Raw genomic sequence first — 57,671 nt, 5'->3', positions numbered from 1 at the left:
CGCACCTCATGGAGCGCCTCGGCGCGGACGTCGCCGCGCTGACCGAGGCAAGTCGGATCGGCCCGCTGTCCTCGGCGGGTGAAGCGAGCCGCGCCTGGCGCAGTGCCACGATCGCCGATCTGGCTCGCGGTGGTGCGCTCGCCGTTCACAAGGGGGCGCGGGCCGCCTCGTCCGACGACCCCCTGCCCGCCGAACTCGCGGATCGACCCGTCCTTCGAGGGCGCGACTTGATCGAGGGTACGAATGCCACCGGCGATGCGGGCGAGGCGCGGCTGGCGACCTCGTTCCTCATCGAGGCGGGGGACGTCCTTCTCACGCAGAACGTCGGCCCGCGAGGCGTCGCGACACGGGTGGCGGGTGAGGACGAGGCCGGGTGCCTGCTCGGCTCCAGTGTGTTCCTGCTGCGACCCGACCCGGCGCGCCTCGATCCGTGGTTCCTCGCCGGGTTCGTCAGCGCCCCCGACAACGTCAGCCAGGCGACGACCGGCAGTTCCACGCACCAGCTCGTCGCGTCCCGGTTGCGCGTCCCGCTGCTCCCGCCGGACGAGCAGACCGCTTACGGTCAGATGTTCCGCGAGATCCACGAACTCCGAACCACCGCGCGGGACGCCGCCTCGCGCGCGGCCGAAACGGCCGATCTCGTGGCCGCCACGCTGACCAGCGGCGCGCTCGTTCCCCGGAGAGCCGAGACGCCATGAGGGCCGGGCACTCCGTAGCACCCGCCTCGCACCGATCGACGCGAGAGCACGACGTGAGCGTTAACGGGGCCTTTGGTGGCCAACAGGTATTAAAGCCCACTGATTTCGCAAGGGCGACCGGGAAGATGAAGGTGTGGTTGTGACTGTGGATCGCATCGCGAACCGGTTCCGCGTGACGGGGCCGCTCGGCAAGGGCAACATGGGCGAGGTCCACCGCGCCGTGGACCTCCAGGCGAGCGACGGCGACCGCGACCGCGAGGTCGCGGTGAAGATGATCCTGCGCAGCCGGACGGGTGCGGTCATCGATTCGCAGGCCGATGTGAAGGCCGTCCAGCGGTTCGAGCGCGAAGTTCGCATCATGCGTCGCCTGAACGAGCATCCGAATCTGCCGCGCATCATCGCGGGCGGCCTCAATGAGGGCGACGGCCTGCCGTTCATCGCCATGGAACTGCTCAAAGGTCACACGTTGCGGGTGCTGACGGGTGAGCACGCTCAGCTTCCGGTTGCCTGGGTCGCGGCCCTGGGCGCGCAGATCGCGGACGGCCTGTCCGCCGCGCATCGCGCCGACATCGTGCACCGCGACCTCAAGCCCGCGAACGTGATGCTGCTTCCCGGCGGGAACGTCAAGGTCCTCGATTTCGGCATGGGCCGGATCATCGACGACGCCGAGGCCGGACGGGTGACGAGCAGCGGCGTCACGGTCGGCACAGCCCGCTACATGGCTCCTGAGCAGTTCCTCAACGCGGCGGTGACGCAGGCGGCCGACCTGTATGCCCTCGGCTGCATGCTGTACGAGCTTTTGACAGGAGCTCCGCCGTTCGTGAGCACAAGCGCGCTCGAACTGGGGCAGAAGCACCGCGACGAGGAGCCCGCGCCACTGCGTCTGCTGCGTTCGGACGTCCCCGAGGACATGGCCCGGTTGGTCGAGCGGCTGCTCAGCAAGCGGCCGGAGAACCGGCCCGCCGACGCCGTGGCGGTCCGCGAGGCGCTGCTTCCCTTCGCCGCGGGCGAGTCGACGGTCGAGGACTGGGATTCCTACGACCCCGTCCGTTACCTCGCGTCCGCCAAGCAGGCGCCCGCTCCGGCTCCGGCACCGGAGAAGCCGCGTCCGACGGCGGGTTCGGTGATGGACGTGTTCGGTCTGCACCGGCAGCTCATCGACGACTACCGGGAGTTCACCGAGGGCGGGACGATCATCCGCGATGACCGCGTCGCCGCGTACGTCGAGAGCACCCTGGACGACAAGTCCCAGTGGCCGGACCCGTGGGTGTCGCTGAACCCGTTCTTCGCGGCGGGCGGCACCGTCTCGGAGCTGAGCGGCGCCGGCAGGCTTCTCCACGAGGAGTGCGCCCGCATCTTCCAGGCGGGCAAGACCCGGAAGGGCACGAAGCTCAACGGACGCCCGCTGACGCTGCACCGTCACCAGCTCGAGGCGATCGAGGCGGCCAAGCGCGAGCAGTCCTATGTCCTGACGACCGGCACCGGCTCCGGCAAGTCGCTGTCGTACATCGTGCCCATCGTCGACCGGGTGCTGCGCCAGCGCGAGACGACGTCGGACAAGCGCGTCCGGGCGATCATCGTCTATCCGATGAACGCGCTGGTGAACAGCCAGGTCAACGAGCTGGAGAAGTATCTTCAGGACGGCTACGGTGAGGGGCGCGAACCGGTCACCTTCGCCCGCTACACCGGGCAGGAGGACGACGAGCGCCGCCGGGAGATCCGCGATAATCCGCCGGACATCCTGCTGACGAACTACGTGATGCTGGAGTTGATGCTCACCCGCCCGAAGGACCGCGGCTCGCTGATCCGGATGGCGAAGGGCCTGGAGTTCCTGGTCTTCGACGAGCTGCACACCTACCGGGGCCGTCAGGGCGCCGACGTGGCGCTGCTCATCCGGCGGGTCCGCGAGGCGTGCCAGGCGGAGAACCTCCAGTGCGTCGGCACGTCGGCGACGATGTCGAGTGAAGGCACCTTCGAGGACCAGAAGAAGGAGGTGGCCCGCGTGGCCACCACCCTCTTCGGGACCGAGGTCGACATGGACAACGTCATCGGGGAAACGCTCGTCCGCGCCACGGATGAGGCGCCGGACACGGTGCCGCCGGAGCGGCTGCGCGCCCCCGCCGCGCCGCGCGCGTACGACGACCTGGTGCGCGACCCTCTGGCCCGCTGGATCGAGACGCGGTTCGGGCTCGTCGAGGACCCGACCGGCCGTCTGGTCCGGCAGCGGCCCGCGAAGATCGAGGATGCCGCCGCCGACCTCGCCAGGGAGTCCGGTGTCCCCGAGGACGTGTGCGCGCGGGCGATCCGCAGCACTCTGGAGGCCGGTTCGGAGGCCCGGCACTCGGTGACCGACCGCCCGTTGTTCGCGTTCCGGCTGCACCAGTTCCTGTCCAAGGGCGACACGGTCTACGTCACCCTGGAGGACCCGTCGTCGCGCCAGCTCACCCGCGACTACCAGCTCGTCCAGCCGGGCACGGACGGAAAGATCCTCCTGCCGTTGGCGTTCTGCCGGGAGTGCGGTCAGGAGTACCTGACCGTGTGGCGGACGGACAAGGACGGCATGGTCCGCTACGAGCCGCGCCGTGACACGGCGGCGTCGGGCGGCCGTGAGGGCGACGGCTACCTGTACGTCGATTCGAGTCGGCCGTGGCCGCGGACCGCCGAGGAGGCGATCGCCGACCGGCGCCTGCCGGAGTCGTGGCTGGAGGTGGACGACACCGGCCGAGAGGTCGTGCGCACCAACCAGCGGTCGAAGCTCCCCGCCCCCATCCGCGTCGACCCCTACGGTGTCGAGGGTCACGGCGAGTTGGACGCCGCTTTCATACCCGCGCCATTCCGGTTCTGCCTGCACTGCGGGGTGAGCTACGAGCAGGTCCGCGGCAAGGACTTCGCGAAACTGGCGACACTCGACCAGGAGGGACGTTCGTCGGCGACGTCGCTGGTGTCGGCGTCGATCATCCGCTTCCTGCGCGCGGTGCCCGAGCAGGCCCTGGTGGCGGAGGCTCGCAAGCTGCTCACCTTCGTCGACAACCGCCAGGACGCCTCCCTTCAGGCCGGTCACTTCAACGACTTCGTCCAGATCACGCAGCTTCGTGGCGCCCTCTACCGGGCCGCGGTCGAGGCGGGCGAGGACGGCATCGACCATGAGGATCTGGCGTCCAAGGTCGTCGGCACCCTCGGCCTGGACGTCGCCGACTACACCGGCTCGTCCGACCTGCCCCCCTCGATGGCCCGCAACGCGGCCCGGACGCTGCGGGACGTCGTCGCGTTCCAGCTCTACCTCGACCTTGAGCGCGGCTGGCGCGTCACCATGCCCAACCTGGAGCAGACGGGCCTACTGAAGATCGACTACGCGGACCTCGACTGGCTCGCCGCCAAGGAGGACCGCTGGGAGGGGACGCACCGGGCGTTGCGCGACGCCGAGCCGGGCCGCCGCGCCGAGATCCTGCGGGCGCTGCTGGACGAGATGCGCCGCCACCTCGCCATCGACGTCCAGTACTTCCGGGACGACTTCGACAACCTCCGCCGCGCCAGCGAGGAACGGCTCGTCGACCCGTGGGTTCTGTCCAGGGGCGACGAACCCAAGGTCGGCACGGCTTACCCGCAGAAGGCACGCCCCGGCCTCGACCGCTCGGGCCTGTTCTTGTCCGGGTCCAACAAGTTCGGCAAGTACCTGCGGCGTGTGCATTTCAGCGACCTGTCGGTGGACGACGCCCAGCAGCTCATCGAGGAGCTGCTCAAGGTGCTGAGCACGGCGAACCTGATCAAGGAAGTGTCGGTGACGCCCGGATGGGCCAGGCGCGGCCGCCGTCCCACCGGTCCGACCGTCACGGGCTACCGCGTCTCGGCGGCGTGCCTGGTGTGGCGGGCCGGCACGGGCGAGGTCGGCGCTCACGATCCGCTCACCCGCACCTACGCCAGCGGCGACGGCCCCCGCGTCAACGTCTTCTTCCGCGACCTGTACCGGAACACGGCCGCCGAGCTCGGCGGCCTCATCGCCCGCGAGCACACCGCCCAGGTCGATCCGGAGGAGCGGCGCAAGCGCGAGGAGGCGTTCAGCGAGGCGAAGCTGAAGCTGCTGTACTGCTCGCCCACGATGGAGCTGGGCGTCGACATCAGCGCCCTGAACGCGGTGATGATGCGCAATGTGCCGCCCACACCCGCGAACTATGCCCAGCGCAGCGGCCGGGCGGGGCGGTCGGGCCAGCCCGCGCTCGTCACCACCTACTGTGCCACCGGCAACAGCCATGACCAGTACTACTTCCGGCGGTCCGCGCGGATGGTGGCGGGGGCGGTCGCGCCGCCGCGTCTCGACCTCGCGAACGAGGATCTCGTCCGGTCCCACATCCAGGCGATCTGGCTGGCCGAGACGGGCCTGGAGCTGCACAACAACATTCCGGCGATCATCGACATCGGCTATGACGAGGAAGCCCGCCGTCCCGACCCGCCATTGCCGCTGCACGACACGGTCGTCCAGGCGATCCACAGCGAGGCCGCGCAGAAGCGTGCCGTACGGGCCGCGAAGCAGGTGTTCGGCGGGCTCCTGGACGACTTCGCCGCCACGGTCTGGTGGGAGGACGACTGGATCGAGAAGACGGTCGGCGGCGCCCCCGACCGCTTCAACCGGGCCTTCGACCGCTGGCGGGACCTCTTCAAGGCGGCTCTGCTGGACCAGGCGGAGCAGAACCGCCGCGTCCTGGACACCACGCTCTCCGACCGCGACAACAAGATCGCCGTTGGTCGCCGCCGGGAGGCGGAGACGCAGCTCGACCTGCTGAAGAACCAGTCGGCGGAGAGTCGCTCGGTGCTCTCGGACTTCGGCCCGCACCGGTACCTCGCGAGCGAGGGCTTCCTGCCGGGCTACTCCTTCCCGCGCCTGCCGCTGGCCGCCTACATCAACATGCAGGACCGCCGGTTCCGCGACGGCGACTACCTCCAGCGCCCACGCTTCCTGGCGATCCGCGAATTCGGGCCGGGCGCGCTGATCTACCACGAGGGCGCCCGCTACCAGGTGACCCGCATCCAGCTCCCGCCGGGCGGGACGGGCGATGTCGTCACCTCCGAGGCCCGCCGCTGCGCGAGTTGCGGCTACCACCACGACGCCGCCGACCGCGCGGACCGCTGCCAGATGTGCGAGGAGCCGCTGCCTGAGGCCAAGTACGGGCTGCTCCACATGCACACCGTCTACACCAAGGCCCGCGCGCGGATCTCCTCCGACGAGGAGGAGCGCCGCAGGGCGGGTTTCCGCCTCGTCACGTCCTACCGGTTCACCGACCACGGCGCCCGGCCCGGCCGTCAGGACGCCACGGTGACCGACGCCGACGGAAGCATCGCCTCCCTGGCGTTCGGCGATTCCGCGACGGTCCGGATCACGAACCTGGGACGGTTGCGCGCCAAGCCGGGCGAGCCGGACGGCTTCTGGCTCGATCCCGCGACCGGCGAGTGGATGACGGAGAAGGCCGCGTCGGAGGCGTCCGGCGACTCCAGCGAGATGCCGGTCGTGGACGCGGACGGCAATGAGAAGAAGCGCAAGAAGCGCGTCATCCCGTACGTGCAGGACCGCCGCAACATCCTTGTCGCCCAACTCGCGCAGTCGCTGGACGAACCGGTCGCGCTGTCGCTCATGTACGCCTTGGAACGCGGGATCGAGGCGGCGTTCGAGCTGGAGGACTCGGAGCTGTCGAGCGAGCTGCTGCCGCCCGACGAGGGCCCCCGCGACCGGATGCTGTTCACCGAGGCGGCCGAGGGCGGCGCCGGAGTGCTGCGGCTGATGCAGTCGACGCCGGGCGCGCTCGCGACGGCGGCGAAGGCGGCCCTGGACATCTGCCATTTCGACGAGAACGGCGTCGACCAGGGCGGCCCCCACCCGGACAGGCCGTGCGCCCGCGGCTGCTACGACTGCCTGCTCACCTACAGCAACCAGCTCGATCACGGATCGATCGACCGGCACGCCATCAAGGATCTCCTGGTGCGCCTCGCCCACGCGAAGACCACCGCGACCGGACGCGGCGAGTCCCGCACCGAGCAGCAGGCGCGCCTTTCCGACCAGTCCGACACGTCTCTCGAAAAGCGGTGGGTCGCCTGGGTGAAGGAGCGCGGCCTGCGTATGCCCGACGAGGCGCAGACCTACGTCGCCGACGCGCAGGCCCGTCCCGACTTCGTGTACCGGTTGCCGGGCGTGCCGGTCGCGGTGTTCGTGGACGGTCCCGTCCACGCACACGCCAACGTTCAGGAACGCGACCGCCAGGCGGAGCAGCGGCTGGACAACCAGGGCTGGGAGGTGATCCGTTTCCCCCACGACGCCGACTGGGACGCGATCGTCGCTCAGACCCCGAGCTATTTCGGCGCCTCTCCCACCCCCTGATACACCTACGACAACCACCGAGCACGACGACGCGAGGGTCTTGCCGCCAATGACACAGCCGACAACGGACTACACCCCCGGTTCCCTGGTCTCGGTCCGCGACCGCGAATGGGTCGTGCTGCCCGAGAGCGCCCCGGACATGCTGGTGCTGCGCCCGCTGGGCGGCGCCGACGACGACATCGCCGCGGTGTTTCCGGCGTTCGAGGACGTCCGGGGCGCGGAGTTCGCGGCGCCGTCACCGCGGGACCTCGGCGACTCGCGGGCGGCGGGCCTGCTGCGCAGCGCGCTGCGCATCGGGTTCCGATCGGGTGCGGGACCGTTCCGGTCGCTCGCCGGAATCGCGGTGGAACCTCGCGCCTACCAGCTCGTCCCGCTGATGATGGCGCTGCGGCAGAAGACCGTCCGGATGCTGATCTCCGACGACGTCGGCATCGGCAAGACCGTCGAGGCCGGTCTGATCGCGAGCGAACTGCTGGCGCAAGGGGAGGCGAAGGGCTTGGCGGTGCTGTGCTCACCGGCGCTCGCCGAGCAGTGGCAGGACGAGCTGCGCGCCAAATTCGGCATCGACGCCGAACTCGTCCTGGCGTCGACCGTGACCCGGCTCGAACGGGACCTCGACATGGGCCAGTCTCTGTTCGACAAGCACCCTCACGTGATCGTGTCCACGGACTTCATCAAGTCGCACCGGCACCGCGACGACTTCGTCCGGCGCTGCCCCGACCTGGTCATCGTGGACGAGGCCCACACCTGCGTCGCCGCCGACGACCGCGCCTCGCAGCAGAGCCAGCGCCGCCACGGGCTACTCCAGCGCATCGCCGCGAACCCCGACCGCCACCTGCTGCTGGTGACGGCGACGCCGCACAGCGGCAAGGAGGCCGCGTTCCGCAACCTGCTCGGCCTGCTGAAGCCCGAGTTCGCCGACGTGGACATGAACAGCGGCTCCGACCGCGCCCGCCTCGCCCTGCATTTCGTCCAGCGGCGCCGCGCCGACATCCGGAGGTTCCTCGACGAGGAGACCGAGTTCCCCGCCGACCGGTTCTTCAAGGACGAGACCTACAAGCTGTCCCCCGGCTACCGGTCGCTGCTGGAGGACGCGATCGGCTATGCGAGCGAGCGCGTCACCGTCGCCGGGGAACAGGGCCGCCGCGAGGCCCGGATCGCCTGGTGGTCGGCGATCGCCCTTCTGCGTTCCCTGGTGTCGTCGCCGCGCGCCGCCGCGCAGACCCTGCGGACCCGGTCGGCCGCCGCGTCCGCCGCCACCGCCGAGGAGGCCGACGAGCTGGGCGCACCGCTGACCCGCGACTCCGCCGACAGCGACGCCCTTGAGGGCCTGGACGTCGCGCCCGGCGCGGAGACCGACGACGCCGGGGCCAGGCTCGCCGCGCTAGCCGACCGTGCCGCGGAGCTGGAGGGCCCGGACGCGGACATGAAGCTGAAAGCGCTGATCAAGCACCTGAAGGCGCTGCTCAAGGACGGCTACAACCCGATCGTCTTCTGCCGCTACATCCCGACCGCTGAGTACGTAGCCGACCACCTCAACGGAAAACTTGGTCGTAAGACTGTAGTCAAGGCCGTGACGGGCACCCTGTCTCCACAGCAGCGCATCCAGCGCATCGAGGAACTCGCCGACGAGACGGCCGACGACCCGGGCGCCCACCGCGTCCTCGTCGCGACCGACTGCCTGTCCGAGGGCGTCAACCTTCAGCACCACTTCGACGCGGTCGTGCACTACGACCTCGCGTGGAACCCTGCCCGGCACGACCAGCGTGAGGGACGCGTCGACCGATACGGCCAGAAGCGCGCCGAGGTCAAGGTCATCACCCTCTACGGCAGCGACAACGGCATCGACGGCAAGGTGCTGGAAGTCCTGATCCGCAAGCACCGGCAGATCCGCAAGGACCTCGGCATCTCCGTCTCCGTCCCGGACGAGGCGTCCTCCGGCGTGACGGACGCGATCGTCGAATGGCTGCTGATGCGCCGCGAGAGCGGAGAGCAGGAGGCGCTGTTCGGCGCCGAGGACGTCAAGGCCGTCAACGAGAAGGCCGCCGAGCTCGAACAGGAGTGGAACTCCACCGTCGAGCGCGAAAAGGCGTCCCGGTCCCGGTTCGCGCAGAACACCATCCGCCCCGACGAGGTCAAACGCGAGGTCGACGCGACCAGGGACGCGCTCGGCGACGCGGGCGAGATCCGGGACTTCGTCCGCCATTCCCTCTCCGCTCTAGACGGCGTCCTCTTCGACGGCGGTGACGCGCCCGGCGACTTCAGCGCGGACCTGAGCGGCAGCCCCGTCGGCCTCCGCGACGTGCTCGCGCCGATGCTCGGCAGCGGGATCATCGAGAACGGCAAGCGGGTCCCGTTCCGCACCGTCTCGGCGGTGTCGCGCGGCGAGTCCGCGCTCGTCCGCACGGACCCGCTCGTCGGCGCGCTCGCCGGACACCTCCTCAACGCCGCCCTCGATTCCCAGACCGACGGCCCCCGCCCGGCCCGCCGCTGCGGCGTCATCCGCACGAAGGCGGTCACCACCCGGACGACGCTGCTGCTCGTCCGCTACCGGTTCCACCTGACGCTGCCGTCCCGCGTCGGCGAGCGGCAGCTCGTCGCCGAGGACGCCCGCCTCCTCGCCTTCGAGGGCCCACCGTCCGACGCGACGTGGCTGCCGCCCGACGACGCCGCGCGCCTCCTGCACGCCACCGCCGACGAGAACACCGACCCCACCTTCGGAGAGCGGACGATGAAGCGGCTCCTGGACGCCCTGCCCGACGCCACGGAGCACCTCAACGAGTACGGCGATACACTCGCCACCGAACTCCGCGACTCGCACCGCCGCGTCCGCAGCGCCGCCGGCGAGATCATCCGAGGCGTGGACGTGAAGGCGCAGAAGCCTGCCGACGTCCTCGGCGCCTACGTGTACCTGCCCGTGTCCGGTGCCGTCTCCGGAGGTGCCGCCTGATGTCCGCCACCGCCCGCACGCAGATATTCTCGGCCGTCCACACCATCGGCGGCCTCCTCCCCGCCGACATGCTCGTCCGCATTTCCGAGGGGAAGGACGTCCAAGGCTCCAAGCCCGCCGACTACGACATCTTCGGCTCGCGCTCCGTCCGCGACGAGGCCGAACGCCACTGGGACTACCTCAAGTCGGTCTGGAAGGAACTGCGCGACAAGCTGCCCGTCGCACCGGAGGCCGAGACCCCCGCCGACCCCACCGGCCTCGCGATCCGCCAATGGCTGGAGCCGCTGTTCGCCGAACTGAGCTTCGGCCGCCTCACCGCCCTCGGCGCGTCCGGAATCCAGTCCGACGACGGCACCAAGACGTTCGAGATCAGCCACCTGTGGACGCACGTCCCCATCCACCTGACGGCCTGGAACGCCCGGCTCGACACCCGCCACGGCGGCCCCGGCACCATCCCGCCGCAGTCGCTGATGCAGGAATGCCTGAACCGCACCGAAGCCCACCTGTGGGCGGTGCTCACCAACGGCCGCCAACTCAGACTGCTCCGCGACTCCAGCGCCCTAGCCACTGCCGCCTACGTCGAATTCGACCTAGAGGCCATTTTCGACGGTGAGCTGTTCAGCGAATTCGTCCTGCTGTACCGCCTCCTCCACGCCTCCCGCTTCGCGGTCGACGACGGCGCACCGCCCTCCTCCTGCTGGCTCGAAAAGTGGCGAACGGACGCCATCGCGTCTGGCACCCGGGCCTTGGACCAGCTACGCAAGGGCGTCCAGGAGGCCATCACCACGCTCGGGACCGGCTTCTTGAAGCACCCCGCAAACACCGAGCTTCGCGAGAACATCGACACGCGGGCCATGCACAAGGCGCTGCTGCGTCTCGTCTATCGGCTGCTGTTCCTCTTCGTCGCGGAGGACCGTGACGTTCTGCATTCGCCGGACGCCTCCGACCAGGTGCGAGAGCGGTACGCGAAGTACTTCTCGTCCGCCCGGCTACGCGGGCACGCCCGACGCCGACGCGGCACCACCCATGGCGACCTCTACCAGGCCCTGAAGATCGTGCTGGACGCGCTGGGAGACGAGGCCGGACGTCCCGAACTCGGCCTGCCCGGGCTCGGCGGCCTGTTCTCCGACACTGACACCGACGCCCCACTGCGCGGCCTGTCCCTGTCGAACGAGCATCTGCTCACCGCCGTCCGCCACCTCTCCCAGGTGCGGGACACTGGTACGCGCCGGTGGCGTGCAGTCGACTACAACCACCTGGACGCCGAGGAACTCGGCTCCATCTACGAATCGCTGCTGGAACTCGTTCCCCAGCACAGCGCCGTGGAACGAACGTTCGTCCTGGCCGAGCTGGCTGGAAACACCCGCAAGACGACGGGCTCGTACTACACGCCCTCGTCCCTGATCAGTTGCCTGCTGGACGCCACACTCGACCCCGTCATCGACGACGCCCAGAAACGCGGTGAGGAGAAGGCGACGGCAGCCGGCGAGCCCGACGCGACGGACAGAATCGTCTCCGAGCTGCTGTCCCTGACCGTCTGCGACCCGGCTTGTGGCTCCGGACATTTCCTGGTCGCCGCCGCCCGCCGCATCGCGAAACGCGTGGCCGCGATACGCGAACGCAACCCTGAGCCGACACAGGAGGCTGTACGCCACGCCCTTCACGAGGTCATCGCACGCTGCGTCTACGGCGTGGACCTCAACCCGATGGCCGTCGAACTTGCCAAGGTGTCCCTATGGCTGGAGGCCATGGAGCCGGGCAAGCCGCTCGGTTTCCTGGACGCCCACGTCAAGCACGGCAACGCGCTGATCGGAGCCACCCCGGCCCTGCTGAAGGGCGGCATCCCGGACGACGCTTTCATCGCCACCGAAGGCGACGACAAGAAGCAAGCCAAAACGCTTGAAAAGCTCAACGTCGAGGAGCGCAGCGGGCAATACACCCTCTTCGACAGTGAAGAGGAGACGGTCACCGTCACCAACACCGCCTTCGCAGATGGCCTGCGTCGTATCACCACCGCGCCCTCCGACAACCTCCGCGCGGTCAAACGCCAGGCCAAGGCGTACGAGGAATGGGAGAAGTCCACCGAGTACCTCCGAGCCCTCCATGTAGCGGACGCCTGGTGTGCCGCGTTCATGTGGCTCAAGACCAAGGACAGCCCCCGAGCCGTCACCCAGAGAATCTTCCTCGCCCTGGAGGACCCGGACGACGAGGGCATCCCAGCAGCCACGCACGAGGAAATCGTCCGCCTCCGCGACCAGTACGACTTCTTCCACTGGCACCTGGAGTTCCCCGAGGTCTTCACCGTCCCGGACGAGGACCGAACGGCCGATGTCAACCCCGCCACCGGCTGGACAGGCGGCTTCTCCTGCGTCCTCGGCAACCCACCCTGGGACAGTCTCGACTTCCGGGAGCAGGAGTTCTTCGCCCAGCGCGTCCCAGAAATCGCAAACGCGTCTAGGGTCTCCGTCCGCAAGAAGATGATCGAGGCGTTGAACGAGGACCCGGAGCGACGAACTGTCCTGCTGGAGTTCGAGGCGGAAAAGCGAAAGATCTACGCCGAGAGCCACTTCTTGCGCCGCTCAGGCCGTATGCCGTTGACCGGGCAGGGCAACCTCAACACCTATTCGGTTTTTGCCGAGACTGGTCGCGCCATGATCACGGGCGCAGGTCGGGCAGGGCTCATTGTCCCAACAGGAATCGCCACCGACGTCCGGACACAATTCTTCTTCAAGGACTTGGCGCAGCATGGCTCCATCGCTGCACTGTATGACTTCGAGAACCGCAGTGCCCTCTTCCCTGCCGTTCATTCGGGCCAAAAGTTTTGTATTCTTTCGCTTGTTGGTTCCAAGCTGCGCGAGCCGGCGACAAGGTTTGCTTTCTTCATTCAAGATCCAACTGAGCTTGATCTCAAAGACAAGACATTCGTGCTCAGTCCACACGAGATCTCCCTCCTTAACCCGAATAGTGGCACGTGCCCTGTATTTCGGTCTCGGCGTGATGCCGAACTCGCCCTCGATATCTACCGTCGTTTTCCGGTAATTATGAAAGAGACTTCACCATCTCAGAATCCTTGGAATGTTTCCTTCCTGCGCATGTTTGACATGGGGCACGAATCCGAAATCTTCAAGCCTGGCAAAGAACTCGAAGGCGAAGACTGGATCTTGGTGGGGAATAGGTATGTTAGAGGTGACGCAAAAATGTCACCACTCTATGAGGCTAAGATGGTCGACTTCTTCGACCATCGAGTAGCAGATGTAGTGAAGAGTCAGACTGCAACAAAGCGTCAGAATCAGCCAAGTTATCTTTCAGACAAAGATCACGAGTCAGCAGGCAGGCTCGCACAGCCCAATCACTGGCTTTCCCAAGCGGAGGTTGAAGCAAAACTTCATGCCGCAAATTGGACTTATGGATGGCTTCTAGGCTATTGTGACGTCACAAGTCCGACAAATGAGCGCACGACTATCCCTGCGTTTATTCCACGCACGGCGGTGGCCCATACTTTCCCGCTCATTCTGCCCAGTTGCAGGCCGGAACTAGTTGCAACTCTATGTGCTGCACTGTCAACAATGGTGTTCGACTACGTTAGTCGCCAGAAGGTTAGTGGCGTGCACCTGACGTTTTCGATCGTAAAGCAACTGCCCATTCCTTGGCCGGACTCCTTGCGGGCTTGGTGTGACTTTATATCTCCGCGTATCCTGGAACTAGCATACACTGCGACTGACATGGAACCTCTTGCACGTGACCTTGGTGAAGACGGGACGCCTTTCGTTTGGAACAAGGAAAGGCGTACCATAATTCGTGTTGAGTTGGATGCCTTGTTCTTCCACCTCTACGGCATTGGCCGGGAGGACGTGGACTACATCATGGAGACGTTCCCGATCGTCAGGCGGAAGGACGAGGCCAAGTACGGGACGTATCGGACGAAGGAGCTTGTGCTTGCCGAGTACGACCGGATGGCGGCTGTTGGGGTTGATCTTGATAGGCCGCTGGTGGATGGGGAGAACTTCACGTCTACGTTGACGCCTCCGCCGGGGCAGGGGCCTCGGCACGGGTAGGCGGTCAGGTTGTAAGGCGCGGAGGGGCAGCCCCCTCGGCTGCCCCTCCGCTGGTCTTCATGCGGGGTTGAGGACGGCGAAGACGACCTTGCCGACGTTGCCTGCCAAGGGGCGGGTGCCCCAGCAGCGGGTTAGCTGCTCGACTACGAAGAGGCCTCGGCCTGATTCGCCGTTGAGGTCTTCGTGCTCTAGGCGCGGCATGTCGCAGGTGGCGTCCTGAACCTCTATCCACACCACGTTCGCGTCGGTGCGACCAATGCGGAAGATCACCTCGTCGTCGGCCGTGGTCGCGTAGCGGAGGGCGTTGGTGACCAGTTCGCTCGCGATGAGGCATGGGACGAAGTCGTCCACCTGCCAGCCGCTTGTTACGAGGCGGACGAACGTTCGCACCTCCGCCACCGCCCTCAGATCTCGCTTGACCACCATCTCGCTCTGCACCGCCTCACCCATGATCTCTCCTCACTTTGTGTGGGGTACGGCACACAGTGCGCTACTTTTGCTTTAAGATGTGGTTGCCGTCAGTAGGTGGCAGCCAAAGGAAGATCATTCCTCGTCGAGGCAGCTTTCATCGAGAGGCAGGACTATGTCCCCCCCGGCGCCAGCGACGTCCTAGCGAGTCCCCCGCCCTTATTGCTTTCGGTCGACAGATGCGCCGGATGCGGGAGGCCAAGGGCATCAAGCAGGAGACCATCGCTCACCTGACACAGGTGAGCGGCCCGCAGGTAAGCAAGATCGAAAATGGCAAGAAGCGTGCCACACGATCGTTCGTGGAACTGGTGGACGACTACCTGGAGGCAGGCGGCGCGTTAATCAATCTCTGGGGGGACCTCAACAAGGACGGTCACCCCGTCCCGATCTGGTTCGACTGGCCGAAGATCGAGATGGACGCCACGATGCTGATCTGCTGGCAGCATTCCGTGATCCCCGGTCTCGCTCAAACTCCCGAGTACGCACTTGCCATCGTGCACGGCAACCAAGAGGCAGCAAACGCAAGGATCGGCCGCCAAACCATCCTCACCAGGGATGATGAGCGCGGCCCGGCAAACGTCCTGTTCTTGATCGAAGAACAGGTGCTCTACCACCAGGTCGGCACCAAGGAGACGATGAAAGGGCAGTTGGAGCGCCTGATCGAGCTCAGCATGTTACCCAACATCATGGTTCAAGTAGTGTTGAGCCGCGGCGACCACGACGGCAACATGGGAGCCTTCGTGCTCGCGACCATGGAAGATCGGAGCGAGGTCGCGTATGCAGAGACTGCAATACGTTCGATCACGACGGATGACCCCGCTGATCTCTCCGTTTTGGCGCGGACACTCCTCGAACTACGTTCACAGGCACTCACCCAAGAGATGTCACGTGAACTGATTGGAAAGGTGGCTGAAGAGAGATGGACCTGACAAACGCCGAGTGGCGCAAGAGTAGCCGCAGTGGTTCCAACGCCGCTGAGTGTGTCGAGCTGGCGGACGCGGCTGGTGTGGTGGCGGTGCGGGACAGCAAGGACCCGGACGGGCCCGTCCTCCTGCTGACCCGCGCGGCCCTGCGGATGGCCGTCCAGTCTGCTGCCGACAGCCGCTGACCAGCCGGAACACCTGACCTGCCGAGTAGCGGCGAGCCGCCCCGTCCCCCCGGAACCGGACGGCCCGCCGCGCCTTTCTTCTTCCCGGGCGCGGGCGAGACGGCGGGGGCCTGGGCGGGTTTCGACCTCTGCTGACTTCTGCGGCCTTCCAGTCCGGCACCGACTTCCGCTGACTATCTGGAACTCCGCGTGCCGAGGGTGGCGACTCGTCCCGTCCTCTCGGACTCGGGCGACCGCTGCGCGCTGACCTCCCCACCGGCACGGCTTGCGTCCGTCCGCCCACAGTTCGGCGGTACGCCGGGAAAAGCGAGTCGCTGGCGTGGCGCATTGCCGCTGGCACCACGAGGAGAGTTGCCATGGCGGTGATGTAAGAAGGGCCGTCGTTCGTCCGTGACGATCTGCGCGAGGGCCCGGTCATCCGGCATGGCTTGTGTGCGTCCACCACTGTCACCAAGAGGATGCGATGGCGGGCGAGGTGGCCTCTGGCGACGACCTGCCCCCCGGACCGCTCGAAGGCGTCCTCTGTTGCTGCGTGCCGGCCTCTGCTCTGTGCGGGTTTCCGCTGCTGGTGAATGTCGCGTGGCTGTCGGTCGTCGGTGTTAGGTTGACGGCGCCTGACATCGCCAGCACGTGGGACAAGGGAGTCCGATGGCCGACGAGTACCCGCGGTTTCAGCTACGTCTGCCTAACGGTGGCCCGTTGGCTCATGGGCGGTTGCTGGATGAGGAGGGCACCAACGGCAGTCAGAAGTTCATGGTGCTCGCCGGGTCGCCTGCGCGGCGGGATGCCGTTCCTTCGTTCTCCGCGCGTAAGCCGTCCTCGTATGTGCTTCGGGAGCAGTTGATCGACGAGGGCGCGCTCAGGGAGTCTGGTGAGTGGCCCGACTGTCTTGAGGTGACCAGGGACATCGTCTGCAACTCCCCGTCGTCCGCCGCCTCGGTCGTGACGGCTTCTCACCTCAACGGATACCGGTGGTGGAAGACGGCCGACGACATCCGCTCGGCGACTACATCGCCCAGGCGGCGTGGGGTTCGCAGCGGACGTGGCTGGTGCGCGGGTCCAACGTGTCGGGGGTCGATCTCGTGCAGTCGCTGTGGCTGCCCGAGGGGAGGGTGAGCCTCGCGGCGACGCGGCTGCGGCGTGAGAGCGTCGAGCAGGGGACGAGCAAGCACGTGCTGCGCGGCTTCGTCGAGGACGACTACGAGTCCACGGTGTCTTACAACCAGCGCGCGCGGCTGGTCGAGGAGTTCCACCTTTTCCTGACGCGGATGAAGCCGGGCGACATCGTCTGCGCACTGTCCGGCGGTCTGCTGTACGTCGGCGAGATCACTGGTGCCGTTGAGCATGTCGAGTCGGAGGACGGCCGGTCCAACCTGCGGCGTCCGGTGGAGTGGGAAAGCTCTGGACACTCCTACGACGAACTTCCCGAGGAACTCCAGCAGAAGTTGTCCGTTCAGCAGGACGTTGTTGACCTCACCTCTGTCCAGGCCATGGTGGACGGGCTGGGGCTCAGTGACGAGCAGCTCGCCGAAGAGGCGCGGGACGCGCACGGCGATCCAAGTGAGGAGACGCCCGCGTTGGCCGCCCGCCGGGAGCTGGTGCTGCCCGAGCCGGGGGAAGGGCTTGCGGAGGACTTGCTCGTCCATGATGCGGCGTGGTTGCGGGAGGTGCGCGATCTGCTGTGGGACGAGCGGCAGCTCATCTTTTACGGGCCGCCTGGCACTGGTAAGACGTATCTCGCGCAGAAGCTCGCGGAGTTCCTTGGGGGTGGGCCTGAGCAGGTCAAGTTGGTGCAGTTCCATCCGTCCTATGCCTACGAGGATTTCTTCGAGGGGTTCCGGCCGCAGGAGGATCCGGAGACCCGGCAGGTCGCGTTCCGGTTGACGGCTGGGCCGTTGCGTGAGCTTGCCGACCTGGCGTCGAGTGAGGGCAATCGGCACGTCCCGCATTTCCTCATCATCGATGAGATCAACCGAGCCAACCTGGCGAAGGTGTTCGGTGAGCTGTACTTCCTGCTGGAGTACCGCAACCGGTCTGTGCGGCTGACCTACTCCGGCGACGATTTCGCGCTGCCGCCGAACCTGTTCGTCATCGGCACCATGAACACCGCTGATCGGTCCATCGCCTTGGTGGACGCCGCGATGCGACGTCGGTTCGCGTTCGTTGAGCTTTCGCCGCGTGCCGAACCGACCAAGGGCATGCTGCGGCGCTGGCTCGCCGCCAAGAGCCGCGACCCCGAACCGGCCGACCTGCTGGACGCGCTGAACCGTCGCATCGCCGATGCCGACTTCCAGGTCGGGCCGTCCTACCTGATGAAGCCGGGCGTCTACCGTGACGGCGGGCTGGAGCGCACCTGGCGCACCAAGATCCTTCCGTTGCTGGAGGAGTACCACTACGGGGAGGACATGAAGGTCGAGCAGCGGTATGGCTTGGCGACTCTGCGCGACGCCATCGCTCCGCCGTCGGCATGACGGTCATTGCGCTTGCCGAGCATGGGGCGGCGCGGACGCTTCCGATGTCCATGGCACTCGGCCGCGCCGTCGTCGCATCGGGTGTCGTCGCCGCCGCGCCGGATCCGGACGTCCCCGGACGGTGGCGGGTCAAGGCCGGGGGAAAGGTCGGCGCCGTGACCGTGGTCGCGGCGAATGGTGAGACCGCCACACTGCGGATCATGCCGAAGGTGCCGATCCGCCGGTTGTTGTTCCTGCTCGGCTACGCCCTGGACGCTGGAGGCTGGCGGGACGACGAGGTGTCGCTTGATGAGGAGCTCGAACTCTTGCCCGCTTTCGCGTCCTTGTTTGAGCGGCAGGCCGACCGGGCGCTGCGGCAGGGGCTTCTTCAGGGGTATCGCACCGTTGAGGAGACGTCCCTTGTTGTGCGTGGGCGGCTCCGGGAGGGCGACCAGATCCGGCGGCATTATGGCGAGTTTCCCGCCGTGGAGATCGTCCACGACGAGTACACGACGGACATCGCCGAGAACCGGCTTTTGCGGACCGCCGCCGAACGGCTTCTACGCCTCCCGGGTGTTCCTCGGGACCTGCGCGGTCGGTTGCTGAGGTTGCGCGTTCGGCTTGCCGACGTCACCCCGATCGGACGGGGTCAGGAGACTCCGGTGTGGCGGCCTACCCGGTTGAACATCCGGTACCAACCGGCGGTGCGTCTCGCCGAGCTAGTGCTGCGCGGCGCCTCCGTCGAGCACCGGCCGGGCGGTACCGCCGTCAGCGGCTTCCTGTTCGACATGGCTCACGTCTTCGAGGACTTCGTCACGATCGCTCTCCGCAAAGCGTTCGGCGAGTGCGGCGGTCGCTGCGTCCTCCAGGCCTCTCATCATCTCGACGAAGGCCACGTCATCCGGATCGTGCCTGACTTCGTCCATTACAGCGATGCGGGCGTCCCACGGGCCGTGGCCGATGCCAAGTACAAGGCTGAGAAGCCTCACGGGTTTCCCGACGCCGACCTCTACCAGATGCTCGCCTACTGCACCGCCCTCCATCTCGCGGACGGCCATCTCATCTACGCGAAGGGAAACGCGTCGCATGCGGCCCATCGGGTACGGCATGCCGAGGTCACCATTCATCAGCACACCCTCGAACTGGATCAGCCGCCGAACTCTCTGCTCGCTGACGTGCGGACGCTCGCTGGGCGCCTGCATCCACGAAACTCTGGGCAGCGCTGAATTCATTCCTCTGGGCGGCGTGCAGGACTGTGCTGTGGCTTTGGGGGTCAGTCTTTGTTGTCTTCGACGCCTCCTCGTAGGCCCCAGTCGTCCAGGCCGGAGTAGATCAGCGCGAGGCGTCCTCTGGGGAAGTTGAGGGTGGCGGCCTCGCCTGTGTAGAGCGCTACCAGTGAGTCGGGGCCTCTCCACCAGGTGTCCGCCAGGCCCATCACCTCGCGTACCTGCTCGAAGCCGTCCAGATCGATGTCCTCGACTTCATGATCTGTGAGTCTGGTGATCTGTTTCGCGTACATGAGTGCGTGGTGGGTCAGGGCGAGCGATTCCACCCAGCCCTCGACGGTCGCGTGTAGGGGCGCCCACGTGTCCGCATAGACGCCGAACTCACCCGACGGGCCGATCATGAATGAGTAGGGGAGCGCGGTCCGCTGCGTTCCGGCTTCGAAGCACCACCCTGCGGAGTCTGATTCGGGTGTGCCCGCATCGAAGTATCTGGGGCCTCCGTCGTATTGCGGTGCGGGGGGCAGGCGCAGGCCGCCCCATCGTTGCTGGAAGGTCGCCATTCGGTTGATCACCGCTGCGGGGACGCCTCCCTCAAGCCATCCCTGCCTGTTTTCCTCGACGGACCGCACCTCGACCTTGAAGCCATGTACTCCCACAAAATATTGGGCTCGGCGAGTCAGAGTATTGGGTAGGTCGTTGTCGGTGAGGTTGGTGTTCACTGGGAGATGCTACCCCGGCCTCCGTTGGGAGAGTGTGATCAGGGAAATCGCTCAGTTGGTTGGTTGTGTGGGCTGGTATGCGGCATTTATTTGTGCATCTGAGTATTTGAATTTGGTGGTGATTGTGGGGCGGTGTCGTTTGTCCAGAGGAGGGGGGTGAGGAGTAGGACGGGGAGTGCGAAGCCTAGGGTTGTTGTGGTTATGGTTTGGGTTGGTGATTTTAGGGCGGTGGGGGACCAGTTGGTGGTTAGGGTTTGTTTTCGGGCTTTGGTTTGGGGGGTGGGTGGGGTTTTGTCTAGGAAGGTGCACATGCCTTTTTGGGTTTCGGGGGTGGAGCAGGCTTCTGCGTCGGCTCGGAGTTCTTCGATGAGGATCAGTGCGGGGCGGGCTCGGCGGACGCCGAGGATTCCGGTGGTGGCCATAGTTAGGAAGGCGGCTAGTGACAGCCAGGTGGGGAGGTTGGCGTTGAGGACGATGCCCGCGTCCAGGAAGGCGAAGAACTGGCCGAAGCGGGTGTAGACGCTGATGATTCGGCGGCGTGCGGCGTCGTGGTGGCGGACGTGGGAGAGTTCGTGCATGAAGACGGCCATCGCCGTGGGGTCCTGGCGGCGGAGGCTGGCAGGCCATTGGGTTGGGATGATGACGACGCTGTCGGGGAGGCGCGCGTTCTGGCGGTATTGTGACCAGCCGTTTCGTGCTGCGAACGGGGCGATGGCGGCGGTGGCGATGCCAATGGCGATCCAGAATGCGGGGCGGTCGTACCAGTCGGGCCACAGTTCGTCGGCGACGGAGAGGGTGACGCCGCATGCGGCGCCTACAATGATTAGTTTCTTGGTGTGGCGGGCTCCCCAGTCTGAGAATACTCCGGAAATTCCGAGGCTGCGGCGGGGTGGATGTAGTTCCTGAAGGTTGGCGTGCTCGTCGAAGGTTTTGTAGGCGGCGATGGTGTCTATGTCGATGCCTGCGCGTTCCAGGGCGTGGCGGACGTCGTCCCAGCGAGGGCCCCATTTGATTGGCATGCGGAAGCTGGAGCCTTGGCGGTATTCGTACGACCATGCCGCCCATTCCCAGATCAGGAAGGCGAAGATCGCCAGGCAGATCAGGGTGGTGGCGGCGAGTGCGGTGAGGAGCGCTGCCAAGGGGTGCAGAGGGTCGGGTTCGGAATGGTCGACCACCATGATGGAGGGGATCAGGAGGACGTAGGGGGCCGCCACGACGGCGCGCAGTGAGTGGTGGAGAAGGTTGAGGCGGCGTAGGTGACGGAGTCGCCGGTCGCGGGGTGGCGCGTCGGTCACGGGGTGGGGGGTTGCTGTTCCGTGCCGGTTTGGATGACGGTCACCTGGATTGTGATCACGAGGCGTAGTTCCTGGACGTCGACCTCGGGCGGTAGTTCGGCGTGCAGGAGGATGCGCCGGGTTATTTCTTCGGCCGGGTCGGGGTCGGTTTCTTTGCGGATCTTCCGGCGGAGGAAGGCGGCCGCGCTTTCCACGCCGCGTTCGATGGCCATGTCCGTGGCGATGTTCAGGACGTTGAAGGCCACCTGGCCGAGGAAGGCGAGGCCCATGCCGAGGAAGATGAAGGAGTCCGCGATTCCGGCGGCGCTGGGGTCTACGGGTTGTGTCTCGGTGCCGGGCAGGACGTGTTCGTGGCGCATGAGGTCGGCGTAGTCGTCGAACGAGTCCTCGCGCTCGTCGGGAGCGACCGCCGCCGCGGAGGCGTCCACCATGGCGAGGATCTGTTCGATCTGGTCGTCGTCCAGTCGCTGCACGCGGCCCCCCAAGTCTTCGGTTTGGGCTCAACGTACGTGCGGGAATGCGGACTGGATGGTCGTTGTCCGCGTTCGGCCAGGTGCGCTGTTCCGTGCCGTGGCGAGAGGTTGTTCGCCCCGTCAACTTGGGGGTTGAGTGTTCTGCTGGTCGGTGAATCTGGTCGTGGCGCGTAGGGCGCGTTGTTCGAAGTCCTTCAGTTCGTCGAAGGACGGTAGGCCGTTGTAGATCATTGGTGGGAAGGCCATCCGGGTGCAGACGCCTTTCGTGTGCCGGTCGGCCTCGGGGAAGGTCCGCTGGAAGATCAGTATCCCGCGCAGCCTGCTCTGTTCGGGTCTGACGCTGATGACGCGGCCGCACCATTGGCAGCGGCACCACCAGTCCCAGCCGAGCGGGCGGTCCGCGGCCTCGGACGGCAGTGCTTCGAGGGGAATCAGACCGGCCTCGCGGATCGCGGCGGCCAGGTCGGCGGGCACCGATGGCCTGGACAGGTAGCGCTGGCCACGTTCCCGTTCGGCCTCAGCCTCCACGGCGGCGGCCGCGGCCAGGTAGGTTTCGCCGGTTTCGGCCTGGCGGCGGCGGGCTCGGCGCTGCACTTTTCGGGAAGGGCGACGACGCGGGTCGGCGGTCATGGCGTCCTCCGGCGGAGCCCTACGCACACCGCTGGACGGCATGAAGATCGAGGGGCCACGCGTCGTCCTGGACGCTTTGTCGTCGGCGCACCAGCGGCGTAGGCGCTCGGTGCTCAGGCTGGCAGGCGTGGTCTGCCTTGTGAAAAGAGTACCGATCCGCCTACGACCGCGCGGCGATGTCGGGCAACTAGAGGGTGGTCAGTTCCGCGGCGTAGGCGCGGGCTTGGGCGTGGTCTCGTTTGACTCGGGCTGGGTCGCGGTGGGCGAAGAGGGCCCAGCCCAGGCGGAGTGATGAGAGGAGGTCGGTGGTCTTTGCGATCTTGTCGCCGTTGCGGACGTTGACGACCAGGTTGCGGCAGGTGGGGAGGTGGCGGATGCGGTCCAGGGTCTCGGCGTTGGTGACGACGCCGTCGTGTCGGGCCAGGAACATCGCTACGGAGACGGAACGCTTGAGTGTGGTTGTGGCTGGGAAGTCGCGGGAGCCGAGGAGGTAGCGGATTGTTCGGCGGGCGCCGTTGTCGCCTGTTGCGAGTTCGGCTGCTGCGGCCATTCCGCTGCCTGCTAGGCGGGAGTTGACTTCGACCAGGCGTGGGCCTTCGTTGGTCAGCATCACTTCTGTGTGGGCTGGGCCGAAACGGAAGCCGAGTGCGTCGAGGGCCTTTCGGACGTAGTTGATTGTGTCGGTGTGCATCGGGTCGTCGGCTGGGAGGAACTCGACGTCCTGGTAGACGGCGAAGCTGTCGTTGGTGGTTGTTTTGGTGTAGCGGCATACGTCGGTGACCACGTGGTGGCCGTCGTGGCTGAAAGTGTTGACCACGTATTCGGTTCCGAACAGGCGTCGTTGGATCACCACTTCCTTGTTCGTCACGCCTGTGGCGTTGGTTCGGCCGATGAGCGCGGTTACGGCGGGGCGCCAGTCCTCGCCTGCGGGGACCAGGGTCACGCCGTCGGTGGACACGCTTGTCGCCGGTTTGATGACCAGGTCGTGGCCTGCGAACTCTGTGGTGGTCAGTGGTGCGGTTGCTTCTTGGACGCTGCGGACGCAGATGGTTGGGGTCATGGCCAGACCTGCTGATGAGATCGCTTTGGCCATGTGTCCCTTGTGGCTGCGGCTTGGGGTTAGTTCCGGGACGTGTGCCAGGGAGGGAGTCAATTTTTGTGATAGGTCGTCGGCCAGTGCTACCCCGCTTTCTGAGCCGGGGATTATTGCGAGGGGCTTCAGCTTGGTTAGTTGGGGGACGACGTTTTTGCTGGCGGTCAGGATGGTGTCGAAGTCGTTGGCGCGAAAGGTGGCGGTGAACGAGTCTGCGGGCAGAGGCCAGGAGAGTACTGCTATTGGACGGAAACCTGCTTCGCGCAGCGCGGGCGCGTACAGGACGCCCGAGGAGTAAGGGTCGACAATGGCGACCGTCCGCGCGGTCATGGCCTGGCTCCGTTCTCGGACGCGGCGAGCGCGCGCCGGTCGATCTTTCCGTTCGGGGAGAGGGGCATTCGCGGCAGCGTGATCACCTTGTCCGGTGCGCTGGGCCCCAGTTCGCGCCGCAATTGGCGGCTCAGGTGTGCCTCGGCCGTGGTCGTTTCCGCGAACAGCACGAGGGTGCCGTCGGCGGCTTGCAGGCAGCAGGCGAGGCGGACGTCCGGGGAGGCGGTCGCCGCTTGTTCTATGCCGGTCAGGTCCACGAACACGCCGTGTCGTTTGACTCGGGAATCGGAGCGTCCGGTGATTACCAGGTTGCCGTCGGGCGTGAGCATGCCCAGGTCTTTTGTGGCGAACGTGGTCACGCCGGAGTTTCTGGTCAGTGCTGCGTCGTCGGCGGGTGGGGCGGTGCCTGGTAGGTAGCCGAAGGAGCCGTGGGGTGTCTCGATGGCTACCGGGAATGGCTCGTTGGGGGGTGCGGATGTTAGGAGGCGGGTGCCGGGCATGGGGCGGCCGACCGGTTGCAGTCCTGGGTGGGGTGGGTTCGGGACGCGGTAGAAGAACTTCGCCAGTGTTGTTTCTGATGGGCCGTAGAGGTTGATGACGTCGGTGGACGGCGCCGTCCGACGCCAGTCGAGGACTTGGGCGGAATGCAGTGGCTCGCCCGCGAACACTGTCCAGCGCAGCTGGGGTAGTTGCCGTCCGCGCGACGCTTTCACCCATCGGGTGGAGAGGCTGGGGACGGCGTGGACGAGTTCGGCTCCCTCTTCCGCGAGCCAGTCCACTACTGCGGCGGGGTCGATGCGCACGGTTGGTCGCGCGGCGAGCAGTTCGCCGCCGCTGCACAGCGCCACGAAGAGTTCGCGGATCACGACCTCGAACGTTGGGGGGCTGAGCAGGGCGACCCGCGTGCCTGGGCGTAGTCCTAGTGTTTCGATCTCCCAGTCCACGAAGCGCAAGGCCCCGTGTTCGTTGGACACGATGCCCTTCGGTGAACCTTGGGTGCCGGACGTGAAACCCAGGTACCCGGCGGACGGGTCGACCGTCAGGGGTGTTTCGGTGGTGGGCTCGTAGGTGGGTGTTTCGCGAACCTGCATCGTTAGTGCGGGGCGCGCGGCCGTGAGGACGGAAGCGCGGCGTGACGCGGGCTGGTGCGGGTCGATCAGGAGGGGGACCAGTCCGGCCGAGCGGGCGGCGAGGAAGGCCGGGGCCAGGAACAGCGGGTCCCGGACGATCAGCGCGACGATCGAGCCGGGCCGGGCCTGTTTCTCGCGGAGGTCTGCTGACCAGGCGATTCGGAGGTCCTCCAGGTCTCGGTAGCGGAGGGATCCGGCTGCGGCGGTGATCGCCGGGGCGGCCGGGTGGATCGAGGAGATCGCGCTGATCCGCTCGACGAGTGGTGAGCGGACGGCCAGGTCGGTGGACGTCATGACGCCGCCACGGCGGTCAGGGAGCGCACCAGTTCCTGGTGGATCTCGGCCAGGTCCTCGGCGGCGTAGATGGTGAAGACGTCCACCTCGGCACCGGCGAACCGTTCCTCCAGCACCAGGGACAGGTGCGCGGCCCGCAACGAGTCGCCGCCCAGGTCGAAGAAGTTGGCGTCGGGGGTGGCGGTGGTGACGCCGATGACCTCGGCGATGACCTTCATGGTGTCTTCGGCGGTGGGAAGGTTCGTGTACATGGAGCTGCTCCGTTCAGTTGAGGGTGGGCGGTGCGGCGGACACGTAGCGGCTCAGGCTGGTCAGCAGGCATTCGTCGGACAGTTCGACGATGTCCACGAATCCCGTCTCGCCGTTGCCGCTGGTCAGGCGGCCGATCACGGCGGCCGCGCCGCCGCCGTCCGTCAGAATCCGGTCGATGTGGTGGTGGACCCGCGGGTCGATGAACGTGGTGAGGTGCCGCAGGAGGGGCGTCCTGCCCTGGACGAGTCCCTGGCCGGGGACGTTGACCACGACGAGTTCGTCCAGCAGTGAGGCGTAACCGTCGGGGTCTCGCAGGTTCAGGTAGTGGTAGGAGAGGACGAGGTTCTCGACGCCGAGTGCTGCCCGGATCGGGGTGTCCGTGGCCATCACGTGGCGCGCCCGGGTGCGGCGTCGCGCAGGTCGCACACGGCGAAGCGGAACTCGGACGTGTAGCGCTCGCCCGCCGAGTCGGTGAGCCATGCCTGGTCCGGCGCGGGCAGCATCTCCACGATCTTGACGGCCACCGGGGCGCCGTCCGGGGCGTCGCGTACCGCTCGGCGGGCGGCGCTCGCGAGGACGTCAACGAAGATCGGGCTGGCGAAGTCGACGTAGAACGGCTTGGTCTCGGTCGGGAACTTCGCGAAGACGTGGCGGGGGAACCGGTTGGCGCGGGCCCAGGCGCGGGCGGCGACGAAGCGGGTCGCGGCGTCCGGCTGGTGGACGAAGTCGAGTTCCGTCACCGGCACCCGCCAGCCTTCGCGGGTCACGACGAGGTCGTCCACGGTGATCCTCGGACGGTGCCGTCCCAGCGGAAGGAGATCGAAGTGGCTGAGCAGCAGGGACTTCATCGCCTCCGCGAACAGGTCCAGGACGTCGAACCGCGCCCCGTCCGGCAGGACGACGGAGAGGTGGCCGTCCTCGTCCAGCACCAGGGCGTCGGCCGCGAGCTGGGTCGTTCCGGTTCGGGGCGTGGGGGTGTGCGGTACGAGGGAGATCCGCTGGTCGTCGGGGCGGATCAGCGCCGGGTGCGAGCGCACGGTGAACTTCGGTCGGCTCTCCGGAGGCAGCAGCGGCAGGAGCCGGGCGGTGGGGAAGGTCGCGTCCAGGTTGGCCCGGAGTGCGGCCGGGTCGCGGTGCGTCGGCACCATCGAGACGTAGTCCAGCGAGTTCATCGCCGCGTGGATCTCGCCCAGGACGACGCGGTACCGTCCCGCCTCGACGTCGGCGGGGCCGTTCGCGGCGATCATGATGTCCGGGCACGCGATCCGGGCCTGGTCCCAGCCGCTGTGGGGTGCGTCGAACAGTTCCTTGACGGCGATCTCCAGGTCGGCCGTCGTGCGCTGGACGGTGGCCTCGTCGCTGTCGTAGGGCAGGATCGCCGACCAGCGCCGATGGAACTCGGTGAGGGCTGCCGCGACGATGCCGTCCAGTCGCGTGCCGACCGTTCGCATCGCCTCCATCCACAGCGTGCCGACGTCGACCGGGCCGTCCGTGTGCTGGCGCGCGGTTCGGTATGCCGTCTCTACCAGCGGTTCCACGTCTTGCCGGATGCGCCAGGTCAGCCAGCGGACGCTGTCGAGCACGGGGACGATCGGCGCCATCCGGTCCACGAACTCCGCGCCGAACCGGACGGACACGTCCCGGCGGCACTCCAGGTAGGCGAGGGTCCGGCCGCCGTAGGCCTGACCGTCGTGGCGTGTGGCGGCGGCGCCGGTCAGCTCGACGAAGGTGTCGGCCAGGTCGTCCAGCGCGGCCGGTAGTGCCTCGGGGTCGTTCCAGACCTGTCCGAGTTTGTCGCGGCCGTCGATGAGCTTTCGGGCCCGTGCGGTGGCGGTGGCGCGGACGTCCTCGTCGTCGATGCCGTCGAGCAACTCCAGGAGGTCGTCTTCGGCGCGCAGGGAGGCGGGTAGCTCCAGTTTCCAGATCAGCCAGCGACGTTTCCGGAGTTCCTCCATCCGCGCGAACACGGCGGCCTCATCCGAGTCCGTGCACACCTGGTGGGCGAGGGCGCGGGCGGTCAGCGTGCCGTCGGCCGCGCGCAGCAACGCGGATGTCAGGTCGTCGATGGGGGTCGGTGTCCCGCCGGGCAGGCATGCCGTGCGTTCCGTCAAGCGCAGGAGCGGGCTGCGCCGGGGGCGGAACCAGGGCTTCAGGTCGAGATCCGCGGCCAGTCCACGGGCCAGGACGTCCACAGGCCACCGTTCCAGGTAGATCGTCGTCTGGTCGGTGACGGCGGGGCCCGGACGGACGGTGACTCCGCTGTCGTCGGTGCCGATGGTGGCCCAGGCCGTGGGGCCGAAGAAGCCGATCGACTCGTTCTTCAGGCAGTAGCGCTGCCAGTACGTGGCGATCGCCTGCTCCCGCGACCGGCGCTTGCTGTTGGCGGGTTTGCCGCTCGCCAGCTGTCGCAGGTGCGGGTCCACCGCCGTGGCGAGGAACCGGCGGTTCTGCCAGCCGACCGCCAGCCGGAAGTTCGCGGACGCCGCGACCTGCCCCAACTCGCGGGTGAATCGTTCGGTGGCGTCGTGGAACGCCTGGCGGAAGGCGGGGTTCTCGGCCGCGCCGTCCTGGTCGGCGTGGTCGGCCAGGTCCGGGTCGGCGAGGCGGTCGACGGCGCGGGCGGGGAAGCCCGCGCCGCGCACCATCGCGCTCGACCACACCGACCATTCGCTCTCACCGAGACGGACCGGGCCACTGTTCGGCGCGGACGCCGGGTCTGCGTTCATGATTTTTCCTTTGCGACGTGGGATGGCAGCGGGTCACGCGGCCGGGGCGTGGGCGTCGTAGCGTCGGGAAAGGTGGGTCAGCGAGGCGAGCAGTCGATCGGACGACAGCTCCGGGTGGCGGCCGGGCGTGGCCGTCAGCGGCATCGCGCCCGGCGAGGCCCAGACCAGCCGTCCGGCGGAGTCGATCGTGGAGCTGGACCGTCCCGCGTTGTCGGGGTGCAGGCAGAACGGCACGTCGAGAAGCCCGCGCCGGACGGCCAACAGCAGCGCGTGCCCGATGTCGTCGGACAGTTCGAGCGTGGCCTGGACCAGATTCCTGGACTCCGCCAGCGTCGTGTCGTCTGGACGGGTCGGAGCGACATCCCAGCTGGACGCGGCCACATCGGCGGCACCACGCAGGGCCTCGACGTTCTCGTCGATGGTGGGGATGCGGTGCGCCTCGACGGACGTCTTCACGATCAACCGGTCGGCGCCCGCCCGGGCGGCGAGGCGGGCCGCGTCCCGGTTGAGGCGGATCGCGCCGCGCCGCGTGGCGGGGAACACGCCCATGTACGTGTAGAGGACGATGTGCCAGTCCACGTCAGGCAGGTACTCGGCGGCGAGCGTGCGGAGCGCGTTGACGGCCTGGACGTCCTGTTCGTGGTCGGTCTGCTGGGCGTAGCTCAGCGAGACGCCGCGCAGGCCGTGGTCGCGGAAGAACATCGCCTCCAGCACGCTGACCGCGACAAGCAACCCTGGCGGGCACAGTTGGCCCAACAGGCAACCGCCGAAGGTCTCTAGATGGGGTTCGACGTCCGGTCCGCGTGTGGCGGCGAGCAGTTCGCATGCGCGTCGCCAATGGTCGATCGACTCCGCCAGTGGGACGCGGCCATAGGGCAGGCAGTATGAGACGGGTCCGCCCTCGGTCGCGTACAGATCGGCGCGGGTCATCGCCTTCACGATGTCCATCGGGGCGGCGGAGCCGTGCCGCACCTGGATCTGGAAGTCCGGGCCGACCAGATCCGCCGTCATGGCACGGGTCACGGCGTGGTTCTCGGTGACGATGGGGAATCCGTTGAGGTCGCCGCCGCGAGCGATGACGTCCAGCACCGCCCGGTAGTCGCCGAGCCTGGTGTAGCTGTCCAGGGTGATCGTGCCCGCCGTCGGCGCGGGGACGTCGGCCGTGCGGACGAGACCGGCGCGCATTGTGGCCGCGTCGGCGAAGCCCATCCTGGGTTGCACGACGAGCTGGCCCCGCGAGCGGGCCCGGCGGACCATGCCGCCGAAGTCGTGACGCGGTTCCGTCATCACGCGCCGCCCTTCTGACCAACATGGACGGGTGCGCGATGCCGTTCGAGGTAGGAGAGGAAGCGCGGCAGGCCGTCCGCCCCCTCGAAGACCTCGTCAAAACCGGCTGCCGTCAGGCCGTGGCGGCGGGCGGCGGCGCCGATGTGGCCTCGGGTGCCGAGCTTGCCGCCGATCACCGCGGGCAGCGTCGTCAGCGCGGGCTCGGCGCGCAGCGTCCGCATCATGCGTTCGCCGTCGCTCGCACCGTGGCCGTTGACCGAGCTGATCACCAGCAGGTCGGGCCGGTCCCGCAGGCAGGTGCGCACCAGCAGGTCGTCGGGGACGCACGGGCCGAGGTTGCGCACCCGGTGACCGCGTTCGCGCAACAGGAGTTCGAGATAGACCAGGTTCCAGGTGTGCGAGTCGGACGAGACGCCGCTCAGCAGGACGGCGGCCTTCGCCCCGGTCAGGTCGTCGATCGGGTCGGCGCTCATGTCGCGAAGTCCAGGGTGCCGAGGCGGCGTCCGCGCCGGACGAAACGGGTGAACGTGAGCAGGCACGCCGCCAGCCAGCCCGCGCCGACCAGGGCTTCGAGCGCGCCCTGCGCCGCGGCCTCGGACAGGTGGCCCGCCAGGGTCAGCCGGACGCCCCGCAGCCCGTGCGTCACCGGAAGCACCGCCGAGATCCACCGCAGCGGCGCCGGATAGGAGTCCAGCGGGACGTTCACTCCGCACAGGTTCATCAGGCTGACCAGGCACACGTTGGTGGCGATGGTCTGCACGGTCCGGAAGCCCAGCAGCAGGCCGCCGATGAGAGTGCCGAAACAGTACGCCGACCAGCCGACGAGCAGGATCAGCAGGACGATCGGCGGGATCTGCCACCAGTCCAGCGGGACGTGGAACAGCCGACTGGCCACCAATAGCGCCGCGACGGCGGACACCGTGCCGTCGGCGATCATGTACGCGCCGCGTCCCGTGAGCACGACGGCGGGATGTGTCGGGCTGGCCGCCAGCAGCGGGAGCGTCCCGCCGCTCCGTTCGGAGCTCACCATGTTGACGGCGAACATGCCGCTCATCGCGGCGAGCACGACCGCGTTCCCGACCAGCAGGAACCGGGTCTGTTCCGGTGCGCCGAGCATCCTGCCGACAAGGGCGAAGAACGCCACCTGGGCGAGGACCCGGACGAACCACGCGGACAGCCAGGTTTTCCAGGTGTAGATCGTCCGGTACTCGCGGACGCCGATGCGCACCGAACGCCGGATCACGTGCAGGACGGTCATCACGCGCTGGACGGTCATCACGTGCGGGACGGTCATCGCGTGCTCATCTCCCCCGTGTGCCGGACGCGCGCCAGCACGCGCCCGATCGTCAGCCGGGCCGCGACCAGCGCGAACGCGCCAAGCGCCGTGATCATGGTCAGTCCGAGCGCGGCGTGCGGCACGGGATCGGCGCTGATGGAGCCGCGCAGCAGGTCGGCGGACCAGGACAGGAAGACGCCGTTGGACAGCGGGCGCACCCAGTCCGGGAGGAACACCGTCGGCACGAGAAGGCCGCCGAGCACGTAGAACGGGAAGCTCGCCGCGTTGGAGAACGTGATCGCGTTGCGGGCGAGCACGAACAGCGCGGCCAGCAACGTGGCCGTGGCAGCCGTCGCGAACAACGTCAGCGCGAGCGAGGCCGTGAGCACCGGCCAGTGTCGAATGGTCACGGGTGCGTGCAGGACGTAGCGGGCGAACAGCCAGGTCTCGGCGAACGCCGCGATGCCGGGCACGACGGTGGCGCAGGCCCGTCCGAACACGACGGCGCTGAAGTTGGCGGGCGCGGACACCAGGTACTGGAGGGTGTCCTCCCAGCGGTCGGTCTGGATGATCCAGCCGCCGCTGAACAGCGCGAACCACCACAGCGACATGTAGAACGGCGCGAGCGACGCCTGTCCCAGCAGGTCGGCGCGGTCGTTGTGGCGCATGATCATGGCGAAGACCGCCGCGTAGAGCGGAGCCGTGAGCAGCGGCACGAGGAGGTCGGGATGATGCCGGTAGAAGACGAGTTGGAGGCGGAAGCCACTGGCGACGGTTCGCATCGGCTCACACCTCAAGTCCGCGGTCGCCGATGAGCGCGAGGTAGACGTCCTCCAGCGTGGGACGCATCGTCCGCACCGACGTCAGCCGGTGGTCGGCGAGCGTGCGCAGGACGTCCGGGAGGTGTTCCTCTCCCCGCACCCGGATCCGGGCGGACCCGGCGCCGGGCTCGACGGACGTCACGCCCGGCAGGGCCCGAACCGCGGCGAGCGCGACGGGGTCCGGGTCGTCGTCGATCTCCACTCCGTGCGCGCCCGCCGCGAGGTCGGCGAGGGCACGCGGAGAGCGGGTGTCGATCACCTTGCCGCCGCGGACGAAGCTGACCCGGTCGCACAGCTCCGCCGCCTCGGCCATGTTGTGCGTGGCGAGCACGATGGTGCGTCCCTCGCCGCGCAGTTCGCCGATGAGCGCCTGGAACTCGCGGGCCGCGACGGGGTCCATGCCCATCGTCGGCTCGTCCAGGAACAGGACGGGCGCGTCGGCGACCAGGCCGCGCGCCAGGTGCAGGCGTTGCCGCATGCCGCGCGAGTAGGTCTCCACCCGCCGGTCGGCGGTGCCGGACAGGCCGAGCCGGTCCAGCAGCTCCGCGCACCGGCGCCGCAGCGTCTTCGACGGGACGTGCTGCACGGCCGCCCAGAACTCCAGGTTCTGGCGTCCGGTCAGCCGCGTGTAGAGGCCCCGGTCGCCGCCGAAGACGACGCCGATCAGGGGGCGGACGGCGCGTGCCTCGGCAACGACGTCGTGCCCGCGGATTCGGGCGTGGCCGCCGGTGGGCAGCAGGACGGTGGAAAGGATCTTCACCAGCGTCGTCTTCCCGGCGCCGTTCGGGCCGAGCAGCCCGTGCACCTCGCCCCGCGGCACCCGCAACGACATGCCGTCGAGGGCTCGGACGGGGGTCGACTTGCGGCGGGTGAAGTCGCGGACCAGGTCGACCACGTCGAGCGCGGGCGGTGGTTCGTCGGTGGACGTCGGCAGTGCGCTTACAGCAGGTGCGCGTTCGATCAGGATTTCGGGCTCAGCAGTAATGGACACGGCAGGACGACTCCTTCGGAAAGGGGGATCAGACTGCGGCGAGTGCGCCCGCGCTCGCGGAGGTCGCGCTCGCGGAGGTCGCGGCGAGCGTCGCGGCCAGCCGTTTGGCGAGGGCGAGCGTGGTCAGGGTCGGGTTCGCGGCTCCCGTCCGGGGGAAGGCGGACGGCCCGGCGACATAGAGGCCCGGGATGTCGCGGAACTGGTGGTCGCCGTCCAGCAGGGTGCCGAGCGGCGTGGTGCCCGCGTCGTGCTGTTGCGATCCACGCGGGAGGGCGTACGGGAGTGGGCCCGCGTCGTGCGCGATGTGGTCGAACGCCGTGAGCCGATGCGCCGACCTCGGCGTGGCGTAGCCGGGGTCGAACGCCAGGGCGCGCGGGGGCAGATTCAGGTGCACGTGGAGTGTGCGCCAGATCCGGTGCAGTTCCGCTTGCTGCTCCTGGGCCAGCGCGCGGTCTTTCGGTCCTTCCGGGGTGGTCACCGTGGTCTGCCAGGGCCACCGGCCGGTCGGCAGGCATCGGACGCGGCCCGACTCGGCGCGGTGCTGCTCGCCCATGACGGACACGGTGATGAGGACCGCGCCCGCCGCGTTGAGCCGGATGTTCAGGAAGAGGTTCGAGCGCAGTCCGTCAGGGCACGGCGTGAACAGCAGCGCGCCTCGCCGGGCCAGCGACACGACCTCACCGGGCAGACGGTTCGCCGCGCAGGCGACGACGAAACCCTGGTCGACCTTGTCCACCAAGCCGGGCAGGGCCGGTTCGGTGAACCCGCCTGTCGCCGACAGCGCCTGGACGGCCAACCGTGCGTTCTCAATAGCACCGGCCGCGAGGACGACACGTCGGGCCGCCACATCCGTCTCCGTGCCGCCGCGGCGTACCCGGACACCGACCGCCCTGTCACCGTCCAGCAGGACGCCGACAGTGTGGCTGTCCGGATGGATGGGCGCGGGCGGCGAGCCGTGTCCGCGGTCGGTCGTCCAGTGATCGAGGGGCGTGTAGGCGCGCCACCGTCGCGGCAATCGGGGATGGCGGCGAATGGCCTTGGGCACTTCGGTGAACGTGTAGTCCCCGATTCGCAGGATCGGTCCTGCGGCGAAGCCTGTGGCGTCTGGTCCGGCCCACGCTGCGAGTTCGGCGTTGACCCGCTCGTACAGGCCGGGGCCGCCCTGCCAGGAGCCGACCAGGTCGTGGACGATCTCGGCGGGCCAGTCCGGGCCGGTGAGCGCCCATGGCTCGATCGGCAGCAGGATCCCGTGCCAGTACAGCGATCGTCCGCCGACTCGCCTGCGGAGCGCGGCCATCCCGGCGAACTCCGGGCCGCCGGTGGTCCAGGGCCGCCAGGTGTGGGGGTCGTGTTCGGGATGCAGCCAGCGGCGTTGGGCGTCGGCCTCGTCATGCGCCCATCTGTTGTGTGCCGCTCCGGCGTCCGGGCCGCTCTCCAGGACGGCGGTCCCGTCGCCCGCGCCCGCGCGGTCCAGCTCGGCCGCGACCGCGAGACCGGCCAGGCCGCCGCCGACGACCAGCGTGTCCACCGCGTCCGGCAGCGGGATCGCGCTCATCGCCGAGGCTCCGGGACGCGACCGTCCTCGGACAGGACGGTGCGAACGTGCGCGGTGAAACCGTCCGCCAGAACATGCAGGAAGCGCCGGACGCTCTCCACGTCCAGGTCGCCGGAGTCGCACATCATGCGGAACATGAACCCGCCCGAGACCAGCGGTACGACGAGCAACTCCACGTGCGTCATGCGCAGGTCGGCTCGCTTGTCGGCGAAGTCGGCGGCCCCGAGACCGTCCGCGGGGGCGGGGAAGAAGTTGACGACCAGCTGACGCTGGCCCGCCGCCTCCCACTCGGTGACTCCACGTCCGGCGCAGACGGTGCGCAGGTACTCCCACGGCGTGTGCTGGTGCGGCAGGACGCGACGCCACGCCGCCCGCACCTCCGCCACGGCGACGTCGAACCCGGCGAGGCCGGGACGGTTCAGGCGGATCGGCGTGGAGGTGGCGAGCCGCCCGAACGTCGCCGCCGCGTCCGGCACGCGGCCACTGTTGATCACTCGTAGCGTGACGTCGTCCTCCGCCGTGCCCGTGGCGATGGTGGCCGCGACCGACGCGACGGCCAGCGTGTACGGGGTGGCCTTGGCCCGCCGGGCCGCTGCCGCCAGGTCAGCGGCCGACATCGGGACGGGCACGCTGAGCCAGACCGTTCCGCCGACCTGGTCCGGTGCGGCGTCGTCGACACCCGGCAGCGGCGTGGACCCGCTCGGTGACGCCCCGCCCAAGTGCTCGTCCCAGAACGCGCGGGCCGTGGACACCGCGTCGACCGCGTCGACGTCGAATTCGGCGCGTTGCCGCACCACCCATTCCCGGTAGCGGCCAGCGCCCCGTTTCGCGGACGGTGCCACGCCCGTGCACAGTTCCTGACGCAGCAGGGCCAGGCTGAACATGTCCGCGATCATGAAGTCGAAGACGGCGAGCGCGCTCCGCGCCGGACGTCCCGCCGGGTCGCGATGGTCGATGATCGTCAGCTGCCACCGGGGGCGGCCCGAGGCGAACTCGACGTGCTTGTTCCGCGCCACGAACTCCGGGACGCCGCCGGGGCCGGAGCACCGCGCGTACCGGATCGGCAGCTCGATGGCGTCCGCGTAGCCGACCCCGGCGGGGTCCACCGCGACGATGCGGAGGCTGTGCTCGCGCCGTACCAGCCGGCCGAGCCTGCTGATCAGTTCGTCGTTCGAGACGTCCGAGGGGATCTCGAACGCGGTCCAGAGGCACTCGCGACCGCACGTCGCGGCGCTGCGCACGACTGACTCCTGCTGCCAGGACAGCGGTCCGCTGGCAAGCGCTGGGCTGGTCATCATGCTCCCTTCTGCCATTTCACCGGTCAACGGAACCGAGATTTCCGGACGCGGGCATTCATCGGCTATCTCCCGGCATTCCATTGCCGAAACCCGCCGGGATAGGGAAGGGATAGCGGCGAATTAATCGCGGGATCGCGTCATTCCTTACGTTATGCAGCAGATCGAAAAAGCCGCATGAAGGAGTTCGGAATGTCTGTCACGATCACCGCGTCCGCGCAGGTCATCGACGCTTCGTCGCGCATCGGAACGATGGATGTCGCGCTGTCGGGCAATGACCCGTGGGGCTGACCGGCGTGCTCAGCCGGTCGACAGTGAGGTCAGCAATTGACGGGCCGACCGCAACTCGGCCGTCATTCCACTATCCTGAAACGCCGCGATGCATTCCGTGACCAGGCTCTCGGCCTCGTCGCGGCGCCCCAGCCGGACGAAGGCGTGCGCCATGTCGAGCCGGACGAGCGCCGACCGGTCCGGATCCATGACCTGCTCCCACACCGCCAGCGACTGCCGCTGGTAGCGGGTGGCCGCCTGGTCGAGACCGAGGCCCGCGCTGACCTCGCCGAGGTCGCGCAGCACGTGTCCGGTGCCGATCACGTCCTGGTTCGCGCTGACGAGCATCAGGACGTCCTTCAGAACACGTTCGGCTTCCTGGAGTTCGCCACGGGCCATGAGCAGTTGCGCTATCCGCCACAGCGCGAGTGACTCGCCGCGCTGGTAGCCGACGGACCGGTACACGGCCAACGCCTCGTCGAGCCGGACGCGGGCGACCGCGAACTCCCCGCGCCGCACCCGGATGGGGGCGCTCTGGGTCAGCGCGCTCGCCCGGCCGACCACGTCGCCGCTGCGGTCGAAGGCGTCCACGGCCTGGTCGTAGAGCTTCAGTGCGCGGCCGTCGTGGCCCTGCACCCGCTGCGCGAAGGCGAGGTCGCGCAGGCACAGGCCGCGTCCCTCGGCGTCGTCGAGGTCGTCGAAGGTCGCGAGGGCGGCGGTCAGCGAGGTCTCCGCGTCGTCGAGGCGGCGCTGCGTGAGGTACAGAGTGCCGAGTGAGGCCAGCACCGCCGCCGTGCCCCGCTGGTTGCCCGCCCGCCGTACCGCCTTGAGCGCCAGGCGGTGCGTGCTCTCCCACTGCGGGAGGTGCCCTCTCGCCTCGAACACGGTGACGAGGCCCGTGGCCAGGTCCCAGCACAGCTCGTCCAGCTCGGCGTGGTAGGCCGCCTCGACCGCCGCGCACAGGTTGGGGAGTTCGGCGTCCAGCCACTTCAGCGGATCGGCGAGCAACCGGCGGACGTAGGGCTCGGGCGGATGCCACCGAGGTCCGGTGCCGTGCAGGACGAGATGGTCGCCGCCGTAGGCGCGCCGGTGCGCCTGCTCGACCAGGGACATCCAGCCGCCGATCATGCGTCGGGTCGCGTCGTGCTGCTCGGCCTCCGAACATTCGGCGAGCCGCTGCTCCCGGGCGAACATCCGGGTCGTCTCGTGGAACCGGTGCCGGAACTCGCCCGCCTCGTCGATGCCCACGACGTCGAGCATGTGCATGTCCACCAGCGGTTCCAGCGGGTCGGCGCGGAGCCCCGCCGGGTCGTCGAGCAGCGCGCCCGCCAGCCACCCGGGCAGCGTGGGCCCCTCGGTGAGGCTGAGCAGCCGCAGCAACCGGCGGTCGACCGGGGCGAGCCCGTCGTAGCCGACCGACAGGCTGGCCCGGACGGTCATGTGGCCGTGCGTCAGCTCGTCGAGATGGCGCCGCTCGTCACCGAGCCTGACCACCATCGAGGCCAGCGTCCAGTGGGGGCGTGCGGAGAGCCGGGCGGCGACGATGCGCAACGCGAGCGGCAGCCCGCCCACCGCGCGCACCAGGCTGACCGCGGCCGCGCGTTCGGCGGCCACCCGCTCCGGGCCGAGCACGCGGCTCAGCAGCTCACCGGCCGACTCCCCGTCGAGCGCCGCCAGCTCGATCAGGTGCGCGCCGGGCACGGCCGTCAGCCGGGCGCGGCTCGTGACGATCACGGCGCATCCCGACCCGCCGGGGATCAACGGGGTGATCTGCTCCTCGGCCGCCGCGTCGTCGAGGACGACGAGGACGCGGCGGTCGGCCAGCAACGTCCGGTACATCTCGGCGAGCTCGTCCAGGCGCTCCGGCAGTTGGAGCCCGGGAATGCCGAGGGCTAGCAGGAACCGTCTCAGCACCTCCTCAGGTCGCAGCTGGTCGGAGTGGGTGCCCCGGAGGTCGCAGTACAGCTGACCGTCGGGGAAGTGCCCGCCGCTCAGCCGGTGCGCGACATGGGTGGCCGTCGTGCTCTTGCCGACGCCGGGCCTGCCGACCAGGATCGCGACGCCGGGCGCGGGCCGCCGGGCGTCGTGCCGGACGGCGTTCTCGATCTCGGTGACGAAGTCGTCGCGTCCGACGAAGTCCCCGATGTCGGCGGGCAGCTGGTGCGGGACGTTGGCGGTCGTGGACGGTGAGGCCCGCGGAGTCGCGGCAGGCCGCGGCGGGGTGTCGACGTTGGCGCCGTTGCCGTTGCCGCTGTTGCCGTTGAGGTCGCCGTCGCGGGGCTTGAGGTGCAGTGCCGGATCACCGGTGAGGATGGACGATTCGAGCGCGCGTAACGAATCGCTGGGCGGCAGGCCCAGTTCGCGGTCGAGCACGTCGCGGCCGTCCCGGTAGACGGCGAGCGCCTCGGCCTGCCGGTCGGCCCGGTACAGGGCGAGCATCAGGTAGCCGCGCAGCCGTTCGCGGAGCGGGTGCTCGTCGACGAGCCCGACCAGTTCGCTGATGAGCCGGTGGTGGCGGCCGAGGTCGAGTTCCAGTTCCAGATAGGTCTCCACGGCGGCGAGCCGGTCCTCGTCCAGCGTCGACGCGCGGCGGGCGAGGGCGTCGCTGGAGATCCCGTCCAGGCAGGGGCCCCGCCACAGTGCCACGGCGGATCGCAGCGACTCGACGGCATCGGAACTCCGGCCGTCCCGGGCCAGGGTCTGGGCCCGCGCGACCCGGTGACGGAAGACCGCGAGGTCCGTGACGTCGGTGTCGGCGTTCAGCAGATAGCCGTGGTTCCGGGTGGTGATCCGGGCCGAGTCGCCGAGAGGAGCCAGTGTTTTGCGGATCCGGGAAACGCAGATCTGCACCTGCGTACGGGCCGTGCTCGGCGGGCTTTCGGCCCAGAGAATGTCCACCAGGGACGACGTGGACACGACGCGGTTGAGGTCCAGAAGGAGGGCGGCGAGCACCGTTTCCTGCCTGCCGGACGGGACGCGTAAGCGGCCGTCCTCCCCGTGGATCTCCAGGGGCCCGAGCAGTAGGAAGGGGACGGTCATCGCGTCGTCCCTGCTCCGGCTCAGGGTCAACGCGGGAGGCCCACCGGCGGGCACAGCATCAGCTAGGTGTCCCTTCTGGTAAACAGCCGATCCTCATAAGGCTCCGCCATGAGCCCCCGGTTGCTCGACCCAGCCTCCGGGTGGATCGGCGGTATAGCAGGCACTACCAATGGACCGATCCGATTCGGGGACCGTGGGGGTGGGGCGGAGTGAATCTTAGAGTTTCGTGAGAAGACCGCCGTGGTGGGTGGGGGGTGCGGCGTGGTGCTTACTGTGTGTGCATGGAGTCTTCCGCTCGGGGCGCGCGGATTCTGGTCGTGGACGACGAACCCGCCGTCCGCGAGTCCCTGGTCAGCAGCCTGGAGTTCGAGGGGTACCAGGTCAGCGATGCCGCGGACGGTGTGATGGCACTGGAGCGGGTCGGACGGGAACGCCCCGACCTGGTGGTTCTCGACGTTCTGATGCCGCGCATGGACGGTCTGACGACGTGCCGGCGGCTGCGCGCGCTCGGCGGGACCATGCCGGTGCTCATGCTCACCGCCCGCGACATGGTCGGTGACCGCGTCACGGGCCTGGACGCCGGTGCCGACGACTATCTCGCCAAGCCGTTCGAGCTGGCCGAGCTACTCGCCCGGGTTCGCGCCCTGTTGCGTCGTGCCTCGATGACCGTCCCGGGCGCGGGGGCAGGCGGGGGCGCGGGCGCGGAGGTTCTGGTTTTCGGCGATCTGTCGATGAACACCGTGACTCGGGAGGTTGTTCGCGCCGGTCGGGCCGTTGAACTCACGCGGACCGAGTACATGCTGCTTGAGCTGTTTCTGACGCATCCCCGGCAGGTCCTGACCCGGGAGCGGATCCTGGAGACCGTCTGGGGATTCGACTTCGAGCCCGCGTCCAACTCGCTGGACGTGTACGTGATGTACCTGCGGCGTAAGACGGAGGCGGGCGGGCTCTCGCGGTTGGTGCACACGGTTCGTGGCGTCGGGTACGTGTTGCGCGCGGCGGCGTCCACGTGACGCGGAGGGTGACGCTGCGCGCGCGGCTGGCGTTGCTCACCGCGACCGCCGTCGCGCTCGCGGTCGCGGCGTGCGCCACCGCCGGGTGGCTTCTCACCCGCGACCAGCTGTATCACGAGCTTGACCGGCGTCTCGGGGCGCTGTCCGCCGGGCCGCCCGGTGCACCCGGCGGCGGCCCTCCGCGCCGGTTGGCCGGGCAACTGGAGGAGGCGCTGGCGGCGTGTTCGCCCACCGCCACCGGGACCGGCACCGAACTCCGCCCGCCCGGACCCTACGAGATCATGCAGCTGGTCGACGCTGAGGGGCGGGCCTGCACCGTCCCCGGCGCCGGGTCCCTGAAGGTCACGGAGGAGGACGTCGCGGTCGCCCGTGGCGAGCGTGATCACGTCTACCACGACGGCACGGGTATGACGTCGTCCGGCGTCGAAGACCACGTTCGTGTTCTTACGCGCGAGTTCCGAACGCGGGACGGGACGCGGGCCGCGGTGTCCTACGCGATCTCCCTTGACGAGGTCGAAGGACCCTTGGGCAATCTGGCGTTGTTGCTGACCGCAGTCACGGCTCTTGGCGTTCTGGTGTCGGCGGCGGCGGGGTTGGTCGTCGCGCGGGCTTCGCTGCGTCCGGTGGACGAGTTGACCGGCGCCGTCGAGCACATCGCCCGTACCGAGGATCTCGGCACCCGAATCGGCGAGGACGGGACCGACGAGATCGCCCGGTTGAGCCGTTCCTTCAACAGCATGACCAGCGCGCTCGCCGCCTCCCGTGAGCGTCAGCGGCAGCTCATCGCCGACGCCGGGCATGAGCTGCGGACGCCGTTGACCAGCCTGCGCACCAACATCGACCTGCTGTTGCGCGCCGAGGCCACCGGCCGAGAACTGGACCCGGACGCCCGCCACAACCTGCTCGTCAGCGTCAAGGCGCAGATGCGGGAGCTGTCGAGCCTCGTCGGGGATCTTCTCGAGCTGGCCCGTCCGGACGAGCCCGGACCCGTGCACGAGGACGTCGCGTTCCACGACGTCGTCGACCGCGCCGTGGAACGCGCCCGGCTGCGCGGCCCGGGCCTGACCGTCGAGGCGACGATCGAGCCCTGGTATGTGCGGGGTGATCCGGCGTCGCTGGAGCGTGCCGTGGTGAATCTCGTCGACAACGCCGTGAAGTTCAGCCCGGCCGCCGGGGTCGTCACCGTTCGGCTCGTGGACGGGGAACTGACCGTCCGCGACCAGGGCCCCGGGATTCGGGCTGAAGACCTTCCACATGTCTTCGAGCGGTTCTGGCGGTCTCCCACCGCGCGCAGCCTGCCCGGTTCCGGGCTCGGGCTGTCGATCGTCGCGCGGGTCGTGGGCGAATGCGGAGGGCGTGTCGCGTTGGAACCCGCGCCCGGCGGGGGGACGCTCGCCCGCGTCCAGATGCCCGGGGCCCGCGAACTGGGGAACTGAGGCCCCGCGCCGGTTCTCATCCGGCGTTCATGCGCGTCTCACGGCCCTCCAACTCCCGGCGCCGAACCTCGGTCGCATGAGTCACCTTGCCACCGCACGCGGCACGCCCGCAGTGCCGCCCGGACGGGGCCGGTTCGTCGAGGTCGTCGTCCCGGTTCACAACGAGGAACGCGTCCTGACCGCGACCGTGGAACGGCTCCACGCCTATCTCGCCGGGACGTTTCCCTACCCGTTCCGGATCACCATCGCCGACAACGCCAGCACCGACGGCACCTGGTGGATCGCCGAGGAGCTGACGGCACGGCTTCCGCGCGTCCGCGCCGTCCGGCTTGAGGACAAGGGACGCGGCCGGGCGCTCCGCCATGTGTGGGGCGCGAGCGACGCCGACGTCGTCGCCTACATGGACGCCGACCTGTCCACCGATCTGGACGCCTTCCTGCCGCTGGTCGCGCCGCTGATCTCCGGACACAGCGATCTGGCCATCGGGTCGCGCCTCACCCGTGGGTCCGCCGTGGTGCGGGGGCCGCGCCGCGAGGTCGTCTCCCGCTGCTACAACCTGCTGCTGCGGACGACGCTCGCCGCCCGGTTCACCGACGCCCAGTGCGGCTTCAAGGCGGCCCGGACGGAGATCGTCCAGGCGCTGCTGCCCGGCGTCGAGGACGAGGAGTGGTTCTTCGACACCGAGCTGCTGCTGCTCGCCGAACGCAACGGGCTGCGCATTCACGAAGTCCCCGTCGACTGGGTGGACGATCCCGACAGCCGCGTCGACGTGCTGCGCACCGCGCGGGACGACCTGCGGGGGATGGCCCGTGTCGCGCGCCGCATGCTCACCGGCGCGTTCCGCGTGCCCGTCGGCGGACGTCCAGGACCGGGCGGCGGCGCTGCGCTGCCCGCCGGGATGGCGCGCCAACTGCCCGCCTTCGCCGTCATCGGTGCCGTCAGCACCCTCGCGCAGCTCGTTCTGTTCGTGCTGTTTCGCCTGGTCATGGGCCCGTTGTGGGCGAACGGGCTGTCCCTGGTGATCACCACGGTGGGGAACACCGCCGCCAACCGCCGCTTCACCTTCGGCGTCACCGGTGGCCGTCGCGCGCTGCGGCATCAGCTTGAGGGCGGCGCGGCGTTTCTGCTGGGTCTCGGCCTCAGCACCGGCGGGCTCGCCGTGCTGCACGCGGTGGCGCCTGGCGCCGGACGTGTCGTCGAGGTCGCCGCGCTCATCGCCGCGAACGCCGTCGCCACGCTGGTCCGGTTCCTGCTGATGCGCGCCTGGATCTTCCATCCGCGCCGTCTGGCGGGACGCTCCCCGGCCGAGAGGAACTCGTCATGACGTCCACGACCCTCAGCCCGTCCGCCGTGGCAGGACGTCCCGGCGCGCGGGGCCGTGTTCGGCGGCTGTTCCTCGGACCCGCCGACGATCCCCGCTGGGCACGGCCCGCGCTTTGGGGCGTGCTGGTCTGCGCGTGCGTTCTGTATTCGTGGGGGGTGACCAAGGCCGGGTACGCCAATTCCTACTACTCGGCGGCCGTCAAGAGCGGCACCGAGAGCTGGAAGGCGTTCTTCTTCGGCTCACTTGACGCCGGTTCGTACATCACCGTCGACAAGCCGCCGATGGCGCTGTGGGCGATGGGCCTGTCCGCGCGGGTTTTCGGATTCTCCACCTGGAGCCTGCTGTTGCCGCAGGTCATCGAGGGCGTCGCCGCCGTCGCGGTGCTGTACGCCACGGTGCGGCGCGCGTTCGGGCACGCCGCCGCTGTCGTGGCCGCCGCCGTTCTCGCCCTCACTCCGATCACCGTCGCGATCAACCGCGACAACAACCCGGACACTCTGCTCGTTCTGCTGCTGGTCGCCGCCGCCTGGGCCTGCCAGCGGGCACTCGACAGCGGACGGCTCCGTCCCCTGCTGCTCGCCGCGTTCCTCGTGGGCTGCGGCTTCAACACGAAGATGTTGCAGGCGTACCTCGTGGTTCCGGCGTTCGCGGTGGCCTACCTGATCGCGGCCCGGCCGTCGTTCGCGCGGCGGGTCGGGCATCTGGTCGCCGCCGGTGCCGTCCTCGCCGTGTCGTCGTTCTGGTGGATGCTGGTCGTGGACGCGATCCCCGCCCGTTCACGCCCCTACATCGGCGGGAGCACGGACGGCACCGCCTGGGATCTGGTCGTCGGCTACAACGGCTTCGGCCGCATCTTCGGCGAGAACAACGGACCCGGTGGGGGACGCGGCCCGGGAGGCGGCGGCGGATTCGGCGGGCAGCCGGGCGCCGGACGGCTGTTCAACGACATCCTCGGCGGCCAGATCTCCTGGCTCGTCCCGTTCGCCGTCATCGCTCTCGTCGCCGGGCTGATCCTGCTACGGAGCCGACCCCGCACCGACACGGCCCGCGCCGGGCTGTTGCTGTGGGGCGGCTGGCTCGCCGTCCACTACGTCGTGTTCAGCTTCGCCCAGGGGACCTTCCATCCCTACTACTCCACCGCCATGGCCCCTGCCATTGGTGCGCTCACCGGCGCCGGAGCCGTGTTGCTGGTCGAGGCGTCCCGGCGTCCAGCAGGCTGGGCGTTCATGCTGCCCGCCGGGGTCGCCGTCACAGGGGTGTGGGCGTTCGTCCTGCTGAACCGGGTCCCGTCCTGGCATCCGTGGCTGAGGTGGGTCGTGGCGGTCGGGACCGTCCTCGCCGTCGCCGCGCTCCTGGGCGGACGGTTCGTCAACCAGCGCGTCACCGTCGCGGGACTGGCCCTCGCCACCATGGCCGCGCTCGTCGGGCCCGGCGCCTATGCCGTCTCGGCCGCGTCCACCACGTCCAACGGCAGCAACCCCCTCGCCGGACCATCGTCCGGCAACGGCTTCGGCGGCCCGCCCGGGTTCGGTCCGGGCGGCGGACGCGGCGCGTTCGGACGTGGCACGCCTCCCGGCCTGCCGCCAAACGCCCGTGGCGGCACGCCCGACGGCCCGAACGGACAAGCGCAACGCCCCGGCAGCCCGGCTCGCCCCGGCGGTTCGGCCGGACCCGGCGGGCCCGGCGGCGGAGTCGACTCCGGAATGGTCAGCTATCTGAAGCGGAACCAGGGCCGCGCCATCTGGCTCGTCGCGGTCTCCAGCGCCCAGGAGGCGTCCTCGCTGATCTTGCAGACCGGACGTCCCGTCATCGCCATGGGCGGCTTCACCGGAAGCGACCCCGCCATGACCACAGCGAAACTCCAGCGCTACGTCTCCGAGGGCAAGCTCCGCTACATCCTGCTCGGCGGCCGCATGGGGCCGGGCGGCGCCACTCGCAACGACGTGACCGCCTGGGTCCAGAAGCACGGGACCCTCGTCGCCGCGAGCGAATACGGCGCGTCCACCGACTCCGCCCAGCTGTACCGGCTCGGCTGACCCGCGGAAGAAGGACCAGATGACCTCCACCAGCCACCCCGCCCCTCCCGCGACTCAGGCTCCGCGCGGGTGGGGCGGCCTTCCCCGGATGCTGCTGCGCGGCCCCGCCGCCGATCCGGCCTGGGCCCGTCCCGCGCTGCTGGCCTTGCTGGCCGCGACCGGCGTCCTCTACCTGTGGGGATTGGGCGCGTCCGGTTGGGCGAACGCGTTCTACTCCGCGGCCGTCCAGGCGGGCGCCACCAGCTGGAAGGCGTTCTTCTTCGGGTCGTCCGACGCCGCGAACGCGATCACCGTCGACAAGCCGCCCGCCGCGCTGTGGCCGATGGCGCTGACCGCCCGCGTCTTCGGCGTCAACGCTTGGAGCGTCCTCGTCCCGCAGGCGCTCATGGGGGTCGCGACCGTCGGCGTCCTGCACGCGACCGTCCGACGCCGCCTCCCCGCCTGGGCCGCCCTCCTCGCGGGCGCCGCGCTCGCCCTGACTCCCGTCGCCGCGCTGATGTTCCGGTTCAACAACCCGGACGCGCTGCTGGTGCTGCTGCTCACCCTTGCCGCCTACGGGACGGTCCGCGCCCAGGAGACGGCCGCGACCCGCTGGCTGCTGTTCGCCGCCGCCTGCGTCGGGACGGGATTCCTGGCCAAGATGCTCCAGGCGTTCCTGGTCGTCCCGGTGTTCGGGATCGTCTACCTTGTCACGGCACCGGGGTCCGTGCGGCGCCGCCTGTGGCAACTGGCCGCTGCCGCAGGAGTGCTGCTGGTGTCGGCCGGATGGTGGGTCGCCGTTGTCGCACTGGTTCCCGCCTCGTCTCGCCCCTACATCGGCGGGTCGCAGCACAACTCCGTCCTGGAACTGGCGCTCGGCTACAACGGCATCGGACGTCTCAACGGCGACGAGACCGGCGGCCTCGGCAACCTCGACCAGGACGTCGGCGTGACCCGCATGTTCGGCCCCGTCATCGGCGGCCAGATCTCCTGGCTGCTACCCGCTGCCCTGATCCTCCTGGTCAGCGGTCTCTGGGCGACCCGCCGCGCGCCCCGCACCGACCCGACCCGAGCCGCGCTGCTGCTGTGGGGCGGATGGCTCCTGCTCACCGCCGCGACCTTCAGCCTCATGCGGGGGATCTTCCACGAGTACTACACCGTCGCGCTGGCCCCGGCGATCGCCGCCCTGACCGGCATGGGCGCCGCACTCCTGTGGGAACGACGCCGCAACGCCGCGGTCATGTCGGCCACCGTCGCGACAACGGCCATCTGGGCATACGTGCTGCTGGACCGATCCCCCGACTGGCACCCGTGGCTGGCCCCAACGATCGCCTGCACCGGCCTCTTGGCAGCACTCGGCCTCGCGACGACTCGTGGCCGCTTCCTGGCCGCGACGATTGTCCTAGCGCTGCTGGCATCCCTCGCCGGACCCGCCGCCTACGCGCTGGAAACCGCGCGAACCCCGCACACCGGCGCCATCGTCACCGCCGGACCAGCGGCGTCCCGCGGCCCCGGCCCTGGGCGTGGCCCTGGGCGTGGCCCTGGGCGCGCCGGGCCCGGACGCGGGAACCGACCCTCGGGCGCGGCAATGCCCCAGCGCCCGGGGCGGCCCAATGGACCTCGGTTCCAGGGGCCGGGTGGCCGTGGGCCTGGTGGCGGTGGCCCGGGTGGTCTGCTGGACGCCGGTACGCCCAGCGCAGCCGTCACAACCGCGCTCAGGGCGAACTCCGCGTCCTTCACCTGGGTCGCGGCGGCGGTCGGATCCAACACGGCCGCCGGGTTGCAACTTGCCACCGGGAAACCGGTGATGGCCGTCGGTGGGTTCAACGGGACCGACCCGGCCCCCACGCTCACCGAATTTCAGAGCCTCGTTCGCCAGCACCGGATCCACTACTTCGTCGGGACGGGAGGCGGCATGCCGGGCGGCGGGCGGGCGACGAGTGGTAGCGACGCCGCACAGCTCATCAGCGCCTGGGTCGCCGCGAACTTCACCGCCACGACCGTCGGCGGCACCGTCCTGTACGACCTGACCCCCGGCGCCCACTGAGACCGCGAGTGGCCCGGCCGTCATCCGTAGCTCGGCCCCCGGCGCGTCCAGGCCGACGGTGCCACGAAGTGGCCTTCGCCTCGAACGCTTCAATCGTCAACTTGCCCGCGACCTCCTCTGCGAGTCCGGAAATCTGTTTGAGTCTTCCCTTGGCGTTCGCGTAGGTTGACGGCGGCCCATTGCCGTGAAGACAGAGGACAAGACCGCGTGACCCCGCCTGCTCTTTAGACCTGACACCTTCCACTCACCTTCAGGCCGACTCTCCCGTCGGCTCTGCCGGGCTGCCCGCGCGCGCCCGGTCATTCAGCGTTTGAGGCCGCGCGTAATCGGCCTCGTGTCAGGTCAGAGAGCTCATGTCTTCACAACCCCATATCGTGCTGTCCTGGGTCATTCGTCGGACCAGGCTGCCTCTGCTGTCGCTGCGGTGCGTCGACTGCCTGGCGGAATCGGCCACCAGCGCCAAGGGCAGGTTCCGCGTCAACGGCAACGGCAAGCTGCTGGACCTGTGGCTGTTGGTCCGCTGCGTGTCCTGCGACCGGACGCACAAACTCACCGTGCACGAACGAAAGCCGGTCGGATCCTTCGACCCGGCCAAGCTGGATGGTTATCACACCAACGACCCGGAGCTGGTGGCGTCCACCCTCCTGGGTCGTCGCCTACTCGGCCAAGATCAGCAGCAGCAGAGCCGCCGGTCCCGTCGCCCGAGTATTCCGCGACCTGATGATGCCGATCTTTCTCAAGAAGTCGGCCAGCGCCGAGTCCCTCGCCTGGATGTACCGCCACCACGTCGACTGGGACGAGCCCGTCCCCCAAGCCGCATGACCGCCGTTCTACCAGGGGGAAAGGACGAGTGCCTGGATCGCCAGGGTCAGCGCTGCCTGGGCGGCCAGCCATCGGCGGGCCGGGGGAGCGTGTGCGGCTGTGGCGAGGACGATCCATGCCGCGTAGGGGATCCAGATGCGTTCCACCTCACCCCTCGTCACGCCGGACACGTCGAGCGCGACAACGCCTGCCAGGGCCGCTCCCACCAGCCAGGTCAGAGGGCTTCGTCGGGAGAACATCGTTGGTAGGGCGTGGGCCGTTGCGGGGCCGATCTGGAGGGCCAGGACGGCGAAGTTGGCGATGACGAAGTACGTGTACGAGCGTTGGGCTGATCCTCGGCTGATCAGGTAGGTCTCGTGGGTGGCGGCGACGCCGTCCGGCCACCAGAAGCCTCCGGCGGTGAAGGCCAACGGGACGATTGCGGCGCAGCAGAGGAGGACGGTCAGCACGCGGCGGCTTGGGCGTGTCAGGACGACGACCGCGAGCGGCACGGCGAGCAGGGAGAGGAGGCCGTAGCTGAGGTACGGCAGGGTGCCGAGTAGTAGTCCGGCACCTGCGGCAGCGGGCAGGTTGGTGCGTTTGGACGCGATGGCGGTGAGCGCGGTGGCCCAGGCTCCGACGCCGAGGAAGAAGGCGTCCATCGACGTGGCGATCCAGAGGGTGAGCGGCGCCAGGATCAGGAAGGGCAGGGCACGGCGGGCGAGTGTTTCTCCGGCGATGTGGCGAACGGTGATGGCGATGGCCACGATGGCGGACGTCCCGGCCGCGATGATGAGCGCGGAGGACCAAGCGGTGCCGTGTAGGCCGGTCTCGTCCAGGGCCCACAGCATGAGAGTGGGAAGGGGCGGGTGGCCACGGACGTGAGTTGTGTAGCCGCCCAGTCGTTCGGTGAAGGTGCGGAGCCATTGCGCGGGGCCGTCCGCTTGGATGGCGGCGATGCCTACCGGGTATTCGGTGGGGGCGTCTAGTGGACGGTGAATGGCGTCCAGTCCGTCGGTCATGGCTAGGGCGACGGTCCATAGGACGGCTGCGATCCAGGATGCAGGTAGGAGCCGCCGCCAGGAGAGCCGTTGGGTGAGGGATGGCAGTACGGCCGCCAAGGCTGCGCCCAGGCAGGCGGTGGGGACGATCTGCCAGGTGAGTAGTCGGGTTGAGGCGTGCAGTGGGGGCAAGTCGTCTTCGGTGGCGAGTCCGATCTTTTTGAGGTGGTCGCCGACGATGAACACGCCTGCTAGGAGCAGGGCCCATATCGCGACCGCGATCCATCCGTACAGGCGGGCTTTGCTTCGGCGGACGGGCCCGAGGCGCGGCCGTTGCCGCTCAAGCTCTCCGGTCGTCATCGGAACCCTTCCGCCCGGTTCTTGCGTGAGTTCGGTAATGCCACACGGCGACGCACGCGGCGACCAGGTAGATGGCCGCCAAGACGAGGAGCAGGTTGCGGACGTAGGGCAGAGGCAGAATGGACGGGTTGTCCGCGCGCTTCCCCTTCCCCAGCACGAATGGCAACGCCACCAACGTCACTATCGCGCTCACCATGAGTGTGCGTTGCACATAGGGCCGGTAGGGGCGAGGCAGGCGCGTGGTGGCCAAGCCTGCGAGCAGCACGCAGGGAGCGATTATCGCGTCGTGGAAGAGGGCCGCTCCCACGAACCACGAAGCCCAGTCCACGAGGTTGAGGTCGGGTTCGCTGACCAGGCCCCCTATTCCGAAGGCGAGGAGTGCTCCGCCGAACGTGTAGCCCACGACTCGCTTCCTCATGCGACCACCACTTTGTGGACCCATTTGGTCTGCAAAACCCCGGGCCGGTTCGGTGCGATAAGGCGGCAGGGGAAGCCGTGGTCGAGATCGAGCGGAGAACCGTTCACCTTGAGCGCGAGAAGGGTGAGTTCGTCGTGCCAGTGCGAATGGTCGACCCAGGACGTTGTGTAAACGCCGACACGTTCCAGGGATTCGATCCGTACCCGCGCGTCTTGACGAACCCCGGCCGTGTTGAGGAGGTCGCGCAGCCGTATCCCTTCCCAGGTGGCGCCCGCGCTCCAGCCCTCCACGCACGTGATCGGCAGTCGAACCGTGTGGGACGGGAGCCCGTTCAGGTCGTCCAGGGAAAACGACAGTTCTCGTTCGACGCGGCCTGTGACGACGAGCCGGTAGCCGGGGTCGTGGGCGATGGTCGTGGTGATGCCCGCCGCGTAGGCGGACCTGTTCACCGGTAGGTCCTGGGGGCCGACGCCGGGGCGTCTCGGCGCGAGGACCGCGAGTTTGGCGAGAGGAGAGAAGGCTTCTCCCACCGTGGTCAGCACGACCACGCCGCTGGTGGCCGCGACGGTCAGCAGGAATCCGCGCCGCCGTAGGTCGTCCTCTGGACGTGTCATGACCGTGTGTCGCGCCTTGGCCCATTTGTTGGTCACGTGTATGACCAGGGCCCCGTAGAGGAGGTAGGCCGTCCAATAGTGCGCGGTGGGGAAGAAGAACGGGAACGCGTACCAATAGGCGATGTTGAGCAGCCCCGTGCCCACCTGGAAAAGGGCGGCCCCGACCAGGACGAAGACCAGAGCCCGCTCGATCGCGTGCCCTGCGGACCGTATCGGCGGCCATCGCCACAGCCTGGGATAGACCGTCCACAGTTTGGCGAGTAGGAAAGGGATCGTCGCGAGCCCACAGATCACGTGCAGACCCTGGGTGACCCGGTAGAGGTTCACCGGATGCGACGGCCACACCATCCAGCCCGCCGGATGTTGCATGAAGTGGCTGATCAGGCCGGTGACGAACGTCGTGGTGAACGACAGGCCGAGCATGATGCCGAGCCAGGCCGCGACCCGTTCGTCGTGCAGGCGGCTGGTGAACCTCAGCGGGGGGTGAGGGACGCGAACCATCGGCCCGCCTCCTCCCAGACCTCGGTCACCTCGGCGCCGTCGCGGGCGGCGAGTCCGGCGATGTCGTCGGCCGACACCCGGGCCCACGGGAACCAGTCGCCGACGACGCCGCCGGTGCGCAGCCTGAGCCGTTCGGCGTGCGAGCGGGTGCCGGGTTCCATGACCTCCACCAGTACCCGGCCGCCGCGCGCCAGCAGGCCGAAGGACCTGCGCAGGAGGGTGGACGGGTCGCCGCCGATGCCGATGTTGCCGTCGGCGAGCAGGACGGTCGTCCAGACCCCGGCGCCGGGCACCCGGCCGAACACGTCCCGGACCAGCGCGGGCCCGCCGGACGCCACGGTGAGCGCCACCGCGTACGGCGCGACGTCGATGCCGAGGGCGAGCAGCCCGCGTTCGGTCAGCGCCACGGTCAGCCTGCCGGGGCCGGAGCCGACGTCCAGCGTCGGACCGGCGCACCGGTCGAGCAGGCCGGTGTCGCCGGGACGCAGCGACATCCATTCCGCGAGGGGGAGGGGCGTGCGGCGGCCCGTTCCGTCCTCGATCTCGATGTCGGCGCCGTCGCGCCTTTCGAGGGCGCGTTCGTACAGTTCGCCGATCACGGCGTTCTCACTCGTTCGTGGGCCCTGACCGCAGCGGCGAAGCGGCCGTGGGGCGCGGACGCGGCGACCTTGGCGGCGTCGGAAGCGGTGTCCACATCGGTGAGGCGGGGCAGCATGGCGACGGTCAGGCCCGCCATCAGCAGGCGGTCGAGCTGGGCCCTTCCCGTGTCGGGACACGACATCGGCACACCGCGCAGCAGTGCGGCGTTGGGGAGGGTCAGGCCGAGCAGCCAGAAGCCGCCGTCCTCCGCCGGGCCGAACACCGCGTCGTAGTGTTCCAACGCCTGCCCGGCTTCTTGTAGGAGGGCGGGCGTGACCTGCGGGGTGTCCATGCCGATCAGGACGACGGGTCGTCCCGCGTAGGCGTCGTCGAAGGCGTGCGCGAGCCGTTCGTCCAGGCCGTCGCCGCGTTGCGGGATCACCCGGACGCCGGGTGGCAGCCACGGCCCCGGCCTGCCGCGCAGCGCGAGGAGCCGGGCCGTAGCCGGGGTGCGCGTGACGGTGGCGAGCGTGTCGGCTAGGGCCGCCTCCGCCAGTTCGGCGGCCTGCTCTGGCGTGTACGCAGGGGTGAGTCGCGTTTTGACCCGTCCCGGTACGGGTTCCTTGGCGATGACGACCAGGTCGGCGTTCACTGGGCCGCCTCGGCAAGCACGCGGCGCATGTCGCGGACCGCCCGGACGGTGCCGCCTACAGTGCCCGTCACTTTGGACCGGCCCCGGCGTGGACGGTACGTCACGTCGACCTCCGCGACCGTCCACCCGGCGGCGGCGGCCTTCAGGACCATCTCCAGCGGGTAGCCGAAACGGCGATCCTCCAACGCCAAGTCCAGGAGCCGGGTTCGCCGGACGGCACGCATGGGACCGAGGTCGCGCAGGACCGTACCGGCCTTCCCGTTGAGCGAACGCGCCAGGACCGCGTTGCCCAAGCGAGCGTGCAACGGCCAGGCGCCCCGTCCCGATGGGCGTCGCCTGCCCAGCACCAGGCCCGGCCCTTGCCCGTACGTCCCCAGGGTCGTTGTGACGCGGGGCAGTTCAACGGGGTCTAGGGAGGCGTCGGCGTCCATGAAGCACACCACGTCCGCCGAGGCCGCGAGGAGGCCCGCATGGCAGGCGGCACCGAAACCGCGCTGCGGTGCGTCCACTACAGCCGCGCCGTTATCCCGGGCGATTTCCGCCGAGTGGTCGGTGGACGCGTTGTCGACCACGATGGGTCGGAAGCCGTCCGGCATGCGTGCCAGCACCCAGGGCAGTGCCTCCGCCTCGTTCAGGCAGGGCAGGATGACGTCGACCACGGCGTTCACCGCGAAACGCTCACGGTCGCTCCGGCGAACTCCGCCATGCCCGTCGTGAAGGGCACTCGCGCCGTGTAGCCGAGTTCGCTCCGCGCGCGCTCTGGGCTCGCCACGATATGGCGCACGTCGCCTAGGCGATAGCCACCGGTCACCTGCGGTTCGGGGCCGCCGTACACCTCGGCCAAGGCGTGCGCCATCTCGGCTATGGAACGTGGGGTGCCACTGGCGATGTTGTACGCCCGCAGCCTGCTCCGACCCCTGTCGAGCGCTTCGAGCGCTTCGAGCGCGAGAACGTTCGCGTGGGCCACGTCCCTGACGTGGACGAAGTCACGTCGCTGTTGGCCGTCCTCGAACACCAGCGGCGGTTCCCCACGCTCCAACCGTGAGCGGAACAGCGCGGCCACTCCCGCGTAGGGCGTGTCCAGCGGCATACGCGGGCCGTACACGTTGTGGTAGCGCAATGCCGTGACGCTGGCGCCGGTCATGCGCGCCCAGGACGCGGCCAGGTGTTCCTGGGCCACCTTGGTGTCGGCGTAGACGTTGCGTGGGTCGAGAGCCGTCTCCTCCTGGACGACCCCAGGCGTCAGCGGGTTTCCGCACACAGGGCACGGTGGCTCGTAGGAGCCCGCCCGCAAATCCCGCTCCGACCGTGGGCCCGGACTGACGGGCCCGTGGGCGTCGCAGGAGTAGGCGCCCTCGCCGTACACGACCATCGACGACGCCAATACGAGCCGCCGCACCCCGGAACGGGCCATCTCGGCGAGCAGCACCGCCGTGCCTCGCACGTTCACGTCCGCGTAGGCCGGGAGGTCGAACACGTCCACACCGAGGCCGACCATCGCCGCCTGGTGGCAGACCGCGTCCACACCGCGCAGGCGACGCGCCACCGTATCCGCGTCCCGTACGTCTCCGGCGTCCTCGCCCCCGCGCGTATCGAGTTCGCGCACCTCGTGCCCGGCGGCCGCGAGAGCCTCCGCGATGTGCGAGCCGATGAATCCGGCCGAACCTGTGAGCAGTACTCGCATGCCACGAACGTAGGGTCGCGGACGCGCGGAGAGGCGCTCCGCGCCCGTCCCGTACGAACCTCGTAAGATTTTCCGGGCAAGTCTTTCCAGCGCCGGGGACCAGGGACGACGGGTCAGGTGGCGCCGAGAGGGAGCGTCACCTCGAAGCAGCAGCCCGGGCCGGTGTTCGCGACGCCGATTCGGCCCGCGTGCGCCTCCACGATCCCGCGCGCGATGGCGAGGCCGAGGCCCGCGCCGCCGCCGGGAGTCCGTGCCGCCTCGCCCCGGAACGCGACGTCGAACACGCGGGGCAGGTCGCCCTCCGGGATGCCGCCGCACGCGTCCGCGACCGTCACCCGGGCCTCGCCGTCGCCGACGTCCGCGATGACCTCCACCGTGCCGTCCGCCGGGGTGTGCCTGATGGCGTTCACGACGAGGTTGCGCAGCGCCCGTCCCAGCTCGCCGCTGTCCACCTGGACGGGCGAGCCCTGCCGGACGTCGCCGCGCAGCCGGACGCCCTTCGCCCTCGCCAGCGCCTCCACCCCCACGACCGCCTCTTCGACCAGCTCCGCCAGCCCGACGCGCTCGCGCGACAGCCGCAGCGCGCCCGCGTGGATCCGGGACAGCTCGAACAGGTCGTCCACCATCCCGGTGAGCCGTTCCGCCTCGATCCGGATCCGGCCGTGGTAGCGGTGCACGGTCTCCGCGTCGGCGACGACGCCGTCCTCCAATGCCTCCGCCATCGCGCGCAGCCCGGCCAGCGGGGTGCGCAGGTCGTGGCTCATCCACGCGACCAGCTCCCGGCGGCTGGCCTCCAGCGCCTGCTCGCGTTCGTGCGCGGCGCCGAGCCGCCGGTACGCCGCGTCCAGTTCCCGCGACAGCTCGGCCAACTCGGCGGGCAGGCGCGCCGCCGGGGGCGCGAACTGGTCGGCCCGGACGGCGTCGACCAGCGTCCGGTTCGCGGCGACGAGCCGCCGTCCGAGCAGCACCGACACCGCCATCGCGACGATCCCGGCGGCCGTCACCACGGCCAGCACCACCGACCGGTCATGATCGTTCAGGATCATCATCAGGGAGATCACGATGATGCCGGAGGTCGTCGCCAGCACCGTCGCCGCGCCCACGACGACCAGCTGCGTCGCCACCGAACGGGCCCGCAGGAGGTGCAGCAGGCCGAGCGCCACGCCCGCCACGACCAGCGCCGCGAGGACGGCGTAGAACGCGACCCACAGCAGGTCCTCGAAGGGGATCACGCGTCCTCCTCCTCGGCGGCGGGCTCGTAACGGTAGCCGACGCCCCAGACCGTGACGAGGCGGTCGGGCGCGGTCGGGTCGTCCTCGATCTTCTCCCGGAGCCGCCGCACGTGGACGGTCACCGTGGACGAGTCGCCGAACGTCCAGTCCCACACGCGTTCGAGCAGCTCGTCGCGGGTGAACGCGCGGCGCGGGTGGCGGAGCAGGAACGCCAGCAGGTCGAACTCGCGGGCCGTCAGCGCCAGCCGCTCGCCGCGCAGCGACGCCTCGTGCGCGACGACGTCCACGACCAGGTCGCCGTCGCGGAGCGGCGCGGCGCCGGGCCCGGACGGGACGAGCGCCCCCCGCGCCCGCCGCAGCACCGAACGGACGCGCAACGCCAGCTCACGCGGGCTGAACGGCTTGGTCACGTAGTCGTCCGCCCCCGTCTCCAACCCGACGAGGCGGTCGGTCTCGGCGCCGAGCGCGGTGAGCATCACGATCGGAACAGTGGACGTCGCGCGCAACCGTCGGCACACCTCAAGGCCGTCCATCCCGGGCAGCATCAGGTCGAGCACGACCAGGTCGAACGGGGCGGCGACCGCCCGGCGCAGGGCCGTCGGGCCGTCCGCGACGCACTCGACCTCGTGCCCGTCGTGGACCAGGTAGCGGACGACGACCTCGGCGACCGTCGGGTCGTCGTCGATCACCAGGACGCGCCCTGTGTGTGTCATCGAGTATCTCTGCGGAGACCCCCGTCTTCAGGTGGGGGAGGCATCAGGCCCTTGCGGAGCAGGACGGGAACGGGCGATTCGCCGTCGAGCGAACCGCCGTCCACCACGCGAGAGCAAGACTTAACCGATCTTGCAGTACTGTGTGAGACGTGGCGCGGACCGTGAAGCGGGCGTTCAAGTTCCGCGAAGGTGAGCTCACACTGGCGAAGATGAGCGGACCGCTGGACATCGCGTGGTCGCGTCCGCTGCCCGAGGGCGCCGAGCCGTCCACGGTCACGGTGTCGCGTGACGGCGCGGGCCGGTGGTTTGTTTCCTTGCTGTGCACCGACACCATCGTGCGCCTGGACCCCTGCGAGCGGGCCGTCGGGGTCGACGCCGGGATCACCTCCCTGGCGACCCTGTCGACCGGCGAGAAGATCACCAACCCCCGCCATGAGCGCCGCGACCGTGAACGCCTCGCCCGTGCGCACAAGGAACTGGCCCGTAAGGAGAAGGGATCGGCGAACCGCGAGAAGGCCAACCGGAGACTCGCGCGCGTCCATGCCCGGATCGCCGACCGGCGCCGGGACTTCCTGCACAAGCTGACGACTCGGCTCGTCCACGAGAACCAAGTGGTCGTGATCGAGGACCTGAACGTCGCGGGCATGACCCGCGACCACTCCCTGGCCCGTGCGATCTCCGACGCGGGCTGGCGGCAGCTGCGGACGATGCTGGAGTACAAAGCCGACTGGTACGGTCGCGAACTCATCGTGATCGACCGGTGGTTCCCCTCCACCCGGACGTGCTCGCAGTGCGGGACCATCACACAGACGATGCCCCTGGATGTGAGGGAATGGGAATGTAGCGGTTGCGACGCTCGGCACGACCGGGACGTCAACGCCGCGCGTAACGTTCTGGCCGCCGGGCTGGCGGTGTCGGCCTGTGGAGCCGGTGTAAGACCTCAACGGGAGTCCTCCCGGACGGGGCGGTCGGCGATGAAGCAGGAAACCCACAGGGCGACCCGTGGAATCCCCCGCCCTTGGACGGGGGAGAAGCCAACCCCTCACGCTACGGCTGGGGGGATGCGGGAGAGGACGGGCAGGGGGACGAGGCCGTACATGTAGTAGTCGACGGTGCTCGCGCCGGATTCGAGCGCGGCCGTGACCTTCGCCGCGAGGTGGTCGGCTGAGTCGGTGTCGGGGACGCCGGGACGGAGCAGGGCGCGGAGCGTGATGTCTCCCAGGGCGGCCCGGTAGGCGGTGACGTCCTCGGCCACGCGCGTTTCGTCGTGGGCGTAGCAGAGGATGGCGTAGGACGGGACGACGGAGCTGAGAGCGGAGGGGTCCACACCGATCTGCCAGGCCGAGTCGGCGGCCGGGCCGCCGGTGGGGCGTCCGTCGGCGTAGCCCTTCACGGCTCCGGTCAGATCGAGGAACGTGAGGGCGGAGCCTTCGGCGGCGACGGCCTCGGCGACCTCGGCGACCAGCGACGTGACGATGGGAGTACGGGCGCGGGCGTACTCCTCCAAGGCGTCGGGCAGTTCGGTGACGGGCGGGCCGCCGTCCAGGACGGACGCCGCCAGACGCGCCGCCTCCGCGCGGGCCGCGTCGGCCGACGGTATGCGGTCCCGGCAGTGGGAGCAGAAGCACAACCCGAGCGCGAACTCAGCGGCCGAGCCCAGGTCGACGAAGGCCCGCTCGTGGTGGTAGCCGTGCCCGAACATCCCGAAGTGCAGGGATTCGGCGACGACCGTGTCGGTCCCCTGGCGGGCGATGGCGCGGCCCAGGGCGACGGAGTAGGCGCGCACGTCCGGGTTGGACGGGCACAGGTCGGCGGGCGCGGCCCGGTCACCGAAACAATTCTCCTGGGAGACGTCGGGGAAGGCGAGCCCGAGCGTGGTGCTGTGCAGGAACACCCCCCAGCCGTGGAGCGGGACGCCCAGGTCGCGGGTCTGTTCACGCAGGGCGCGGATGGGCTCGCGGTCCGCGTCCCGCCGGACGGGCGGGACGAGCCGGAGCCCGTCGAACACGTCGCCGGGCGGGAAGTGGATCCCGTCGTGCCGCATCGTTACCCGCGTACGACCGTGGGGGGTCACGTCGCGGGCGCGATGGTAGGCCGCGCCGACCGTGATTGACGAGACGCCATGGGAGAGGACCCGTGCGGCGTCCACGCCGTCCAGGTCCTCCACCAGGGCGTAGAGGGACGAATCCATCAGCTCTGCTGCTTGTACGCGACGAAGTCGATCTCGACCAGGATGTTCATCAGGTCGGAGCCGACAGTCGTGCGCACCGGGTACGGCTTGGTGAAGTGCGACCGGTACTCCTTGTCGTAGGCGGCGAAGTCGCGGTGCAGGTATTCGAGGTGCACGGTCGACTTCACGACGTCGTCGAACCCGAGGCCGTGCTCGGCGAGGATCGCCTTCAGGTTCGCGAGGACCTGCCGGGTCTGCTCGGCGACGTCCGTGCCCACGATCTCCCCGGTCTCCGGATGGATCGGGCCCATGCCGG

Annotated in this window: 43 protein-coding genes and 3 pseudogenes (2 of these 46 cut by a window edge); 17 read left to right on the top strand and 29 right to left on the bottom strand. The window is 69.1% G+C overall.

What is annotated here, in order from left to right; all coding sequences use genetic code 11:
- From ABD808_RS27545 to ABD808_RS27530, 4 genes are all read left to right on the top strand, one after another.
- Window positions 1-698: the final stretch of an N-6 DNA methylase gene (locus ABD808_RS27545; protein ID WP_344902279.1), read on the top strand. Its footprint begins 1,411 nt before the window's first position; the window shows 698 of its 2,109 coding nt (coding positions 1,412-2,109); its start codon lies off the left edge, out of view; it ends in the stop codon at window positions 696-698.
- A gap of 139 nt (window positions 699-837) precedes the next feature.
- A complete protein-coding gene (locus tag ABD808_RS27540) occupies window positions 838-7,062 on the top strand; it encodes a protein kinase domain-containing protein (RefSeq protein WP_344902276.1) in 6,225 nt (2,074 codons plus the stop codon).
- Window positions 7,063-7,111: 49 nt separating this feature from the next.
- Complete coding sequence (locus ABD808_RS27535; protein WP_344902273.1) at window positions 7,112-10,012, top strand: DEAD/DEAH box helicase; 2,901 nt, start codon at window positions 7,112-7,114, stop codon at window positions 10,010-10,012.
- Complete coding sequence (locus tag ABD808_RS27530; RefSeq protein WP_344902270.1) at window positions 10,012-14,067, top strand: Eco57I restriction-modification methylase domain-containing protein; 4,056 nt, start codon at window positions 10,012-10,014, stop codon at window positions 14,065-14,067. Before ABD808_RS27535 ends, ABD808_RS27530 begins: the two co-directional genes overlap by 1 nt.
- A gap of 57 nt (window positions 14,068-14,124) precedes the next feature.
- Here the strand turns inward: ABD808_RS27530 and ABD808_RS27525 are convergent, their stop codons facing one another.
- The gene (locus ABD808_RS27525) at window positions 14,125-14,517 is read right to left on the bottom strand and encodes an ATP-binding protein (RefSeq protein WP_344902267.1); all 393 of its coding nucleotides are present in this window, start codon (window positions 14,515-14,517) and stop codon (window positions 14,125-14,127) included.
- A gap of 56 nt (window positions 14,518-14,573) precedes the next feature.
- On the opposite strand from ABD808_RS27525, the gene ABD808_RS27520 reads away from it, so the two are divergent.
- The 5 genes and pseudogenes from ABD808_RS27520 to ABD808_RS27505 all read left to right on the top strand — a co-directional run bounded on the left by ABD808_RS27520 (window position 14,574) and on the right by ABD808_RS27505 (window position 19,319).
- The gene (locus ABD808_RS27520; RefSeq protein WP_344902264.1) at window positions 14,574-15,464 is read left to right on the top strand and encodes a helix-turn-helix domain-containing protein; all 891 of its coding nucleotides are present in this window, start codon (window positions 14,574-14,576) and stop codon (window positions 15,462-15,464) included.
- Window positions 15,455-15,643, top strand: a complete 189-nt coding sequence (locus tag ABD808_RS27515) for a DUF397 domain-containing protein (RefSeq protein ID WP_344902261.1) — start codon at window positions 15,455-15,457, stop codon at window positions 15,641-15,643. Before ABD808_RS27520 ends, ABD808_RS27515 begins: the two co-directional genes overlap by 10 nt.
- A gap of 648 nt (window positions 15,644-16,291) precedes the next feature.
- A pseudogene (locus ABD808_RS38645) lies at window positions 16,292-16,573 on the top strand (DUF4357 domain-containing protein); the annotation flags it as partial.
- A gap of 44 nt (window positions 16,574-16,617) precedes the next feature.
- The gene (locus tag ABD808_RS27510; protein WP_344902258.1) at window positions 16,618-18,114 is read left to right on the top strand and encodes an McrB family protein; all 1,497 of its coding nucleotides are present in this window, start codon (window positions 16,618-16,620) and stop codon (window positions 18,112-18,114) included.
- Window positions 18,111-19,319: an McrC family protein gene (locus ABD808_RS27505; RefSeq protein ID WP_344902255.1), complete on the top strand. Its 1,209-nt coding sequence runs from the start codon at window positions 18,111-18,113 to the stop codon at window positions 19,317-19,319. Before ABD808_RS27510 ends, ABD808_RS27505 begins: the two co-directional genes overlap by 4 nt.
- Before the next feature lie 47 nt (window positions 19,320-19,366).
- Here the strand turns inward: ABD808_RS27505 and ABD808_RS27500 are convergent, their stop codons facing one another.
- From ABD808_RS27500 to ABD808_RS27420, 17 genes are all read right to left on the bottom strand, one after another.
- Entirely contained in the window at window positions 19,367-20,038 is a 672-nt protein-coding gene (locus tag ABD808_RS27500; RefSeq protein WP_344902252.1) for a hypothetical protein, read from the bottom strand.
- A gap of 86 nt (window positions 20,039-20,124) precedes the next feature.
- On the bottom strand, window positions 20,125-21,216 hold the full coding sequence (locus ABD808_RS27495) for a hypothetical protein (protein WP_344902249.1): 1,092 nt from the start codon (window positions 21,214-21,216) through the stop codon (window positions 20,125-20,127).
- A 113-nt stretch (window positions 21,217-21,329) separates the two neighbouring features.
- Window positions 21,330-21,806 (bottom strand): hypothetical protein, encoded by a 477-nt coding sequence (locus ABD808_RS27490; protein WP_344902246.1) that lies wholly within the window; start codon window positions 21,804-21,806, stop codon window positions 21,330-21,332.
- A 120-nt stretch (window positions 21,807-21,926) separates the two neighbouring features.
- Entirely contained in the window at window positions 21,927-22,436 is a 510-nt protein-coding gene (locus ABD808_RS27485) for a hypothetical protein (protein WP_344902244.1), read from the bottom strand.
- 187 nt (window positions 22,437-22,623) lie between these two features.
- Complete coding sequence (locus ABD808_RS27480; RefSeq protein ID WP_344902241.1) at window positions 22,624-23,859, bottom strand: ATP-grasp domain-containing protein; 1,236 nt, start codon at window positions 23,857-23,859, stop codon at window positions 22,624-22,626.
- Entirely contained in the window at window positions 23,856-25,283 is a 1,428-nt protein-coding gene (locus ABD808_RS27475) for an AMP-binding protein (protein WP_344902238.1), read from the bottom strand. Before ABD808_RS27475 ends, ABD808_RS27480 begins: the two co-directional genes overlap by 4 nt.
- Window positions 25,280-25,534, bottom strand: coding sequence for a phosphopantetheine-binding protein (locus ABD808_RS27470; protein ID WP_344902235.1), 255 nt, complete (start codon window positions 25,532-25,534; stop codon window positions 25,280-25,282). Before ABD808_RS27470 ends, ABD808_RS27475 begins: the two co-directional genes overlap by 4 nt.
- Window positions 25,535-25,547: 13 nt before the next feature.
- Entirely contained in the window at window positions 25,548-25,922 is a 375-nt protein-coding gene (locus ABD808_RS27465; protein ID WP_344902232.1) for a nuclear transport factor 2 family protein, read from the bottom strand.
- Window positions 25,922-28,261: a lantibiotic dehydratase gene (locus ABD808_RS27460; RefSeq protein ID WP_344902229.1), complete on the bottom strand. Its 2,340-nt coding sequence runs from the start codon at window positions 28,259-28,261 to the stop codon at window positions 25,922-25,924. The genes ABD808_RS27465 and ABD808_RS27460 overlap by 1 nt, the downstream gene beginning before the upstream one ends.
- Window positions 28,262-28,294: 33 nt before the next feature.
- Complete coding sequence (locus ABD808_RS27455; protein WP_344902226.1) at window positions 28,295-29,548, bottom strand: methylaspartate mutase; 1,254 nt, start codon at window positions 29,546-29,548, stop codon at window positions 28,295-28,297.
- On the bottom strand, window positions 29,548-30,021 hold the full coding sequence (locus ABD808_RS27450; protein WP_344902223.1) for a cobalamin B12-binding domain-containing protein: 474 nt from the start codon (window positions 30,019-30,021) through the stop codon (window positions 29,548-29,550). Before ABD808_RS27450 ends, ABD808_RS27455 begins: the two co-directional genes overlap by 1 nt.
- Window positions 30,018-30,842, bottom strand: a complete 825-nt coding sequence (locus ABD808_RS27445) for an ABC transporter permease (protein WP_344902220.1) — start codon at window positions 30,840-30,842, stop codon at window positions 30,018-30,020. The genes ABD808_RS27450 and ABD808_RS27445 overlap by 4 nt, the downstream gene beginning before the upstream one ends.
- On the bottom strand, window positions 30,839-31,606 hold the full coding sequence (locus ABD808_RS27440) for an ABC transporter permease (RefSeq protein WP_344902217.1): 768 nt from the start codon (window positions 31,604-31,606) through the stop codon (window positions 30,839-30,841). The genes ABD808_RS27445 and ABD808_RS27440 overlap by 4 nt, the downstream gene beginning before the upstream one ends.
- Window positions 31,607-31,610: 4 nt before the next feature.
- A complete protein-coding gene (locus tag ABD808_RS27435) occupies window positions 31,611-32,636 on the bottom strand; it encodes an ABC transporter ATP-binding protein (RefSeq protein WP_344902214.1) in 1,026 nt (341 codons plus the stop codon).
- A 28-nt stretch (window positions 32,637-32,664) separates the two neighbouring features.
- Window positions 32,665-34,191: a GMC oxidoreductase gene (locus ABD808_RS27430; protein ID WP_344902211.1), complete on the bottom strand. Its 1,527-nt coding sequence runs from the start codon at window positions 34,189-34,191 to the stop codon at window positions 32,665-32,667.
- Window positions 34,188-35,489: a condensation domain-containing protein gene (locus ABD808_RS27425; protein WP_344902207.1), complete on the bottom strand. Its 1,302-nt coding sequence runs from the start codon at window positions 35,487-35,489 to the stop codon at window positions 34,188-34,190. The genes ABD808_RS27430 and ABD808_RS27425 overlap by 4 nt, the downstream gene beginning before the upstream one ends.
- Before the next feature lie 297 nt (window positions 35,490-35,786).
- Window positions 35,787-38,795, bottom strand: coding sequence for an AfsR/SARP family transcriptional regulator (locus tag ABD808_RS27420; RefSeq protein WP_344902205.1), 3,009 nt, complete (start codon window positions 38,793-38,795; stop codon window positions 35,787-35,789).
- A 281-nt stretch (window positions 38,796-39,076) separates the two neighbouring features.
- Here ABD808_RS27420 and ABD808_RS27415 point away from each other — a divergent pair, with 281 nt between their 5' ends.
- The 7 genes and pseudogenes from ABD808_RS27415 to ABD808_RS27385 all read left to right on the top strand — a co-directional run bounded on the left by ABD808_RS27415 (window position 39,077) and on the right by ABD808_RS27385 (window position 47,452).
- On the top strand, window positions 39,077-39,808 hold the full coding sequence (locus ABD808_RS27415; RefSeq protein WP_344902202.1) for a response regulator transcription factor: 732 nt from the start codon (window positions 39,077-39,079) through the stop codon (window positions 39,806-39,808).
- Window positions 39,805-41,244: a sensor histidine kinase gene (locus ABD808_RS27410; RefSeq protein WP_344902199.1), complete on the top strand. Its 1,440-nt coding sequence runs from the start codon at window positions 39,805-39,807 to the stop codon at window positions 41,242-41,244. Before ABD808_RS27415 ends, ABD808_RS27410 begins: the two co-directional genes overlap by 4 nt.
- Before the next feature lie 76 nt (window positions 41,245-41,320).
- On the top strand, window positions 41,321-42,568 hold the full coding sequence (locus ABD808_RS27405; protein WP_344902196.1) for a bifunctional glycosyltransferase family 2/GtrA family protein: 1,248 nt from the start codon (window positions 41,321-41,323) through the stop codon (window positions 42,566-42,568).
- Window positions 42,565-44,604, top strand: coding sequence for a glycosyltransferase family 39 protein (locus ABD808_RS27400; RefSeq protein WP_344902193.1), 2,040 nt, complete (start codon window positions 42,565-42,567; stop codon window positions 44,602-44,604). Before ABD808_RS27405 ends, ABD808_RS27400 begins: the two co-directional genes overlap by 4 nt.
- Before the next feature lie 19 nt (window positions 44,605-44,623).
- Window positions 44,624-46,630, top strand: coding sequence for an ArnT family glycosyltransferase (locus tag ABD808_RS27395; protein ID WP_344902190.1), 2,007 nt, complete (start codon window positions 44,624-44,626; stop codon window positions 46,628-46,630).
- 374 nt (window positions 46,631-47,004) lie between these two features.
- A pseudogene (locus ABD808_RS27390) lies at window positions 47,005-47,284 on the top strand (DUF1062 domain-containing protein); the annotation flags it as partial.
- On the top strand, window positions 47,231-47,452 hold the full coding sequence (locus tag ABD808_RS27385) for a hypothetical protein (RefSeq protein ID WP_344903564.1): 222 nt from the start codon (window positions 47,231-47,233) through the stop codon (window positions 47,450-47,452). The pseudogene ABD808_RS27390 and the gene ABD808_RS27385, both read left to right, overlap by 54 nt.
- 8 nt (window positions 47,453-47,460) lie before the next feature.
- Here the strand turns inward: ABD808_RS27385 and ABD808_RS27380 are convergent, their stop codons facing one another.
- From ABD808_RS27380 to ABD808_RS27340, 9 genes are all read right to left on the bottom strand, one after another.
- Window positions 47,461-48,792 (bottom strand): hypothetical protein, encoded by a 1,332-nt coding sequence (locus ABD808_RS27380; RefSeq protein WP_344902187.1) that lies wholly within the window; start codon window positions 48,790-48,792, stop codon window positions 47,461-47,463.
- Window positions 48,773-49,210 carry a hypothetical protein gene (locus ABD808_RS27375; RefSeq protein WP_344902184.1) on the bottom strand — a complete coding sequence of 146 codons (438 nt, stop codon included), beginning with the start codon at window positions 49,208-49,210 and terminating at the stop codon, window positions 48,773-48,775. The genes ABD808_RS27380 and ABD808_RS27375 overlap by 20 nt, the downstream gene beginning before the upstream one ends.
- Window positions 49,207-50,325: a molybdopterin-dependent oxidoreductase gene (locus ABD808_RS27370; protein WP_344902181.1), complete on the bottom strand. Its 1,119-nt coding sequence runs from the start codon at window positions 50,323-50,325 to the stop codon at window positions 49,207-49,209. Before ABD808_RS27370 ends, ABD808_RS27375 begins: the two co-directional genes overlap by 4 nt.
- Window positions 50,298-50,924: an SAM-dependent methyltransferase gene (locus ABD808_RS27365; protein WP_344902178.1), complete on the bottom strand. Its 627-nt coding sequence runs from the start codon at window positions 50,922-50,924 to the stop codon at window positions 50,298-50,300. The genes ABD808_RS27370 and ABD808_RS27365 overlap by 28 nt, the downstream gene beginning before the upstream one ends.
- Complete coding sequence (locus ABD808_RS27360; protein ID WP_344902175.1) at window positions 50,921-51,556, bottom strand: TIGR04282 family arsenosugar biosynthesis glycosyltransferase; 636 nt, start codon at window positions 51,554-51,556, stop codon at window positions 50,921-50,923. The genes ABD808_RS27365 and ABD808_RS27360 overlap by 4 nt, the downstream gene beginning before the upstream one ends.
- Window positions 51,553-52,224: a glycosyltransferase family 2 protein gene (locus ABD808_RS27355; protein ID WP_344902172.1), complete on the bottom strand. Its 672-nt coding sequence runs from the start codon at window positions 52,222-52,224 to the stop codon at window positions 51,553-51,555. Before ABD808_RS27355 ends, ABD808_RS27360 begins: the two co-directional genes overlap by 4 nt.
- Window positions 52,221-53,240: an NAD-dependent epimerase/dehydratase family protein gene (locus ABD808_RS27350; protein WP_344902169.1), complete on the bottom strand. Its 1,020-nt coding sequence runs from the start codon at window positions 53,238-53,240 to the stop codon at window positions 52,221-52,223. Before ABD808_RS27350 ends, ABD808_RS27355 begins: the two co-directional genes overlap by 4 nt.
- Window positions 53,241-53,353: 113 nt before the next feature.
- Window positions 53,354-54,472 (bottom strand): sensor histidine kinase, encoded by a 1,119-nt coding sequence (locus ABD808_RS27345; RefSeq protein WP_344902166.1) that lies wholly within the window; start codon window positions 54,470-54,472, stop codon window positions 53,354-53,356.
- A complete protein-coding gene (locus tag ABD808_RS27340; protein ID WP_344902163.1) occupies window positions 54,469-55,185 on the bottom strand; it encodes a response regulator transcription factor in 717 nt (238 codons plus the stop codon). The genes ABD808_RS27345 and ABD808_RS27340 overlap by 4 nt, the downstream gene beginning before the upstream one ends.
- A 152-nt stretch (window positions 55,186-55,337) precedes the next feature.
- Between ABD808_RS27340 and ABD808_RS27335 the strand changes: the two are divergent.
- Window positions 55,338-56,189, top strand: a pseudogene (locus ABD808_RS27335) (RNA-guided endonuclease InsQ/TnpB family protein); the annotation flags it as partial.
- A gap of 38 nt (window positions 56,190-56,227) precedes the next feature.
- Here ABD808_RS27335 and ABD808_RS27330 read toward each other — a convergent pair.
- Entirely contained in the window at window positions 56,228-57,376 is a 1,149-nt protein-coding gene (locus tag ABD808_RS27330; RefSeq protein ID WP_344902161.1) for a hypothetical protein, read from the bottom strand.
- Window positions 57,376-57,671, bottom strand: the 3' portion of a protein-coding gene (locus ABD808_RS27325; protein ID WP_344902159.1) for a RidA family protein. The gene runs 91 nt beyond the window's last position; 296 of the gene's 387 nt are visible here — the last part of the coding sequence; its start codon lies off the right edge, out of view; the stop codon is at window positions 57,376-57,378. Before ABD808_RS27325 ends, ABD808_RS27330 begins: the two co-directional genes overlap by 1 nt.

Source organism: Actinomadura meridiana (genome assembly GCF_039537545.1).
Classification (GTDB): domain Bacteria; phylum Actinomycetota; class Actinomycetes; order Streptosporangiales; family Streptosporangiaceae; genus Spirillospora; species Spirillospora meridiana.
Note: the sequence above shows the minus strand (reverse complement) of the source record. Positions and strands in the feature narration are given on the sequence as shown.

What these genes read in the sequence shown, in the direction of transcription:
- ABD808_RS27535 (WP_344902273.1), top strand. Translation starts at nt 7,112, where the DNA reads ATGACACAGCCGACAACGGACTACACCCCCGGTTCCCTGGTCTCGGTC.
- ABD808_RS27530 (WP_344902270.1), top strand. Translation starts at nt 10,012, where the DNA reads ATGTCCGCCACCGCCCGCACGCAGATATTCTCGGCCGTCCACACCATC.
- ABD808_RS27525 (WP_344902267.1), bottom strand. Translation starts at nt 14,517, where the DNA reads ATGGGTGAGGCGGTGCAGAGCGAGATGGTGGTCAAGCGAGATCTGAGG.
- ABD808_RS27520 (WP_344902264.1), top strand. Translation starts at nt 14,574, where the DNA reads ATGTGGTTGCCGTCAGTAGGTGGCAGCCAAAGGAAGATCATTCCTCGT.
- ABD808_RS27515 (WP_344902261.1), top strand. Translation starts at nt 15,455, where the DNA reads ATGGACCTGACAAACGCCGAGTGGCGCAAGAGTAGCCGCAGTGGTTCC.
- ABD808_RS27505 (WP_344902255.1), top strand. Translation starts at nt 18,111, where the DNA reads ATGACGGTCATTGCGCTTGCCGAGCATGGGGCGGCGCGGACGCTTCCG.
- ABD808_RS27495 (WP_344902249.1), bottom strand. Translation starts at nt 21,216, where the DNA reads ATGGTGGTCGACCATTCCGAACCCGACCCTCTGCACCCCTTGGCAGCG.
- ABD808_RS27485 (WP_344902244.1), bottom strand. Translation starts at nt 22,436, where the DNA reads ATGACCGCCGACCCGCGTCGTCGCCCTTCCCGAAAAGTGCAGCGCCGA.
- ABD808_RS27480 (WP_344902241.1), bottom strand. Translation starts at nt 23,859, where the DNA reads ATGACCGCGCGGACGGTCGCCATTGTCGACCCTTACTCCTCGGGCGTC.
- ABD808_RS27475 (WP_344902238.1), bottom strand. Translation starts at nt 25,283, where the DNA reads ATGACGTCCACCGACCTGGCCGTCCGCTCACCACTCGTCGAGCGGATC.
- ABD808_RS27470 (WP_344902235.1), bottom strand. Translation starts at nt 25,534, where the DNA reads ATGTACACGAACCTTCCCACCGCCGAAGACACCATGAAGGTCATCGCC.
- ABD808_RS27465 (WP_344902232.1), bottom strand. Translation starts at nt 25,922, where the DNA reads ATGGCCACGGACACCCCGATCCGGGCAGCACTCGGCGTCGAGAACCTC.
- ABD808_RS27460 (WP_344902229.1), bottom strand. Translation starts at nt 28,261, where the DNA reads ATGAACGCAGACCCGGCGTCCGCGCCGAACAGTGGCCCGGTCCGTCTC.
- ABD808_RS27455 (WP_344902226.1), bottom strand. Translation starts at nt 29,548, where the DNA reads ATGACGGAACCGCGTCACGACTTCGGCGGCATGGTCCGCCGGGCCCGC.
- ABD808_RS27450 (WP_344902223.1), bottom strand. Translation starts at nt 30,021, where the DNA reads ATGAGCGCCGACCCGATCGACGACCTGACCGGGGCGAAGGCCGCCGTC.
- ABD808_RS27445 (WP_344902220.1), bottom strand. Translation starts at nt 30,842, where the DNA reads ATGACCGTCCCGCACGTGATGACCGTCCAGCGCGTGATGACCGTCCTG.
- ABD808_RS27440 (WP_344902217.1), bottom strand. Translation starts at nt 31,606, where the DNA reads ATGCGAACCGTCGCCAGTGGCTTCCGCCTCCAACTCGTCTTCTACCGG.
- ABD808_RS27430 (WP_344902211.1), bottom strand. Translation starts at nt 34,191, where the DNA reads ATGAGCGCGATCCCGCTGCCGGACGCGGTGGACACGCTGGTCGTCGGC.
- ABD808_RS27425 (WP_344902207.1), bottom strand. Translation starts at nt 35,489, where the DNA reads ATGATGACCAGCCCAGCGCTTGCCAGCGGACCGCTGTCCTGGCAGCAG.
- ABD808_RS27420 (WP_344902205.1), bottom strand. Translation starts at nt 38,795, where the DNA reads ATGACCGTCCCCTTCCTACTGCTCGGGCCCCTGGAGATCCACGGGGAG.
- ABD808_RS27415 (WP_344902202.1), top strand. Translation starts at nt 39,077, where the DNA reads ATGGAGTCTTCCGCTCGGGGCGCGCGGATTCTGGTCGTGGACGACGAA.
- ABD808_RS27405 (WP_344902196.1), top strand. Translation starts at nt 41,321, where the DNA reads ATGAGTCACCTTGCCACCGCACGCGGCACGCCCGCAGTGCCGCCCGGA.
- ABD808_RS27400 (WP_344902193.1), top strand. Translation starts at nt 42,565, where the DNA reads ATGACGTCCACGACCCTCAGCCCGTCCGCCGTGGCAGGACGTCCCGGC.
- ABD808_RS27395 (WP_344902190.1), top strand. Translation starts at nt 44,624, where the DNA reads ATGACCTCCACCAGCCACCCCGCCCCTCCCGCGACTCAGGCTCCGCGC.
- ABD808_RS27385 (WP_344903564.1), top strand. Translation starts at nt 47,231, where the DNA reads ATGGTTATCACACCAACGACCCGGAGCTGGTGGCGTCCACCCTCCTGG.
- ABD808_RS27380 (WP_344902187.1), bottom strand. Translation starts at nt 48,792, where the DNA reads ATGACGACCGGAGAGCTTGAGCGGCAACGGCCGCGCCTCGGGCCCGTC.
- ABD808_RS27375 (WP_344902184.1), bottom strand. Translation starts at nt 49,210, where the DNA reads ATGAGGAAGCGAGTCGTGGGCTACACGTTCGGCGGAGCACTCCTCGCC.
- ABD808_RS27370 (WP_344902181.1), bottom strand. Translation starts at nt 50,325, where the DNA reads ATGGTTCGCGTCCCTCACCCCCCGCTGAGGTTCACCAGCCGCCTGCAC.
- ABD808_RS27350 (WP_344902169.1), bottom strand. Translation starts at nt 53,240, where the DNA reads ATGCGAGTACTGCTCACAGGTTCGGCCGGATTCATCGGCTCGCACATC.
- ABD808_RS27340 (WP_344902163.1), bottom strand. Translation starts at nt 55,185, where the DNA reads ATGACACACACAGGGCGCGTCCTGGTGATCGACGACGACCCGACGGTC.
- ABD808_RS27330 (WP_344902161.1), bottom strand. Translation starts at nt 57,376, where the DNA reads ATGGATTCGTCCCTCTACGCCCTGGTGGAGGACCTGGACGGCGTGGAC.